Genomic DNA, 57671 nt, shown 5'->3' with positions numbered 1-57671 from the left:
GTAACGTAGTAAGCATCGGCGCCAAGGACATCGAAGACGTACCGGCAGGCAGACTGGATCAGCTGTTACAGTCCCGCCTCCCCAATGCCCAGATCAAACTTACCGGCGGCCAGGCAGGGGCTACTTCCCTCATTCGTGCAAGAGGAGTGAACTCCGCCTTAGTCAACTCTACCCCGGTCATCTATGTGGATGGTGTGCGTATGGACAACCTCAATACGGCATCAGCAATGGGTGGCGGCAGTACTCAGGGCGCTGCGATCAGTGCCATTGCTGATATCCCGATGGACAATATTGAAAAAATAGAATACATCAATGGCGGGGCTGCTACCACCCTCTATGGCTCCGATGCGGCCAATGGCGTGATCCAGATCTTCACCAAAAAAGGTGGCGCCGGGAAAACCACTATCAACGTGGAAACTCAACTGGGAGCAGAAACACCCACGACGGACTTTCTCCACTTTAAACGTACCAAAGAGCTGCTGATGCAGAATGGATTTTACCAGAAGCACCATCTTGGCATCAACGGTGGCCAGGAGCGTTTCGGATTCAGCTTCTCCGGTAATTACATGAATGCGCAGGGTACCCAGATCTTCGGCCAGAACAATAACCGCAAAGTGGACTTTAGTACCGGCTTCCGCGCCGGCCTGGGCAACAAGGTTACCTACGAAAGTTCCTTCACCTACGTTAACAACAAATACAAACGTAACCGCAATGGTAACCAGGGCGGCTATACGGGATTATGGTTTGCAGAAAGCGGCGCCTCTGCCATCACCGGCCCGGGATTCAAATCCAACCTCGATAGCCTCACGGATACGGAATTTGAACGAATGAAAAACTATGTGCATGAAGCAGAAAAAATGCAGGATAATGATATCACCATTAACCGCTTTCAAACTTCCCAGACGTTTAAATATACCCCGGTAAAAGGCCTGGTGATCAAAGCGGCAGGCGGTATCGATTACCGGGTACAGAAAAACCAGGTGATCACCACCAATAAATACCTCTCCTTCACTACCGGTAATCCTATCAAAAATGAAGGCAGCATCACCAACAATGACCGTAAATACCTCGGTATTACCCTGGAGTTAAACGCACAGCACGAGTTGAAAATAAATGACTTTTCTTTCGTTACCACACTCGGCGGCCAGTATTTCCGGAATGAAGACCAGCAGATGGCCTATAACGGCACGAATGTCCGGGATGGTGCACGCACCATCAAAGATGCGACCTCCAAGACCAGCGATGAGTTCTACCTGGAAGTAGTCAACTACGGCTTGTACCTGCAGGAAAACATCGGTTTCAAAAATAAATTCTTTCTGGACCTCGGTATTCGTGGAGACGGAAACCCTGCCTTTGGCAGCAACATCGGTATCCAGTATTATCCTAAAGCAGGTTTCTCCTATGTACCCAGCGCAGAAAATTGGTTCGAGGGAATTGCTCACGTCATTACGTCTGCCAAAATACGTGGTGGCTTCGGGATTGCCGGTAACCTGCCACCAGCTTTCTCCCATGAGCGCACCATCGCTTTCAAGGGCTATAACGGAGAGCAGTCGGCCTTCTTTGGCCAGACAGGTAACGATAACCTGAAACCGGAAAAAACACAAACGCTGGAAGGAGGTATGGATCTTGGTTTCCTGAAAGATCGCCTGCTCTTCTCTGTAGGATACTATAATTCTATTACCAGGGGCGCCCTGTTTAATGTACCACCTACTCCTTCTTCCGGTCAGCCCAACTCACAGCACTACAATGTAGGCAGCATCCGCAACAAAGGCTGGGAATTCAGTGTCACCGCCATTCCAGTAGAAACACAGCACCTCTCCCTCCGGGTGAATGCTTCTTTAAATACCCTGTATAACAACGTGGAAAATGCCGGTACGGTAGCGCCGTTTAACCTGAACGGATTCAGTTCCCGTACCATCCAGACCGTTGTACAACAAGGTTATCCGATTGGCTTCCTGAGAGGTAACTATGGTCAATTTGATGCCAATGGCGTGTACCTCCAGACCACCCCATTGGAATTCCTGGGCACCACTATTCCTAATCTTTTTGGCAGCTTCGGATTAAATCTCCGCTATAAGCAGTTTAATTTCTTCGCCAACGCCGATTACCAGAAAGGTGCCTATGCCAACTCATTCGACCGCCAGTTCCGCTTCAACTATGCGGCAGGCAATGAAGGCATTCCGCAGGCAGAAATTGATAAAAACGGCCGTAAAAACTGGCTCAATTTCACCAACATGTTCACGGAAAAAACAGACTATATCAAAGTACGGCTGATAGGATTGACCTACAACTGGAAGCCGGCCGTGTTTGGCAAAGTAGTAAAATCCGCAACCCTTGGATTCAGTGCGGTGAACCCGTTGAATTTTGCCTCGTCTTCCTTTGATCCGGAAGCCACCATCAGCGGCAGTGCACAAGGACAGGGAGGCGCTACTACCGGTGGCATCTCCTACTCCACCTATTCTGCTCCCCGGCAGTTCATCGGTTCCATCCGCTTAAACTTCTAAACAACATCAACATGAAAAAGTATATATCCGCTGCTATAATATCCGGGATGCTGGCCTTTTCCGGCTGCTCCGTACTAGATCCGAATGTGACAGAACCGGTTTTCCTGGAGAACACCAACGCCACACAAAGCTGGGTAGTAGGCATGCGCAGACAGCTGGCTCTTACCATGAACCAGGTGATCGTCAGCACAGAACTGGTATCTGACAATTATTATAATAACCGTACCCTTAGCAGTAAAGTATTTGATATTCCGCAGATCGATTATTTTGATCTGGATGTCAATAACCTGCAGGCAAACGTACATCGGTTAAGAGAAATGGCCGATTTTGGTCTGCTCAAAGTGTTACCATCCGATATCACTTCCACGGCAGCTGACTCGTCAGAAGCATATTTCAGTAAAGGATATGCCCATCTGCTCAGCGGTGAGCTGTTTGTAGCGCTGCCTGCCAGCAATGTCGGCCCTGTACTGACATCCAAAGAACACCTGCAGATAGCCATCAGCCAGTTTGATAAAGCCATTACCCTGATCAGTAATGATGCAAAGAGAACAACGGAAAAAGCCGCCTATACGCTGTTGAAAGCCCGTGCCTTCTATGCGCTCGGAGATGCAGCCAATGCAGCCAGATTTGCGGCATCTATACAAGGTAATACCCAGCTGCTGCTGCAAGTCAGATACGACGCAGAAAATGAAATCGTCAATGACATGCAGACGTATCTGTTTTCTTCCAATAACAATGAATTTGCGCCGCTTCCCCGGCTCGACTTCCTCGATCCTAAATACTACCACATCGTAACGTCCAAGACGGAGCAAAAGCCAGTCACCATTGTCAAGGCGGAAGAAGCATTCCTCATCCTGGCAGAAACACAGATTGCCGCCAGCAACCTGGAAGCAGGCCGCAATACGCTGAAACAACTGCTGTCCGACGTGGTACGTAACCGTCCTGTCGTATTTGTAGATGATAGAAAAGAAACCAGAAACGGCGGTAACCGTAAAGACTATCCGCTGACAGCCGTAAAAGTAAAGTTTGATGCCAGCGACAACACCCTGCATGAAAACTATGTACTGGACAGAAAAGCAGGTAACATCAAAGTATATACGATTTCCGGTACCCTGGTGACCGACAGCGATATCAACGCTGCCATCACCCAGGATCAGCTGTTATACCTCCTGTACCGCCTGCGCCAGGAAATTTTCATCGCCGAAGGCAGAAGAATGACCGACCTGGGTATTAAGTTCCCGGTATCACAAACCGAACAACTGAATAATCCGAATGTAAAACCGGAACATATCAAGGCACAGATTCCGGCCTTCATTCCGCTCGACAGGGGCATGGATGACTTTACCTATGACCGTGCCAACGGCGTGGTAACCATGAAGTACGACATGAATGCCGTACTGGTAAAAAACAAACATGCCAAAGAAATCTTTCCCTTTATCCAATAAACCACCTTACTAAAAAATATTTATGAAACGTATATTAATCATCGTAGGTGCATTAGCGTTAGTGGCCGTGAATACTATGGCGCAAAAAACAAAATATGTGGTCATGGTAAGCATAGACGGCTTCCGGCCGGACTTCTATACCGATCCCTCCTGGCCTGCGCCCAACATGCAGCAGCTGAAAAAGAGAGGTGTACATGCCACCGGGGTACGGGGTATCTTCCCGACCATCACCTACCCTTCCCATACCACGCTCATCACCGGCGCCACACCTGCTGTACACGGTATCTGCTACAACACGCCTTTTGAACCGGAAGGCGCCAGCGGACGCTGGTACTCCGAAAGCAAAGCCATCACCACAGAAACCCTGTGGGATGCCTTACATAAAGCCGGACTAAAATCTGCCGCTGTTTCCTGGCCGGTAACCGTTGGTGCGCCTATTGATTACAACATCCCGGAAACTTTTTCCCTCAGCAACCCATCCGACCGCCGCGCCCCTACCAGCGAGCAGTCTACACCAAAGGGCCTGTTTGAAGAAGTACAAAAGTATGCGACCGGCGAATTACAAAGCACGGATATGAACCTCCGTTACCTGGGCATGAATGAAACCCTGAGCCGGATGGCTGCCTATCTCATCACCCGTTATAAGCCCAACCTGCTGACGGTACATCTTCCCTGTACGGATGAAGTACAACACAAAGAAGGCCGCGAAAGCGACCACGTAGCGCTGGCGGTGGCGGCAGCAGACCATGGCATCGGCACCATCCTGGAAGCGATAGAAAAAGCCGGTATCAAAGACAGCACCACCATCATCGTTACCGGTGATCATGGTTTCGTGGATATCCATACCAGCCTGTCACCCAACGTATGGCTGGCTGCGAAAGGACTGGCCGGCAGCGCCGCCAATCCCGGCGACTGGAAAGCGCAGTTCCATAGTGGTGGCGGTTCTACCTTCCTCAAGCTGAAAGATAAAAATGATGAGAAAACCCTGCAACAGGTGAAAAAGATCCTGAGTGAATTACCGGAAGGCCAGCAGAAACTGTTCCGTGTACTGGATAAAGCCGCACTGGCGAAAGTGGGTGCCGACCCGGAAGCCGCACTCGCCCTGACAGCCGTACAAGGCATTGCTTTCTCCACAACGAAAGAAGGACCCGCCATGAAAAAAGCCAACGGTGGCGCACATGGTTATTTCCCTGATTTCCGCGAGATACAGACCGGTTTTGTAGCCGGTGGTGCTGGCCTGGGCAAAAACGTTACCGTACCGGTAATGGGCCTGGAAGATGTAGCGCCTTTAATTGCGCAGTTATTGGGTATTGAACTGAAACAGGCATCCGGTACCGTTTATCCCGGCATGCTGCAAAAAGATAAGTAACCATCCACTCCTGTGTAAACCAACCACACCTTCATCGCGCAGACACTATTGTTTGCGCGATTTTTTTATGGGTATAGTTCACTATCGCTCTTTCAGGATCAGCCGCCAACGCTATTCCTGATATATGAAGTTCACCGGCTTTCCGGAGTATGTCATACACAATAAAAACAAAACATAGACAACTAATTGAACAGCTGAAAAGTTATAGCACCGCCAATGCTTATCTTTTTGAAACACATTCTATAATCTTCAAATTAACTTCATGCGTTTAAGATTTAACCCAAAAATCGTCATCCCCATCATTACTGGCTTAATGTTCGTCGGGTTGAGCTCCAACGGCAACAACGACAAAGGACAACCTAAGATTCCTGTATTAGTAAAAACGAATAGCCCATTGCAAAGAATTTCCTGTTTTGGTGTAAAGCCATGGCTTGCCTCCGCTGTATATACCGGAGGTGAACTCGTTGTATATCAAGGCCGCCTTTACCAGGCTAGATGGTGGACGCAAGGAGAAACACCAGGTGTTAATATCGTATGGACAGATAAGGGTGCCTGTGACTAAAGCAGCTAATCAAAAGAGAGGGGAGATTCCCCTCTCTTTTGATTAGCTGGCGTACTTTCCAGTAACTAGTTTTATGGGGGAATGAGTACCAAAACAAAAAAGTCGCTACCAGAGCGACTTTTTTACTTTTATTGTGAGGTTCCGAGCGGATTCGAACCGCTGTACGAGGTTTTGCAGACCTCTGCCTAGCCACTCGGCCACGGAACCCTTTGAATCATTTGCCAGTGGCCTTTTCACCGCCGGCGCCCTGTTCGTTTGTGGGATTGCAAAAGTAGTAAATTTCTCATAATCACCAAATATTATTTAAAAAATATCTGAAAAAATATTTTGATAATTATGCAGAACAAAGGAATATTGAGGACCCAATAGGGAAATACTGATTTTGAAAATATTAAAACTGAGACAATGGATAAACGTATTGCTGAGTCAGAACTGATCATTAACAGCCGCGGAGCGGTATACCATCTTGATGTAAGACCGGAGGAACTCGCACACACCATTATCACCGTTGGTGACCCCGATCGCGTGCAGGGTGTGAGCAAACATTTTGATAAAATAGAAGGTAAATACCAACACCGGGAATTTGTAACACATACTGGCTACATCGGTAATAAACGTTTATCAGTGGTATCTACCGGTATTGGTACCGATAATATCGATATCGTGTTCAACGAACTGGATGCCCTCGTAAATATTGATTTCAATACCCGGCTGATCAAACCTGAACTGACTTCCCTGCAGATTGTTCGCCTGGGTACTTCCGGCGCATTACAGGACAGCATTCCGGTAGACAGCTTCGTGGTATCTTCTCACGGCCTGGGCCTCGACAACCTCATGACGTATTATGCCTACGAAAATACAACGCATGAAAAACAATTGCTGGAAGCCTTCCGCGGTCAGGTAGCATTGCAACCCGGCGGCCCCGCTCCCAGCCTCTTTACCGCCTCTGAAAAACTGCACCAGCACTTCAGAGATGGTTTTCATACAGGCATCACCGTTACCTGTCCAGGTTTTTATGCCCCTCAGGGCAGAGTACTGCGTGGTACCCTCTCCAATCCCAACCTGATCGACAACCTCACCAGCTTCAACTACGATCATCACCGCATCACCAACTTCGAAATGGAAACATCCGCCATTTACGGTATGGGACGTGTACTGGGTCATGAATGTTTGTCTATCAGCGCCATCGTAGCCAACCGTATCCGTAAGGAATTCACTAAGGATGGCGGCGCTGTGGTAGCATCCCTGATCGAAAAAGGACTGGAGATCATTGCCGGCATTTAAGCGGCGCAACAGCGCTTTTAAACGCCATTTTATCTTTTTATCTTTGTGACATGAACAATATCCACTTTTATAAATATCAGGGAACCGGGAATGATTTCATCATCATGGACAACCGGGAAGGACAATACGACTGGCTTACAGACGAACAGGTCAACGAACTGTGCGACCGCCGTTTTGGTATCGGCGCAGATGGATTGATGCTGCTGAACAAAAGCGAAGACTATGACTTTGCCATGAAATACTATAATGCCGACGGCCGCGAAGGCTCTATGTGCGGCAATGGCGGCAGATGCCTCGCGGCATTCGCCCATAAGCTCAACATCGGCAACGGACAACTCTCCTTTATCGCAGTAGATGGCCCTCATGAAGCCACTCTCGATGGCCACAACTGGGTAAACCTGAAAATGCAGGATGTGGATTTTGTAGAAGAAGGCCCGCTGTATTATTATCTCAACACCGGCTCTCCCCACTTTGTAAAATTTGTGGAAGATGTACAGGCCACCGAAGTATTTGAAGAAGGCCGGAAGATACGTTACAACGAACGTTTTGCCGCAGAAGGTACCAATGTAAACTTTGTGCAGCCTTTCGAAAACGGCATCTTCGTACGTACCTACGAAAGAGGGGTGGAAGATGAAACCTACTCCTGCGGAACCGGTGTAACAGCCGCCGCGATTACTTTTGCAGGCAAAGAAGAAAAAGAATATGTAGTGCCCGTACAAACACTGGGCGGCCAGCTGGAAGTACGTTTTACCAAAACCGGCGAACGTACCTACGATAACATCTGGTTATGCGGTCCCGCTACCCTGGTGTTCGAAGGCAGTCTGCATATCTGATTGCCCTGCGGTATACCATAAAAAGCACGAAGCGAACAATCAGATGGATTGTTCGCTTCGTGCTTTTTATGATGCGGCATTTAAGCCAGGCTATTCTGCAGGAACGTCTTTACAAATCCTACACATACCCGGCATAGATTCAGCGGAATATATTTCGCCGGACACGATAACCAGATAAATACAAAGTAATAAACCGGGTTACCAACTGCCCGTTTGGAAAATATCTTTTTCAGGTATTTCCAGACAGATACTCCTTTCAGCTGATGTATGCCCGTTGTTTCTTCATTCATCAATAACCGTACACGCGGATCGCTGGTCAGCTTAAATCCTTTCCGCTGCGCCCGCAGTGTAAACTCATAATCAGAAAAGTAATGCGGTAATAAAGCAGGACGGAAACCGCCGGTAGCCAGTAAGGCCTTCGCCGTCAGGAACAGGCCTCGTGTAGACAGGCAGTTAATATCCGCTATATTCGTAGCCGGTGTAAACGTCAGCTTTCGCCAGTCAAGCACTACCCCAATATCGGTCAGCTGACCGGTTTGTTTGCTGTAAGCCTGCGATAAAAGCAAGGTGTCCGGTGCTGTATGCATATAATCCACCCCTTGTTGCAGGTAATCCGGTGCAAATTCCACATCGTCATTGGCAATCAGTACCAGGTCTCCCTCCTGTAAGGTTTGCCCGCATATCCAGTTATACCCCTGTTGTAAACTGCCGCCCCACCACCAGTCGCCGGTACCGGTAATCACCGTGGCTGCCGGCAGCAGGGAAGTAACCATATCCGCCGTACCATCGGTGGAACCATCATCAATCAATACCAGGTGATAGTTGGTAAAGGTCTGCTGCAATAAAGAAGTTATAAACGTGCGGGTAATCTCTTTCCTGTTATGCACAGGGAGGAAAATAAATACTTTCGGCGCCATTACATCGGTTTCTTTAAAAAGTAAATACTGTTATCCCCCACATTCAATGCGTCAAAGAAACGGGTAATCAGGTAATTTATCTTCAGCCTGTGGATGCCGGCCAGGACCTTCATCTTCAACCGCTGGGAAGCTGTCCGGGGCATATTGGGTGTCCAGAAAACAGAGATCTCACCGGGTTTCGGATAAGCGGCCATATGCAGCCATTGGTAGTGCAACCATTCAGAATTCGTAATCGTAATACTTCTCTCCAGCTCCAGTCCGGCCGCTGCGGCGTACTTCTTCATGGATTTTTTGGAGAAGAGGTGCAGGTGGTAGGGCGTATGCCAGTGCGCCCATTTTTTCCCAAACAGCGTTACGCCCCAACCTTTCGCATTGGGAGTTGTGAGAATAGCCTTGCCACCGGGTTTCAGAATTTTGGCAATACCCTGCATGGAAGCCACCGGGTCGGTCACGTGTTCAATCACCTGGTCCATCGTCACATAATCAAAATAACCGGGCGTGTATTGTTCCGGGTCGAACAGGCCTACCTTGATGTTAAAGCCATACTTTTCTTCCACACGGCGGATATTGTCGTCTGCTTCCACCCCATGTACTTCACATCCCCGGTTCTGGTGGTATCCCAGCGTTTGGCCGAAACCGCAGCCAATATCCAGGATACGTACATTGGCAGGAATCCAGTGATAGGCGGCGCTTTTTAATCCGCCAAACCAGGCTTTCAGGCCACTCACTTTTTCAAAAGGTTCCCAGGCATTGATATCCAGGTGTTTCCTCGGATAGTATTTGGAATACAATTCCTGTAACATCTCCGGTGTAAAAGCACCTTCCAATGACAGGTGATCGCAATCATGGCATTTCCACATGGTATACTGTCCCGGATAACCATAACGGTTATCAAACATATCCGTGTGAAAAACGGCCAGATCACTGTTACAATACTTACAATTCATATATAGAATGACGATTACTATCGGTTAATCAATAAGCACAGTCTTACTTCCGCCGTCTTATCTTATTGGCCCAGCCATACAGCGTAGAGCTAATGTCGTCGGAAACACGGAACACAAGTATACCAAAAATAAACAGGAATGAAAATACAGCTCCCCGGATCATCATATCCAGAATAGGTTGTCCCACATTAGGCAGCCAGCAGGTACCCAGATAGGAAAGCACCGCCACTCCGATTGCTTTTGCCGTACCCACGGAAAAAGGTTGCAGCCCGAATTTCTTCCAGATAAACAGGCACCGGATGGTATTGAACACAAACATCGACAACAAGCTGGCGTATCCTGTTCCGATCAGCCCATATTTCGCAATCAGGAAATAGTTGAGCGGGAAAGACAGGGCCAGCAGAATAGCGGAGCTGAACAGGTCGAACCGCCACAAACGGGAGGTACTGAGCAACTGACTGTTCAACCCTGTTCCCAGGTCTATTACACGGGATATACCCAGGTAAAACACCACATACTTACCTACCCCATAGGCGGGAGGCAGCAAGGCAAAAATATCATCGATATTCAGCCAGATAGCCAGGAAAATAAACAGGGCGGCGATCAGTTGCAGCAAAGAGGATTTAATATAGATCTCCCCGATTTTTGCCAGGTTTTTATCCTTCCAGGACTGCGCCAGTACCGGTATCGCAATAGCAGCAATACTGCGCTGCGGCACCTGTATCAGGGTAGCCATATAAGTGGCGATACTCAGGTAGGCCACATTATTCAATCCTTTGGTGCTGGAGATGATCAACCCGTTGATATTCTGTGCCACCAGGGAAAACATGGTAGCGCCCAGCAAAGAAAGGGAATAGACGGCCATGCGGCGGAATAAGCGCCGGGTCACATTACTCACCCGGAAAGTAAAATGCAGCAGGTGATGCTTCCGCAAATAATATAATAGTATCGCCAGCGTGCCGGCAGAAGTGAGCGAGAATAACCAGAGAAACGTAGTAAAATTAATCACCCTGAACTTATACAGCACTATCAGCAGGGTGGTGACTACCCGCAGTACCAGCTCTTTCAGGAAGTTAGGCACCACCGTTTCATGCCGCGACCAGCTATAGCTCTCGAATAGCGCAAACAGCGTAAAGAACAGCACATAGGGATACAACATGTAGAAATACTCAATAAACAACGGTGAGTTGGTAGAATATTTCCGGATCACCAGGTCTTTAAAAATCAAGGTCCCCAATACGAACAATAAGAAGCCGGCAAAAGTAGCTACCAGCGACCAGCTGAGCAGGTCATTCTTTTTATCGGGCAGATGACTGTCGTAGTAGGGATAAAACCGGTTGATGGTGAGACCCGTGCTGAAAGTACAAAAAGGTACCAGCATCACCCCTATCTCCAGGAAAAGACGGGTAAGGGCATACTCATCATCTGAAAAAAAATGCGGAAACAGCAAAAGCGTATTGATCCCCCCTATCGCGAACCCGATATAAATCAGCACTGTTGATTGAATACTCTGATGTTTTACTACTCCCATTTATATATTAAAAAAATTTACGTTTATTATCAAATGTACAATATTACATTAAAAGCCAACAACCTTCAACAATTTAACTACCTTTGCGCCCGATGATCCAGTATTTCACCAATATAGACTCCAGGACTGTTGAGATCAGCCAGCCTGAAAACGGCGCGTGGGTGAATATTACCCCGCCTTTAAAACAAGCAGAATTCGAAGAATTGTCCAACAAACTGGATATCCCCCTCGACTTCCTCACGGACTCCCTGGATATTGATGAAAAAGCGCGGTATGAGCTGGAAGATAACGTGAAACTCATCGTTATTAAAACGCCGACGGAAAATAACTCTTCCATCAATGAAAGCGATGCCTATTACATCACCATTCCGATTGTAATCATCCTCACGCACAACCAGATCATCACAGTCAACTCTTTCGACAACGCCGCCATTAAACGCTTCCTGACTACTTTCCACAACCGCTCTCCGGAAAAAAGGAATATGATGGTGCTGAAAATTTTCGAGAAAGTTGTCATGAACTTCCTCGATCACCTGAAAGAAATCAATCAGCGCAGAAATCTCCTGGAACAAAGACTGTACGCCGCCAACCGGAATGAGGAACTACTCGCCATCATGCGGATACAAAAAAGTCTGGTATACTTTGTAACAGCCCTGCGCAGTAATGAACTACTGCTCATGAAACTGGAACGTACCAATTTCCTGGGACTCAACGAAGATGAAAAAGAATTCCTCAACGACCTGATCGTAGATACCTCTCAGGCATTGGAAATGGCAAACATCTATACCAACATCCTGAGCAGCACCATGGATGCATTTGCCAGCATCATTTCCAACAACCTGAATCTCATCATGAAAAGGTTGACATCCATCACTATTGTATTAACTTTCCCCATGCTGGTGGCAAGTATTTACGGTATGAACGTGGATATCCCCTACCAACATACTTCTCACGCATTTTATATTCCCATCATCATTTCCATTATCATATCAGTTGTATTGAGCTGGTATTTTATGAAGAAAAAATTATTCTAAATTTAGGGCATCGCACTAAAAAGCGACACCTCTCCCGGCGGATCATAGCCAGCACCTCCTATTACAGCAGCTGTTAACTGTCACCTGCTGCATGTATCCCTATATCATAATCGTTTATTTGTCGCAATTTTATTGCTATTGATGCCCTTTTTGTCAAAGGTGCACCCCGGCCAACAGGCGGTTATGTATACGTTATCCGTTACCTGAACCAGATGAAAAAATAGAAAATGATAAAAGGTTCGGTTACATTATTAAGATGAAGTGTAAATTGCTATCTTTTCCGGAAAGGATTATTGACCATAAACAACTACGCTAAAAATAATACATCATGGCAAGCACAGGATTTAATGTAAGGGTATACGGGATCATGATCAACGACAAAAAACAGGTATTGGTGTCTGATGAGTATATCCGTGGGGGTTATTATACCAAATTTCCCGGCGGCGGACTGGAATTCGGAGAAGGTACACTGGAATGTATTGTACGGGAATGGCAGGAAGAACTGGGCCAGTCCGTGGAGGTAGCAGAACATATCTATACCACCGACTTCTTTCAGATCTCTGCATTCGATAACGAAACACAGATCATCTCTATTTATTACCTGGTGAAACCGCTCTCCCCTTTTCTGGCAGTGCCTTTGTCGCAGCCATTCGATTTTGCCGTACCGGAAGGCGCGGAAGAAATAGAACATCCCCGCTGGATGGATTGGGATGATTTTTCTGCGGCTGCGGTGACCCTACCTATTGATAAAGTAGTAGCAGACATCATTAAAAATAAATATTAAACCTGTTTTTTCGGGAGATGAACAACGGTTGTTCATCTCCCGAAAAAAAGTATTATGCCGTCTCCTTCCCCATGGCAGCCGCTTTCATCTTTGCAGCTGTTTCAGGTCCCAGGAATTTTTCGATCCGGTTTTCCAGTAAGTAAATAAGCGGCGTTAAAGCAATGGCCACTACAAATTTATAACTGTAATTCACCAGGCAGATAGCCAGTACGCGCTGCCAGCTCCAGTCGTTCCCCAATTTAAAGGCAATGTACAATACAATGAAGCTGTCTACCAGCTGCGATACCAGTGTAGAACCGGTAGCTCTCAGCCATACATGTTTTTCACCGGTACGCTTTTTTATCCTGTGGAAGACGGTAACGTCTACAATCTGGCTGACCAGAAAAGCAGTTAAACTACCCAGGATGATCCACATCCCCTGTCCGAAAATACTCTCAAAGGCCGTTTGCATATTAGGAATACCTGCTTCACTGCGGCTTCCCAGCCACCAGCCGTCTGCCGGTACTTTCATGGCCACAAAAAACATGATAAAAGCATAGAAGATCAGCCCCACCGCAATGTAGGAGATACGCCGCACAGCTTTAGGCCCAAAGTATTCATTCACAATATCCGTCATCACAAACTCCAGCGGCCATAACAGCACACCGGCTGTAAGCGTGTAGGCCAGCCCACTCTGGCCAAATAACGTAAAGGTATGTACGGGTAATCCCAGTAACTGTTCCAGTGAAAACAGTTTTCCCCCGATGCACTCCGCAATCAATGCATTGGCAACAAAAAAGCTGGTAAACAATACAAACAGCTTAGTGGGTTTATCGTTTAGTAACGTTTTTATCATCAGTAGTTAACTATAAGTTGAAAAATCAAAATAGCAATATTCAACAAATATAACCAGGGTGGTAGCGATTTCCACGATATTTTTCGCAGTAGTACCAGCACACCTGCCAATACGCATACCACCAGGTTCACGGGAAAAGCCACCCCCACCCCTAATACCAATACATGACTCACCACAGCATCCAGCTGGTGATTATAAACAGTAATGCGCAGTATTTCACCAATCAGAAAACACAGATTACAGATAAAAGCAAATTTTAACACAAAACGGATCAGGCGCATATTGAAATTTCGGATAAATTACAGTTATTTTTGTTTCTTTAAAACTAAATCAAAGATATCCGATGAAGCAAAACTGGCTAAAAGCCATTCTTCCACATCTCGCAGCAATAGGGATTTTCATTTTGCTGGCCGCGGTATATTGCGCTCCTGCACTGGAAGGCAAAATAGTAAACCAAAGCGACATGATGAACGTGGAGGGTATGGCCAAAGAAGCAAAGGACTTTTATGAAAAAACCGGCGAACATCCCCTATGGACTAACAGTATGTTCGCTGGTATGCCCACCTATGTGGTGTATACAGGTCCCGGCGCCAACAAGGTAGCCTATATGAACAGGGTAGCTACCCTATTCCTGCCAGCCCCTATCAATATGTTATTCATGGCCATGATCAGCATGTACCTGCTACTCTGCATCCTGGACTTCAAATACTGGATACGTATTATGGGAGCCATCGCTTTTGCGTTCTGTTCCTATAATGTGGTACTCATCAATTTCGGACACGTCACCAAAATGTGGGATATTGCCCTCATGCCGGCAGTACTGGCGGGTATTATTCTTGCTTTCAGGGGCCGCTATATCATCGGCGCCGCAGTCACCGCCCTGGCTACCGCCATGCTCATCTACAATAACCACCTCCAGATGATCTATTATACCCTGATCATGGTATTATGCCTGGCGGTAGGTGCTTTTGTACATGCGTTACAAACCAAAACACTGCCGCAATTCTTTAAAGCCAGCGTGGTACTCGTGATTGCCGCCGTACTGGCGAGCCTTCCTTCTATGGAGAATCTCCTGATCACCCGTGAGTATACCGATTATACCATGCGTGGTGGTAAATCAGAACTGACACTGGACGACACCGGCAAAGTACAGAAAAAATCTACCGGCCTGGATATCGACTACGCATTCGACTGGAGCTATGGTACCCTGGAATCTTTTACCATGCTCATTCCCGGATTCGTAGGTAACTCCTCCGGAGAAAAACTGAATACCGGTTCCCATGTGTATGAACAAATGGTGAGCCTCGGCGCTCCGCCGGCACAGGCAGAACAAATGATGGAACAAATGAAGTTCCCGATGTACTATGGTGCACAGGCGAGAGGTACTTCCGGTACAGTATATGTTGGCGCTATCATCTGTTTCCTTTTCGTACTGTCTTTATTGTTAGTAAAGAGCTGGCACAAATGGTGGCTCCTGGTAGTAACCGTAATTGGTTTCGTGCTGGCATGGGGTAAGAACTTCGGTATTATCAATAACTTCCTGTTCTATCACCTGCCGCTCTATAATAAATTCCGGGCCCCGGCCCAGGCCCTGGTGCTGCCTTCCCTGACCTTTGTGGTGTTGGCCGCATGGGCTTTACAGGAAGTAGCCAGCGGTAAACATACCAAACAGGAACTGCTGCTGAAACTGAAAAATGCCGTGTATATCACTGGTGGTCTCCTCCTCGTGGTAGGCGTATTCGGTTCCATGTTCCTGAACTTCAGTGGTCACAGCGATGCCAGTATGTTACAATACTTTGCTCAGATGATGGGTGGCGAAGAAAACGCCAAACTCATGATCCGCGCCCTGGAAAAAGACCGCAGCAGCCTGTTGTTGAAAGACAGTATCCGTTCCCTGGTATTTGTAGCCATTGCTGCAGGTACTATCTGGGCGTTCATCACCGATAAGCTGAAATGGCAAACAGCGGCTATCATCATTACCGTAGCCGTTACCATCGATCTGGTACAGGTAGATAAAAATTACCTGAACAACGAAAGCTTCGTGGAAGAAACCACCTTCATGACGCAGCTGGCGCCTTCTCAGGCCGACCTGCAAATCAAACAGGATCCGGACCCTTATTACCGCGTGTTTAATGTGACAACGAGTCCGTTTGACGATGCCACTCCTTCTTATTTCCATAAAAACATCGGTGGTTACAGCCCCGCTAAACTCTGGATCTACCAGGATCTGATCACGCACCAGATTGCCAAAAACAATATGAAAGTGTTGAACATGCTCAACACCAAATATTTCATCGTGCCTGATCAGCAATCCCGTCAGCCGGTAGCGCAGCGCAACCCGGATGCCTATGGCAATGCCTGGTTTGTAAAAGGCATACAGTGGGCCCCGGATGCCAACACCGAAATGAAAACACTGGATTACATGAATACCCGCGATTCTGCGGTTATCGATAAACGTTTCCAGGCACAACTGAGCAATTTCACCCCGGTGGCCGACAGTGCAGCAAACATCAAACTGACACAGTACAGCCTCAACAGCCTGCAGTATGCTTCCAACAATACACACGACGGTTTGGGTGTATTCTCTGAAATCTACTATCCTGCAGGATGGAGTGCGTACATCGATGGTAAACCAGCAGATATCATCCGGGCCGACTATGCTTTACGGGCCATCAAAATCCCGGCCGGACAGCATAAAATCGACATGAAGTTTGAACCAAAAACATTCTTCCTGGGTATGAAAATTTCCGGTATATCCTCTACGCTCCTGCTCATCCTCGTAGCAGTAGCCTTGATATGGGAAATCATTGCGCAGCGGAAAAAAGCAGCGTAAGCATTCCGGTTACCGATATAAAAAAGCGCCCCGCAGGATGTATCATCTTGCGGGGCGCTTTTTTATATCAGTTAGCTACTTAGTATTTTTTGGATAAAATATACCGGCAGGCAATGAAAACATGATTCAGGAAATTGGTCACCCGACCATAATGATGGCTCAGGATATGGTACCTCTCTTTCCAGGCCAGTTGCTGCTGTTGTTTGGAAGTACCGCCCACCCTGAACTTAGCCACTACCTGATGGGTATTGCAAATCTGCCGGGATGCTTTTAATGAACGGATCATCCAGTCGATATCCGCGCATACTTTATACTGCAGATCATATAACGGGCTGAGTGTACGGCGTATAATATATGCCTGGTGCGATACCACCATGCCATGCTGCAGGCTTTTCCAGGTAAGTTGTTCCGGTACGCGCTGCGGTGTCAGTACAGAACGCAGTCCGAGGTCGGCACCATTTTCGTCCATGAACATGGCTTCTCCGTAATATACATCTGCGTCGGTACAGCAGGCCAGCATTTTGGTAATCACTTCTTTATCTGCCAGTACATCGTCGGCATTCAGGAAAAACAGGTAGGTACCGGTGGCCAGCTGCATACCTTTATTCATGGCATCGTACAGGCCTTTATCTTTTTCTGATACAACGGTGGCAATGCGGGAACGGTACTGTTCCACAATCGCCATGGTGCCGTCTTTCGACGCACCATCCACAATAATGTATTCGATATGCGGATACGTCTGGCCCAGCACACTCTCAATCGTAGCTGCTATATATTTCTCCGCATTATAACAAACCGTTATAATACTCAATACCGGTGATGTACGTATATCCGTCACTGTTATACCTTTAGAATTTGTTGATCACGGCTACCACCTGTTCAATATCTGCTTTGGTATGATAATACGAACAAGGTAAACTTAATGTAGTACGGTGAATCTCTGCTGAAATAGGATAAGGTTGTGCAGCAATAATGCCCTGCATCGCCTTCTGGCGGTCCGGTGGCAACGGGTAATGGATATCCGTTTTCACCCCGTTGTCCAGCAGGTATTGTTTCAGTTCATCCCTGCGTTCATGCCGCACATTATAGATATGAAATACATCAAAGTAATCCGGATGCACCACCGGTTTGATGAAATCACTTTTAATTCCTTCCTGGTAAATAGCCGCCAGCGCCCGTTTGTGTTCGGTGATCTGTGCGAGGTGTTGTAGTTTCACCAGCAGAAAAGCTGCCTGTATTTCATCCAGGCGGGAATTCATGCCTACCAGCTCATTATAGTATTTTACATCAGAACCATAGTTACGCAAACGGCGGATCGTAGTAGCCAGTGCATCATCATTACACAACAGGCCACCGGCATCACCCAATGCGCCCAGGTTTTTGGTAGGGTAAAAACTGAATGCGCCAAACTCTCCGAAAGTACCGGTCAGCTGACCTTTGAAAGTAGCGGCATGTGACTGCGCACAATCTTCTATCAGTACCAGGTTATGTTTTTCCTTGATGGCCACAATCTTATCCATCTCACAACTTTTGCCGTACAGGTGCACAACAATAATAGCCCGGGTACGGGGCGTAATAGCCGCTTCTATCTGCGCAGGATCAATATTATAAGTATGAATATCCGGTTCTACCAGCACAGGTTTCAATCCGCATTCCACCACCGATAAAATAGTAGCGATATAGGTATTGGAAGGTACAATCACTTCATCGCCGGGAGCAAAGTTAAAAGCACGCAGGCTGAGTGTCAGCGCATCCAGACCGTTGGCCAGTCCCAGGAAGTGTTTGGAGCCATGGTACTGCGCATAGGTCGTCTCAAATTCTTTTACTTTATTGCCCAGTATATACCAACCGCTTTCCAGGGTTGCTGCAAAAGCGGCTTTAAATTCCTCAAAAAAAGGCTTGTTCAGTAAGCCCAGGTTTTCGTATTCTATCATAGCCGTGCGATTGATTAGTGAGCGTAAGGTTCAAAAATATAATCTGCTTTATCAAAATAGGTAGAAGCCATCACCAGTAATACCGCATCAGGTGTAAAGTGATGCATGGTATGCCAGTCTTCCGGTTCCAGGATCAGGCATTTATTAGGATGATCCAATACAAAATCGGTTTGTTCTTTTCCATTATCATTGGAAACAATACAGCGGCCATGTACACAGATGGCTGCCTGCACCGTCTGAATATGGCGATGTCCTCCACGCACGGAGTCGTCTACGCCATAGATATAAAAGAGCCTTTTGATCTCAAAAGGAATCTGCTTTTCTATCACGGTCAGACTGCCCCTGTTATCCTGATGCGTTGTTAAATCAATGATATACGCCATGGTGGTATGTTCTTATTTTAATAGCTCTGATAAAGGATAGATATGATATACATTGCGCAGTTTCCGCCAGATGGTCACCAGCAGCGGCTTGATGCCTGACGGCCGTGGACGGGCGCCATGCGGATCAAAGGAATGATCTATCTCCCCTATCTGTCTTTTCGCTGTTTCCAGTGCTGCCACATAAGGTTTATATAACAGCTTCTTTACGGCTGGCGCAATCAGGCGCCTGCCCAGCTCAATGGTATGATCTGTAAAATATTTCAGGTAATGGAAATGATAGAATATCGGCTCAAACTCTTTGCCGGTACCTATTTCCCGGCAACGTAGTTTTCCGGCCGAGCGGAATACCTCATATTGCTGGATGTTCCAGAGCGCCAGACCACCGCCCAGGTTTTCCATCACCCATACATTGGTGAAGCGGGTCAGCCAGTCGTCCAGGTATTTCTGATCACCGAATTTACCGTCTTCATGCCGGTCGTAACACCACTCCAGACAGGCTTCACGCCACCACTGCAAGGCTTCCATGCCCCAGCGGTTGTTGCGGAAAGTGATGTATTGTACGCAGTATTTTCCGCTCAGTTTACTTTTGTCATACATGGGGGTATACCTGTGTTCCGTGATCATCACGGCATGGTTACCCATTTCATCCATCAGTACCCGCGGATTATTATAGAAGTAAAGATCTGCATCGATATAGGTACAATGCCCCAGCTCATAGGTTTGAATACAATACAGAATGGTAGACGAGGAACAGGTCCAGCAGTATTCTGCGCGGCTGCGGCCGGGTTTCACCCGTAACAGTTCCGGGTCTTCAAATTCGGCCAGGGAAATAACCGTCATTTTAGGCAGCTGCATTTTACGCAGCACCTGCAAACATTTATCATCAAAAGCAAATACATACAGGTGGAACGTATCACAAACCGCTGCCAGCGATTCATACATGGCCAGTCCACGCGAAAGGTAATTGCTGTCAAACAGTGTACAGTAGTATAATGTAGTATCTCTTTCCTTCATAATCTTCAAAAAACGGTTCGCTATAAGTCCTTCACTTTTCGGATCAGTACAATATTATCGAGGTACAGATCTTCATTGGAAGGGGTAATCATACCCACTATGGAGCCCAGTACATTATTAGGAAACATGATACAGATCGTAGTGAAGATCCGCAGAAAACGGTACTTCACTGTTTTCTTATACAGATAACCATTCAACAATACCGTTAATACGCGCAGGTCGGCTACTGATTTCCGTTGCTCCACCATTTCAAAACCCATTCGTTCCAGCAGGCTTTTCAGCCCAAAGGAAGAATAGCGCGCATAATCATAAGGCTGTTCATGTTCATCCCAGGCAAATGGCACGGTGATAATCGCCTTGCCGCCGGGTTTCAATACCCGGTTGATCTGTTGCAGAAACTCATCCGGGTTGAATACATGTTCCAGTACCTGGTTACATAAAATCGCGTCAAATGTATGATTTTCGAACGGGAAACGGTTCCCGTCGTAAAACACATCTACATCCTTCTTTTCGCGGTTTAAAGTGGTATCTATTTCCAGCCCTGTGTAGGAATCTACCTGGAACAGCGCTTTGTAGGGTTTGGTACCGCAGCCTACATCCAGCAAACGGCCGGACAACTGCGGCGCTACCCGCGCCATTTCCTTATACAGTCCGCGACGGGCTATATAAAACGGATTGATCACCAGTCCCAGTGGCCCCGGATTAAATGTCTCTTTTTGTAATAACTGCTGGAAAAAACCCATGTCAAATTTTCTCTGTTTCTTGAATAACAATTTTACGGAACCAGCCCGGGAAGATGTTCCCCAGGCCATCAATGATCTTAAATCCTACCGGCACATAACGCGAGCGGGTCAGTTGCAGCCCGCCGGTTTGTTGCAGCAGTTCATTAAAATCCCGTAAGGATAGCTGGTGTATATGTCCGGTATTGTACCATTGATAGCCAAACAGCATAGGTTTGGGCATGCGGCCATATAACAGCATGTCCAGGCGGTTTCGAAAATACGCAAAATTGGGAAAGGAAATGATCTGGCGCCGGGAAATCCGCTTCATCTCTGCCAGTAAGGTTTCCGGATACAGTACCATTTGTATGGTTACATTGCAAACGGCCACATCAAATGCATTGTCTGCATAGGGCAGCTTTTCATCGATACGGCCTTCGGTCACCTGTAACCCTTTCTGTAAACAGGTGGCCACACCGGAGGGCGACAGTTCCATACCGATGCAGGTACATTGTTTTTCGTTGATCATCAACTCCATCAAAGCACCATTGCCACAGGCCAGGTCCACTACCTTGCTGCCGGGCGATAACAGATCCAGTACGGCTTCATATTCTCCTCTCCGTTCTGATGGGTAATCTTCATAATTGTAATTTCTGTTATCGTTACGCGTCATAGGTAAGTGACTATTTTTTTCTGATGGCTTTTATGATTTTGCCAAACAGGCTGCTTTTAATAGAACCGAAATAGCTGACAAATGCTGCCGTGGCTACCTCACTCGGCGCCACTGGTATCTTTTTCAGGAGTACCGGTGCGGCGGCCAGTGTTACGTCAAAATCGGCGGCATCTCCGGCATTCATATGCGTGCCGGAACCATCGGCACCAATATTCTGTACCAGCGATTTCGCCGGATACAGGGTAACCATATTTTTCAGAAAAGTAGCGGCGTACCAGCGGATTGCCCAGGAGTCGTTCTCCCCGCTGATCTGCTTCCGCAGCATTTTCATATAATCGTAGTTGTTATCAAAGTTAAAGGCGCGGCCTTCTCCTTTCAGGCGAAGGGTGTCATACAATTTTTTGCCATCCGGCTCAAATTGTTTCCAGGCACGGTCCCAGGTGGCCCATCCCCAGCAGTCGGCTCCCCTGATAAAAAAGGTCGGTGGCAGCTGTTCCGGCAACGGATATACATACCCGTGAATGCTGGCTACCTGCTCCTCGTCTTTATACAGCTCCAGGGCCCCGTTCATATACTGCAGGAAGTAGGGCGACAGTACCAGGTCATCTTCCAGGATGATAGCCCGGCCATGTTTGGCCAGTACGGCGGTAACAGCAGCAATGACAGAAACGGCCAGCCCTTCGTTCTGTACCTTTTCTGTAATATGTACGGTACCACACCAGTCGCGGCTGCGGATAATGCTGCGGGTAGCCGCTATGGCTGCCAGGTCGGCATCTGTACTGCTTTCCTTGGGGCCATCTGCAAATACATACAGCTCACTCTCCGCCGCTTCCGGGTTGGCAGCAAGACTTTCCAGCGCCCGCTTTGTCATTTCGGGCCGCTTATAAGCCATCAATATGATTGGTGCCAATGTTCCCATGCCTGTTATAATTACCCGCAAATTAAACCCATAATTGGCGGAAGTACAAAAATTTATAATAACTAATTATAAACTGTTTCAAATTAATAGTTAACGGCAACGACTATCCTTGCGCGGTATCCGGGTAGCCTGGTGGCTTACCGGCCGGCAGCAAACTGTGATTAACATGCTGAAAAGGAAAAACAACCGGAACAAGTAGCGGCCATCAAGGGCTACAACCTGCCTCCACCGGCAAAATACTTCTTCCAGTAAGGCTCGTTCAGATCACTGATCATCACGCCTGCACTGGTGGAAGCATGCACGAACTTGTCATTTTCCAGGTAGATACCTACGTGGGAGATACGTTTATGATGTATTTTAAAAAATACCAGGTCGCCTTCGTGCAGGTCCCGGGTACTTAATCTTCTTACCTGATTATACAGTTGTACGGAATTACCGGTTAAACTCAGCTGAAATACCGTATTGGCCAGCATCGCCACAAATCCCGAACAGTCGATACCATCTCTGGATTTACCACCCAGCCGGTAAGGCGTTCCCCACCACTCTTCTATAAATTTATAGAGCTGATGATTCAACACGTCTTCCACAGGCACATCCAGTAACTGGGCATATTTAAACTGCCAGCTCTGTGCATTTTCCAGATTGGCGCTGCCCCGGGTAATATTTTTACTGATACTTACTTCTTTATTGTTGTAGGAAGCACTATTACGCGTATGACGATTCGTAGCTATACCATCCAGAAATTCAACCCGGCGGTGATGTTCAGCAGTAGCTGGCTGTGGTGTTTTTCGTACCGTATTTTTTTTGATCGTTGCGCAGGAACTTATCGACAAGGCCCCCACCAGCATATTCACATACAGCTGTCCCTTTACTTTCATCATATCGTATGGCTAAATTTTCGCTAAAGTACAAATATACAGAGAATTATGAATCAAGCGAGTGGTATATACACGGCTTGCCCTTCACAGCAACACCAGTTGAAATGCAGTACTGCAGCATCCGCAGGACGATCGTAATTATTCGGTGATAATCATCAGGCTTTTCCTTACTTTTGTCGTTTGATGAAATAGATATAGCTGATGAATTTCTCGCACCTGCACGTACATACGCAATTCTCATTACTGGATGGAGCAGCTGACATAAAATCCTTGTATAAAAAGGCCATGGCTTCTAATCAGCCGGCACTGGCGATTACAGACCACGGTAATATGTTTGGCGCATTCCAGTTTGTGGCAGAAGCTTATAATAATAAATTAAATCCGGGCGATCCCAAAGATAAAAGGCTGAAAGTAAAACCAATTGTAGGATGCGAATTTTATGTGGTGGAAAACCGGCATAAACGCGCATTTACGAGAGAAGAAAAAGATATCCGTTATCACCAGGTTTTACTGGCCAAAGATGATGAAGGATACCGGAACCTGATCAAGCTTTGCTCCCTCGGATATATGGAAGGATTATACGGTAAATATCCCCGTATCGATAAGGAGCTGATATTACAATATCATAAAGGCCTCATCGCCACTACCTGTTGCCTCGGCGCTTCTGTTCCCAAAGTCATTCTGCGCAAAGGAGAAGAAGAAGGAGAAAAAGAATTCCGCTGGTGGCTGGATATTTTCGGAGAAGATTTTTATGTGGAATTACAACGGCATGGTATTCCCGAACAGGAACAGGTAAATGTGGTATTACTGCGCTTTGCCGAGAAATACAATGTCAAGGTTATCGCCTCCAACGATTCTCACTATGTAGATCAGGCAGATGCCAACGCCCACGACATTTTATTATGTATCAACACCGGAGAAAAAAAATCTACCCCTACCAATAAAGAATTTTCGGATGATGAGTCGGCTGTAAAAAACCGTCGTTTCGCTTTTTACAACGATCAGTTCTATTTCAAGACCACGGAGGAAATGACGAAGTTGTTCCATGACCTCCCGCAGGCCATCGACAATACCAACGAAATCGTGGACAAAGTGCAGCTGCTGGATCTCAAACGCGATATCCTGCTGCCCAACTTCCCTATTCCGAAAGAATTTTTCACCCAGGATCAGTACCTGCGGCATATCACCATGGAAGGGGCCCGCTCTCGTTACCAGGAAATGACCGCCGATATTGAAGAACGTATCAACTTTGAGCTGCAGGTAATCGAAAACATGGGATTTGCCGGTTACTTCCTCATCGTATCCGACTTCATCAAAGCCGGCCGCGAACTCGGCGTATTCATAGGCCCGGGCCGTGGTTCCGCTGCAGGATCTGCAGTGGCCTACTGTATCGGTATCACCAACATCGACCCGATTAAATACAACCTGCTGTTTGAGCGTTTCCTCAACCCGGAACGTAAGAGCATGCCCGATATTGATACGGACTTCGATGATGAGGGCCGACAAAAAGTAATCGACTACGTAGTACAGAAATATGGCCGTAACCAGGTAGCACAGATCATTACCTATGGTACCATGGCGGCCAAAATGAGTATCAAGGACGTTGCCCGTGTAATGGATCTGCCGCTGGTAGAATCCAACGCCCTGGCCAAACTGGTACCAGACAAACCAGGTATTCAGCTGGACCGCATCTTCAATGCACCGCTGGATGGAGATAAAAGCCTGGCCGACAAAGAAGGCCTCGCCGGAGAAGATATTGAAAATGTCAAGAAGCTCCGGGAACTCATCAAAGGAGAAGACCTCCAGGGAGAAGTACTCCGCGAAGCCTGCGTACTGGAAGGGTCTGTACGAAATACCGGTATCCACGCGGCAGGTATCATCATTGCCCCGCAGGACCTCTACGACCTCATTCCCGTATCCACGGCCAAAGACTCCGACCTGCTGGTGACCCAGTTTGAAGGAAGCATTATCGAATCAGCCGGTGTTATCAAGATGGACTTCCTGGGTCTGAAAACCCTTACCATCATCAAAGGCGCCCTGGAACTGATTCGTCAGAACCATGGTGTTGCCATCGAAATCGATAACATTCCGCTGGACGACGCGAAAACCTATGAGCTTTACCAGAAAGGAGAAACCAACGCAACGTTCCAGTTCGAGTCGCCCGGGATGCAGAAATATCTCCGGGAGCTGAAACCGGATAGATTCGACGATCTCATTGCCATGAACGCCTTGTATCGTCCGGGTCCGCTCGAGTATATCCCTTCCTTTATCCGGCGTAAACACGGCCTCGAACCCGTACAGTACGATCTGGCTCAAATGGAGGAATACCTCAATGATACCTACGGTATCACCGTCTATCAGGAGCAGGTGATGTTGCTGAGCCAGAAACTGGCTGGCTTCTCCAAAGGAGATGCGGACGTACTCCGTAAGGCCATGGGTAAGAAACAGATTGCGGTACTGAATAAAATGAAAGCGCAGTTCATGGAAGGTTGTGCCCAAAACGGCCACGATCCCAAGATCTGCGAAAAAGTATGGACAGACTGGGAAGCCTTCGCCTCCTACGCGTTCAATAAATCGCACTCCACCTGCTACGCTTTTGTGGCCTATCAAACGGCTTACCTGAAAGCCCACTACCCGGCGGAATATATGGCTGCCGTACTGAACTGCGCCAGCAATATTGAAAAAATCACCTTCTTCATGGAAGAGTGTAAACGCATGGGCATCGACGTATTACCACCGGATGTAAACGAATCGTTCAAAGGTTTTGCCGTGAACAAGCAAGGCCAGGTACGTTTCGGGCTGGGAGGTCTGAAAGGTGTGGGCGAAGCAGCCGTGGAAAACCTGCTGGAAGAAAGGAAGAAAGAGGGTCCTTTCAAAAGCATCTTTGATTTCATCAAACGCGTTAACCAACGCGCCGTTAATAAAAAATCGCTGGAAGCCCTGGCCATGTCGGGCGCTTTCGATTGTTTCCCGGCACTGCACCGTGCCCAGTACTTCCACAAACCGGAAGGGGAAAACATGAGCGGCCTCGACAAAATTGTGAAATTCGGCCAACAGGTTACAGCCGGCGCCTCCAACGTAGGCAGCCTCTTTGCAGCCGATGACCTGCCGGATGTGGAACCACCGAAAATTCCACCATGTGATGTCTGGCCACTCATTATGAAATTGAATAATGAAAGGGAAATCACCGGTATCTACATCTCCGGCCATCCGTTGGATGACTATCGTTTTGAGATGAAGTATTATCACATGAATTCGGTGCAGGAACTGCTGGAGTACCAGACAGAAATAGCCCAACCGGGTGGTACAGGCGGCCGCTCCCGGGAACGCAACTTCCGGCTGGCGGTATATATTACCAATGCCCAGGAGCGTATTTCACGCAACAACCGGCAGTTTGGGGTAATGACCATAGAAGATTACACCGGTAAATTTGAATTCGCCCTGTGGAGTGAAGACTTTATCCGCTTCGCCCCTTACCTGAAACCAGGCCTTTGCCTGTTTATCAATGGCGGCTTCAAATCCAAGCGTTTCAACGACAACGAATATGAATTTAAAGTTTCCAGTATACAACTCCTGCAGGAAGTAAAGAAAACACATACCAAACAGGTATACCTGGCTACCATGGCCAAACAGCTCAACCGGGCAACCGTTGACTTCCTGGTAGACAATATCAATCGTTTCCCGGGCAATAGTACCCTGCATATGCAGCTCACCGACCGCGACGAAAACCTGCAGGTAAAACTGCATACCTTCAACAAAAAGATCGAAATGAATGACGAGTTGGCGGTCTTCCTGCATAAACAGCCGGATATCGATGTTTATATAGAGACAATCAATAAGTAAGATGCCAAAAAAGCAGTAATTTGCATCAGGTTCAAATTTTGATCTATCAATCACAAGAACGAATCAAAAACAATCATTAATAACGTTTAACATTTTAAATTACAATATCATATGGCTTTAGAATTCACTGACGCAAACTTCCAAACAGAAGTACTGAATTCCGATAAATTATCTGTTATTGACTTTTGGGCAGAATGGTGTGGTCCTTGTCGTGCAATCGGACCAGTAATCGAAGAACTGTCTAAAGATTACGCAGGTCAGGTAAACATCGGTAAAGTAAATGTGGATCACAACCCACAGGTGTCTGTTGATTATGGTATCACCAGCATCCCGGCTATCCTCTTTATCAAAGATGGCAAGGTAGTAGACAAACAAATAGGTGCAGTACCTAAATCAGTACTGGAAAAGAAAATCCAGGCTAACTTATAATAGCAGTCACACTACAAATATTGGCGGCTTACCACCAAAGGAAATCTTCCTTTTGCTGGTAAGCCGCTGTTTTATGAGCAACCCCTCCTCTCCGGCTGTTAATCCGGCAACCTTATCATACAGGTATCATAAAAAGTGATCCCCTGATCATATTTTCACGCCTGCAATGTATCTTACATACCTGTTTATCGACATCATCTGATCCACATCAAACTTTATTTGCTTGCGTACCGCTATCACTATCCTTTTTACCATTTGCTGCTGCCTAACGGTAACTGCCCAACGAAAATGCGGCACTGCTGTTGCCCTGCAGCAACAAATCAAAGCACACCCACAACTGCAGCAACTGATTGCCGGCCATGAACACAATATGATACAGGGCCAGCAACGCCAGCGGCTGCGGGCACAGATAGAAGCCCTGCCCCGGCAGGTGACCATCCCCGTGGTGGTGCATGTGGTACTGGACGATACCAGCGCCGTTACCCATGCCCAGATCCTGTCGCAGCTGGCAGTGCTCAACCAGGACTATAATGCTGCGAATACAGATATCAGCCAGGTACCTGCCGTATGGCAATCCCTCATCGGTAATACCCGTATCAATTTTTGCCTGGCGCAGCGCACCCCCGATAATGAACCCACCAACGGTATTGTAAAAGTGAAAACGGCCACCGGCAAAAGCTTCTCCATCTCCAACGGCAGCCCGGATGTAAAATATAACAGCACCGGCGGCTCCGATGCCTGGGATACCCACCGCTACCTGAATATCTGGGTGACCCGGTTATCCGGCAATTTCCTGGGCGTAGCTGCTCCTCCCGGCAATGGCTATCCGCAGGAACAGGAAGGCGTAGTGGTACAGTATACTGGCTTTGGTACCACGGGCAGCGTGGGAGGCACCTATAACCTCGGCCGCACCACCACCCATGAAATCGGTCACTTCTTTGGCTTAAAACATATCTGGGCAGATGACAGCGGTGGCTGCACCGATGACGACGGCATTGCCGATACCCCGTTACAGGGCGATAATAGTTTCGGCTGTCCGACTTTCCCGAAGCTGGATAATTGCACCAACAAGGCGCCCGGTATCATGTTCATGAACTACATGGATTACAGCGACGACCGCTGCATGCACCTCTTTACCGCCGGTCAGGTAGACCGGATGCGGTATGTGCTGGAAAACACCGTGGCCTCGCTGATGACCTCCGATGGCTGTACCCCTGTACAGCAATACCCGGCAGATGCCGCACTAATGGCGGTTACAGCGCCAACAGGCAAAGTATGTGGCCCCGCCATCCAACCGGTAGTCACCCTCCGCAATAAAGGCAGCCAGCCCCTTACCCGTACAGATATCTATTATAGGCTCAATAACGGCCCGCTGGTCACCTATCGCTGGACCGGCCAACTGGCTCCTTTAACCTCCACAACGGTTACCTTACCGGTCAGCAACATCCCTATTGGCAGCTATCACCTCAAAGCCTATACGCAGTCGCCCAACGGTACCACAGATGGTAATGTGGCCAATGACTCGGCCAGTACCCGCTTCCATTATGATGCGGAGGCTAAATTGCCTTTTGCAGAAGGATTTGAAGCCGATAGTTTTCCGCCGCCGGGATGGGATTTGTATAATCCCGACCGGAGCTTCACCTGGGAACGCAACCGGGAAGTAGGCCACAACAGTCACGCTTCTGCACTGGTGCGTAACCTCGGATATAACGTCAACGACCAGACCGATGACCTGCTTACGCCGGTGATCAATCCACAGGGATATGATTCGGTATTCCTGTTTTTTGATGTGGCGGCAGCCGTGTATTCCGATCCGCGGGATATCGGCAATGCCTGGGATACCTTACAGATATTAGTGACCACCGACTGCCGGCAAACCGGTAAAATGGTCTATCGCAAATGGGGGCCTAACCTGATTACCCATCCGGATCCGCTGACGACCGAGTTCGTACCAACAGCCAGAGAATGGCGCCGGGACTCGGTGGATTTGACCGCCGCTATACATAAAGGAAAATTTCAAGTAGCGTTCAGAAACATTTCAAATTCAGAAAATAATATTTATATAGATAATATAAATATTGTGGGGAAGATGATCAACCCGCTACTCCGGGAAGCGGAGGTATTAGTCACCCCCAACCCGACAGATGGACTGGTATGGGTGACCTTTTTTGACATCCCGGCAGACCTGTTACAAGTATCTCTTTACAACAGCACCGGACAACTGATTGCCAGTCAGCCCCCGGCATCCATCAATAGCAGCAACCGCATGACCTTTAATTTGGTAAATGAGCCAAATGGTGTTTATTTTGTAAAATTAATTTACAGGAACAGGGCCAACACCATCAAATTAATGAAAGTAAGATGACGACGAGAAAAGATTATCCGGCTGTTCAGACGCTTCTTCAGCAACCTGCATTGGATGCATCGCTGAGGCGCATTGCAGAAAAAATCCTCCAACAGGAAAGAATTACGCCCGACGAAGGGCTGACCTTATTCGAGAAAGGTGATATCGGTTTTGTAGGGGCTTTAGCCAACCATGTCCGCGAACGGATGCATGGCGATAAAACTTATTTCAATCGTAACTTCCATATAGAGCCTACCAACGTTTGTATTTTTACCTGTCACTTCTGCTCCTACTCCCGCTTGTACAAAAACCGGGAAGACGGCTGGGAACTCAGCATCGATCAGATGATGGACATCGTAAAAAAATACGATAACCAACCGGTTACCGAAGTACATATCGTAGGAGGTGTACACCCGAAAATGCAGCTCGATTTCTTTGTAGAGCTGATCAAACAAATCAGGGCACACAGGCCGGATTTGCATGTGAAAGGATTTACCGCCGTGGAACTGGATTACATGTTCCGCAAAGCCAAAGTAAGTGTAGACGAAGGGATGCGCATCCTCAACGAAGCGGGTCTCCAGTCCATGCCAGGCGGCGGTGCGGAAATCTTCCATCCGGATGTACGTGCAAAAATCTGTCATGATAAAGTAGATGCAGATGGCTGGTTAGGCATTCACAAAGCCGCACATAAGCTGGGCATGCATACCAATGCGACCATGTTGTACGGTCATATCGAAACCTTTGCACACCGCATCGATCACATGGAACGTCTCCGCCAGCTTCAGGACGAAACCGGTGGTTTCAATACCTTCATCCCGCTGAAGTTCAGGAATAAAGGCAATGATATGTCGGATATTCCGGAAAGCTCCATCGTGGAAGATCTCCGGTTGTATTCCATCGCCAGATTGTACATGGATAACTTCCCGCACCTGAAAGCCTACTGGCCGATGCTGGGAAGAAACACAGCACAACTCACGCTCTCCTTTGGCGTCAACGACCTGGATGGTACCATCGATGATACCACCAAAATATACTCTATGGCCGGCTCTGAAGAGCAGACACCTTCCATGAGCACAGCGCAGTTAGCCATGCTCATCAAACAGGCAGGTAGAAAACCGGTAGAGAGAGATACGGTGTACAATGAAATAAAGGATTATTCTGATGTTGCTTTTTCGGAAGAAGAACTGCTGACAAAATAGTACGGATATCATATGCAATTACATCTTAAATGTATACTGATGGTCGGCATTTCCATTGCCGGTTGTCAGGGTAACCAGGGTAACAACAGCGATGCCGGCACCACTACAACGCCGGCCGCAGGTAGTGTGGAGTCTACGGAACAAACCACGGCTACCTCCAATGGGAACGCTTTTAAAAAAGAAGCCAGCCTGGTATTTATTGCCAAATCCGGTACGGATACGCTGCGTAAAATTGATATCCAGCTGGCGCAAACCGACCAGCAACGGGAAGATGGACTGATGTACCGCAAGTCTATGACCGATGAACAAGGGATGCTGTTTATTTTTCCGGATATGGAAGAAAGATCTTTCTGGATGAAAAACACCTACATCTCCCTGGATATTATCTACATAGATGATAAAATGGAAATTGTATCGGTACAGAAATATGCCACTCCTTTATCCGAACAGGGCCTTCCCTCCTACAAGAAGGCGAAGTATGTACTGGAAGTAAACGGTGGCTTCTGCGACAAATACCACATCAGCTATGGCGACAAAATTGCTTATCAATAGCTTACTGACCTTACTATAAATGACAAGCCCCGGCAGACGCCGGGGCTTTTTTTGCTATTGATACATATTTGATCTGCTAACACTAATAGCCTCTTTGAATTATTTTTTAAACAGCGGTATTCATTACCCGCAGAATGTGCAACTGGGTTTTGCCTGCCGGCACTTCCCAATCGATCGTATCGCCCGTGCTGTAACCCAGCAAGGCAGTGCCTATAGGCGACAGGATCGATAGTTTGCCCTGTTGTATATTGCTGGCCGCCGGCAATACCAGCTGTACTTGTCTTACGGCGCCGCTGCGTTCATCTTTGAACTCCAGCGTAGAATTCACCTGTACCACATCTTCCGGTACCTTCGTTTTTCTGATCACAGCTTTGTTCAGCTCTTCTTTCAGTTTGTCCGTACCAGCTGTCTGATAACAAAGTGTTTTTAAGATGTCATAATCATGTTGAGATACAATAATGTGTTTCTTTTTCATGATGACCCGGGTTTTATCAGTTGTTAATAGATTGCCCCGGATAGAGCGAAGCACCTGCTGCGCGTCTGTCATCCGGCGCATAGATTTCTGCAAAAGAGCGTACGTCCGTTCTCGTTACCCTTCTGTAAAGGGCCGCAGGGCTGATTTTATCTGCTGCTGCGAAGCCGCAGGCGCCCATCAGTTCGGACAACGCATAAATGGTATTGCGGTGGAAATTGGCCACACGCACCCGTTTGTCAGCTACATTAACCCCCTGGTATAAAGCAGGATCCTGGGTAGCAACACCTACCGGGCAGTTGCCACTGTCGCATTGCAATGCCTGGATGCAACCCAATGCCAGCATCATACCTCTTGCACTGTAGCAGGCATCAGCCCCTAAAGCCAGTACGCGCATGATATCGAAACCGGTGATGATTTTACCACTGGCCAGGATACGTACATGTTCTTTCAGTTTATGTGCTTTCAGGGTGTTGTTGACAAAAGCCAGTGCGTCGTACAAAGGCATACCAATAGAGTCTGTAAACTCCAGCGGTGCCGCCCCGGTACCACCTTCCGCACCATCTACCGTGATGAAATCGGGATAAATACCTGTATTTTCCATGGCGATACAAATCCGCTCAAATTCTTCTGCACGGCCTACACACAGCTTAAAGCCCACCGGTTTACCGCCGGATAAATTACGCAGCTGTTGTAAGAAAGCCAGCATCTCATATTCATTGGAGAATGCTGTATGGGCAGCAGGTGATAATACACTTACGCCCGGCTTTACCTTACGGATAGCCGCAATTTCCGGTGTATTCTTCGCGCCCGGCAACACCCCACCTTTACCAGGTTTGGCGCCCTGACTGAGTTTCAGCTCAATCATTTTTACAGCCGGTTTGGCCGCTGCTTCTGCAAATACCGTAGCAGAGAAATTGCCGGCTTCGTCGCGGCAACCAAAGTAGCCGGTACCAATCTGCCAGATCAGGTCTCCGCCGTTTTCCAGGTGATAAGGGCTGATACCCCCTTCTCCTGTATTATGGGCAAAGCCACCAATCTGTGCACCACCATTCAGCGACAGGATAGCGGTTTTACTTAACGCACCATAACTCATGGCGCTGATGTTCAGTACACTGGCATTATATGGCTGGCTGCATTGCTCATTGCCTATATCCACTCTTAACGCTTCGGATTTTACTTTAGTAGGAAACGCTGTATGGGCGGCCCATTCATAGCCCGGCTCATACATGTTATCCAGGGCTCCGAAAGCAACTGTTTGTTTTACGTCTTTCGCACGCTGGTACACTACGGCACGCTGGCGGCGATTGAAAGGTCTTCCGTCGGTATCTGATTCGAAAAAGTACTGGCGCATCTCAGGTCTGATCTGCTCCAGTAAATAACGCGCCCTCCCTAATAACGGATAATTACGCAATAATGCGTGCTTCTCCTGCAGCCGGTCGTATAGTGTCAATACAGAAAGGCCTACCGCCACCGGTAATAATATCCAACCGCTTAAATAACCACGATAAAGGCTTGCTGCTACACTGACATCCAGCAACAGGCATAAAGAGTAAACCGCCCACCGTGCTATCCGATGATTCATAAAACTGTTTTTATAAGATTGTTTTGGAAAAATGCAAATGGATTGAGCTACATGCTGCTTTGGTACAAGTAGTTATCCCCCCGGGTACAACGATTTATATACAAAAAGTTGCCCGGGATTAATTGTTGAAGTCTTTGGGACAGGATAAAAATGGCAACAGGAAACCGCACGTGCGCTTCGCTACATGCGGTGTGTTGTGCATAAATAATATATTAGTTGCCGTACTCACTTAAAGGAATAGATGTTGTCTTGGGCAAAGATAGGGAGATTTATCAATACGACCATATCAATTCCCCAATTCTGCCGCTGTGAAAGGCTTTTGCCGGCCATTGTACTGTTTGCGTACCTGCTGTATATCCGCAGCCGTTACTTTACCCGCTTTATTTTTCCAGGCACTGCGTAAAAACGTCAGCAACTCCGCAATATCGGCATCACTGAATTCATCACTGCTGCCAATCCCCGGCATGTCGCCATTGATTTCAGGCGCCTGATACACTTTTCCATGCACTGTTACCGGACCGGTTAGTCCGTATAATACAATGGCTGCCAGCAATTTTTTATTGCCCGTCACCCATTCGCTTTCATTCAACGGCGGTGCCAGTGCCGCCATACCATTTCCCTGCTTGCCATGGCACGTTTGACATACCGTCTGAAAGAGGTGATACCCCCGGGGATAGTTTTGCCGCAATGCGGCCATCTTTGCGGCATCGGCCTGACTACCCATCGTTGTCAGGGCTTTCTCCAGCTGACGGCGCAACGCCAGCGTGGTATCCGGATTAGCTGCTTTCAGTTGTTCTAATAGTGATGCTTCCCGGTTAGCGGCTCCATTGATAATAGCGGCAGCTACATAACGGTCACGGGCATACGTTTTTATCAATTGCGCTTCCAACCGGGCCGCTGCTGCTTTATCTGCTTTCGCCACAGCCGGCAACAGATAGGCCACCACCGGCGCCAGCGTGGTATTATTGATCAGGGTATCCAGCGCCCCTGTCATTGTTTTTACGTTGCCCGCATTCAGGATACCGGGCAACGCAGCCAGGGCCTGTATTTTCAAGGCCTGATCCGGCCCCTGTAACAGCATGGTAATATCAGCAACAGCAAGGGCCTGTAAACCTTCCAGCGTCCAGAGGGCATGCCCTTGCGCCAGCGGATACTGTGTGCTACGGAGCAACTGCCGCAACGCAGGTACCAATACCGTGAGATGCCGGTCTACTATCAGTTGCTGTGCTTTATCCCGCAACATCCCGTTGGGATGCGACAACAATGCCAGCAGAGAATCGGGCTGTAATACCAGCGGCCGGGCAACAGGAGAAGTGCCGGCCGGCACGATGCGATAAATACGGCCACAGTTCAATGGTAAGGTGAGTTGCCGCTTGCGGATTTCCTCTTTCAGGTAAGGTGTCAGATAAGTTTTATGCTGCAGGATGCCCCGGTACATATCCGGAATATATAAGGCGCCATCCGGGCCGGTAAACAATCCCACGGGGCGGAAACGCTCATCGGTGCTGGCCAGGAACTCGCGGTGCGTATAGGCCTGTATGCCTTTCACTACCTGGCCGCTGTCGGACAGGATGTTTCTTTTTATCAGGTTGGCGGCCGGTTCGGCTACAAAAGCGTTGTGGTGGTAGGTGGCAGGCAACAGGTTGCCGCGGTAAATGAGGGGACCGCAGGCAGCGGTAAAGGATATCAGCCGCAAACTATCATCCAGTACCCCTTTTACATAGCCGCGGTTTACACCGGTATTGGGCCGGATCGGATATACACGGTTGTCGGAAACAATGGGTTCATCATATCCGGCAATCGGCTGCTGATGCGGGTTTTTACCACCGAGTCCCGGCGGGAAATAATCTCCCAGCAGGTTTTCGGAATTGTTATTATAGAACAGGCGGCCCTGGTTATCCTGGGTAATCCCCCACTGGCCGCGGAATACGGTGCTTTCCGTGATCCACCGGTGGCCGTTCAGGCGATAGCGTTTGTCTGATTTAGCATTGTAAATCCAGTTATCCATTGCCCGCAGCAACCCGTTGGGCTGGTGTTCTACATTACCGCCGGCGGCATACTTATCATCTACCAGTACTTTTTTACCGGGGCGGTCGTTTTCGTTGGGTACAAACCATAGTTGAGGCGGGGCGGCTACCAGTACGCCGTTACCAATCAGGCAGATGGCGCGGGGCAGTACCAGGGAGTCGAGGAATACCGTACGTTTATCCATGATACCGTCGCCGGTGGTGTCTTCCAGGATCACAATCTTGCCATCCAGGGCCTCTTCCCCATTGCCGCTGGTATCGGGCATGAAGCCGGTCATCTCTACCACCCACATTCTGCCGCGTTCATCAAAGGTGAGGGCCACCGGCGCTACCACCAGCGGTTCTGCCGCTACCAGCTGCACTTCCAGACCTTCGTCCGTTTTCATGCTGCGGATAGCGGTGGCTCCGTCCAATACGGGCGAAGCGGCAAAATCCCCCTGCACTGCCAGGGAATCTTTAGCTACATGTGGTTGCCGGGATTGCCCGCAGGCTATCAGGAAAATCAGGAACGTGGATACAGCGAGATAGTACGTACGGGTCATTTTTAATTCGATTGCAAAAAGTAAAAATACATTTCCGGCGATTTTTTTTCTGAAAAATTATATAGATCGACAAAATAGCCCCTGTGAGCCTGAAAAAAACTTATCTTCGTCGCTTCATTGCATACATTTTACGATTTATTTGCATTTATGGAACGCTTTCAGGGCATTTTAGGCATTTTCCTCATCCTCGGTATTGCTTTTTTATTCTCCAATAACAGAAGTAAGATCAATTACAGATTAGTGCTGAGTGGTATCATATTACAGGTAGTAATTGGTATTCTGGTTTTTAAGGTAAGCCCCATTACCAAATTTTTTCAGCTGGTAGGTCACGGTATGGGTAAACTGGAAGCATTTGCGCGCAAAGGTGCGGCATTTGTGTACGGTGGTATTGGGGTCACCCAACCCGGCGGTACCCTCGGCGACTATGCCGGTGGCGGTTTTGTATTCGCCTTCAACGTAACGGCCACCATTATCCTGGTTTGTGTACTGGTAGCTATCCTCTATCATTATGGTATCATGCAGCGGATCGTGGCAGTGATTGCCCGGGCCATGAATTTCGTGATGCGGGTGAGTGGTGCGGAAGCGCTGAGCAACGTAGCCAGTGCCTTCGTGGGCCAGGTGGAAGCGCAGGTAATGATCCGCCCTTACTTATCAAGTATGACCAAAAGTGAGCTGCTGGCTTCTATGAGCGGCAGTCTGGCCTGTATTGCAGGTGGTATCCTGGTGGTATATGCCAACATGGGCTTCCAGGCCGGGATGGACATTGCGCCGTTTCTGATTACCGCCAGCCTGATGGCAGCACCCGGTGCGCTGGTTATCTCCAAAATCGTATTTCCGGAAACCGAAGAAAGCGTGACCATGGGCCGCGTGAAAATGGAAGTAAAAAGCAACTACACCAACGTGATTGATGCCATTTCACATGGCGCCGGCGATGGTTTTAAGATAGCCATGAACGTTATTGCCATGCTGATTGGTTTCATCGCCCTCATTACCCTGGTAGACTGGATCTTAATCAACATCGGTCATCTCTTCAATGAAAATTTTGACCTGAGCCTGGATTATATCTTCGGTAAATTATTTACGCCAATGGCCTGGGCCATGGGTGTACCGGGGCAGGATGTCAACAACGTAGCTACCCTGTTGGGACAGAAACTGACCATCAATGAGTTTGTGGCCTTTAAGAATATGACAGACCACAAGGTGCCGATTGTCTCTGAAAAAGGTATTGCGATTGTCACCATTGCCATTGCTGGTTTTGCCAACTTCAGCAGTGTAGGGATGCAAATCGGTGGTATTGGTGAACTGGCGCCGGACAGAAGAGCCGACCTGGCTAAACTGGGGCTGAAAGCCTTGTTCTGCGGAACGCTGGCCTCCTACCTCTCTGCTACTATTGCAGGTATCTTAATGTAATCATCGTTTTCCGATAAATAAAAATCCCGGTGGTATGACCCACCGGGATTTTTTATGCCAATGAAAAAGCGAAGATAAAAGCTGTTATCTGCTTTCATCTTCGCCTCTCAGCAACAATTACTGATATATGAATCGGGAGAAAAACATCTCCTGATGTATAAAATACAAAAATAAGGTGATCACGTATACGCATATACTGATCACGGAAAAACCTGGTAACCGGAAAATACCTGTTACAACAGTGGAACGACGATGGTTTTTAGTCCAGACGTTTGATTAATCCCGCCTGTACTTCTGCCCAATCGTTCGCTTTACCGGCTTCTTCCCATGTGTTTTTCATTTCAGAAGCGGCTGTAATCTTGTTTACAGCAGCAATCGCCTGGTTCCGGAGTGCACGTGTTGCAATCAGGTTCAGTACATCCAGTTTATCCAGGGGATCTTCCGGAAAATCTTCACTGGCACGACCTACCAATGCTGCTACCAGTTCAGCAGCTGCCAATCCTTCTTCACAATCTGTTACTTCCAGTGTTTCCGTATTGTTAATGATACGAGCCAGCGTATCACTAACCAAACCACCATCTTTGCTGTCAATTACATCAAATATCCAATCCTGTGATACTTCATTTTCAAAATTCCTGGTGCCCCATGCGCCCATAGTGTTTACAGTTTTTTATTTTTATAGAATAAAGAATAAAAATAAGGACTATCCTTACAACAAAAAAAAACGTTTATCAGTTCAAACTCCTGAAATCCACCGGTACCAACTTGCTGACGCCTGGTTCCTGCATGGTTACACCATAGATTACATCTACAGCAGCCATTGTTTGTTTGTTGTGTGTTACGATAATAAACTGTGAATTATCGGAAAATTTCCTGATCATATTCGTAAACTTACCTACGTTCGCATCATCCAGCGGTGCATCCACTTCATCCAGGATACAGAAAGGCGCTGGTTTAATGAGGTAGATAGCAAACAATAAAGCGGTAGCCGTGAGTGTTTTTTCCCCCCCCGATAACTGGGTTATGGCTGCCGGGCGTTTACCTTTTGGTTTAGCGATGATCTCAATACCGGTATCCGCCAGGTTTTCCGGATCGCTCAGGATCATATCACACTGATCTTCTTCCGTAAACAAAGCTTTAAATACGCGGATAAAGTTTTCCTTTACCTGGTTGAACGTGTCGAGGAACTTCTGGTTGGCCGTGGATTCTACCTCCTGAATGGTAGCCAGCAGGGAATCTTTGGCATTTACCAGGTCCGTTTTCTGTTCCAGGATAAATTCATAGCGTTTTTTCATTTCCTGGTAGGCCTCAATCGCAGTAGGATTGATTTCTCCCATGTTCTCCATACGTTTCTTCAATCTTTCCGCACTTCCCTGCAACTCATCTACCGACAATTCAGAACTACGCTGTTCGTCGATGATTTCATCCAGGTTTACCTTGAACTCCACACTCAGCCTTTCCTTCATGGAAGCCAGCTGCAATTTCAGTTCATTCACCTTATCCTTGATCACATTCAGCTGTTGCTCCAGCTGTTCTTTGGTACGTTGTTTTGTACGCAGCGTACTTTCCAGCTCCTGCAGGTGGTTACGGAAGTTGTAGTATTCCTGGTCTTTTTCGTTGAGGGCTTTTTCTTCCTCTTCGCGCTGCCGGAATAATTCTACCAGGCCGTCGTCGGCATGGCTTAATTTTTCTGCAGCAGCGGAAATATTCGCCACAGCATCTTGCAGCTGTGTTTTGTTGCTGGTGATCTGCACGTGGAGATCGGCCAGTTGTTTGCGTTTAAATTCCAGTTCCTGCCGGAGCGCCTGCACCTTACTTTGCTGCCGGGTGTGCTGCAGGTTCTGGTTGTTGAACTGTACGGTAGCCATATTAAACTGCTGCTCCGCTTCCTGTGCCATCCGGTCGGCTTCTGCAATACTGTCCTGCAGTTCCCCTACCCGGTCATTCAGGCTTTCCAGTTCGTCTTTTACGCCGGAGATGCTTTCCTGGTTACTTTCCAGGGATTGTTGCATTTCCGCCAGGCGTTTATCACCAGCCTCAATGAGGTGGTGGAAGTTTTCAATCCTGTTCTGGAGACCAAAGAGCTGATTATTCAGCTGGTTGATTTTCTCCCGGGCAGCATTGATATTATTTTCGTTGAGCTGACCATTATACCCCAATACCTGGTCGTGTTTTTCCTGGATCTGTACCCGCAGGCGGCCTACGATGGTTTCCAGATCCTTGATTTCCACTTCCAGTTTCTCCAGGTTCTTGGCGCGGCCCAGTTTTTTACCTTCAAATAATCCTACAGAACCACCGGTAATATTGTATTTACCGCGGTGCATACGGCCTGATTTCTCTACCAGCAGCATGCCTTCATCGGCCAGCTGGCTGAATTCCAGCCGGGTGAGGTCTTCTGCAATAAATACCTTTCCCAGCAGGAAATTACCCAGGCCTTTATAGGTTTCTTCAATTTCCACCACATCCAGCGCAGGGATAGCACCCGGAGGCGCCAGTAAAGGACTGTTCTGTTGCCGGAACTGGTCCAGGATGAAGAAATTGGCTTTTCCTTTTTTATTGTTGTCCAGCAGCTGAATGGCCTGTATGGCTTCTGCCACATTATTTACGACGTAATAGTTCAGGTAAGGTTCCAGCAGATTTTCCACGCAGGTGCGGTATTCTTCCTTACAGAAGAAAATATCGCTCAGGATGGGTGCATTATTATTCCAATCCGGATTCTTTTTCAGGAACTTGATACTTTCCGGATAGCCTTCCAGGCTGTCTACCAGTGATTTCAGCAGGTCGTATTCGTTCTTTTTGGAATCGAGTTTACGGTTTTCATCTACCAGCTGATCGCGCAGGCCTTCGATATCGGATTGGGTAGCGAGGATTTTACCTTTGGTTTCTTCCTGGAAACGCACCATTTCCTCCAGTTCGGCTTTATTGCCTTCCAGGGTATGTTGCAGGGTTTCCTTTTCGCCGTCCAGCTGGGTGATTTGTTGCTGGCGGTTGGCTTTTTCTTCCTGCAGTTGCTGCATACTGCGTTGCAGGTTCTGTACGGAAGTATCCGCAACGGCTACTTTCTTTTCCGCTTCGAACTGCTGCCGCTGCCAGCGTTGCTGGTCGTTGCGGAGTGTTTCGAGGGATTGTTTGCGTTGCTGGAAACGTTCTTTCTTTTCTTCCACGAGGTCGCGGAGCGATTCTACCTCATCTGCCATGGATTCGAAGATTTCGGCTTCTTCTTCCACTTGTTTTTCGGTGAATGCAATAGAGCCGGTCAATCCTTCCAGTTGTCCTTCTGCTCCGGCCAGGAAATCGCTGATGCTTTTTTCCCGCTCCCGCAGATAGGTCAGTTGCTGGTTGGCGAGGTTCTTATCATTTTCTTTGGTACGGATGGTGGCTACCAGCTCGTTGAAAGATTTCTGCAGTACCTGCAGTTCCTTCTCTTTGGCCACAAAATGCAGCTTATCTTCTTCCACGGCTGCTTCCGCCGTCAGAATTTCTGTTTCCAGGGCCAGTTTGCGGTCACTTTCCTCCTGTTGTTTGTCCGACAGGTCTTTGAAAGTCACGTTAAACCCTTCCAGGGCAGCTTTGGCCAGTTCGATACTGATTTCCCGGTATTCCTTCTTCACTTCGTAAAAGCGTTCCGCTTTACGGGCCTGGCTTTCCAGCGTTTTGAGGTTGTTGTTGATTTCAAACAGCAGGTCTTCAATACGGTTCAGGTCTCCTTCGGTGGCGTCCAGCTTTGCTTTTGCCTCTTTTTTCCGGGTTTTATAAATAGAGATGCCCGCCGCTTGTTCGAGCATACGGCGGCGGCTGTTTTCTTTATCTTTGATGATATCATCCACCATCCCCAGTTCGATGATCGCGTAGGAGTCTGTGCTCACACCGGTATCCATGAACAGGTTGTGGATGTCTTTCAGACGGCAGGCTACATCGTTGAGCCGGTATTCACTGTCGCCGTTTTTGTAAAATTTACGTGTAATCGTTACCGTAGTAAATTCTGTAGGGAGTACGTTCTTAGTGTTCTCGAAAGTGAGGCTCACTTCCGCCATACCACTGGCAGAGCGGGTTTTAGAACCGTTAAACACCAGGCCGGCCTGATTCTCAGAACGCAGATTGCTGATTTTATGTTCACCGATTACCCAGCGGATAGAGTCGATGATATTGCTTTTTCCGCAGCCGTTTGGTCCAATCACTCCTGTGATCCCCTCATCAAACTGCAAAACGGTTTTATCTGCAAAACTTTTAAAGCCTTTAATTTCTAGTGTTTTTAAGCGCACGTCTTACTCCGAGGTTTTTTAAGGCGTCAAAGATATAATTTTACCCGTATCTAAAAGTAATTTAAGTGAGAAGCTATAATATACCCTATTTATTTATGCACAATTGCGGGCCGTTTTCTCTCCCGGGAACATTCACAAAAAATCTAAAAGCCTGATTATAAATATAGTAAAAAGAACAATTCCAATTAAATTTACTGTTGGAAATTCCTCCATCCCAACCGCCCTCCCCCTGCAGTAAAATGAATTAGATTGTGTAAGCAAGCCGGATTGTATCTATATCGTTCAGCCGGAATATGTTATGCCAATTAAAAGACAGGTTTGCGAAGACTGAACCCTCATTCATAACCCGATCATCCATGATGCTAAAAAGCATACCCCTGCTGCTTTTATGCTGTTGTGTACTGGTCCTGCACGCACAACAACTCCCCACCGTTGTTACCGGGCAGGTGGCCGACAGCAATACGCGTAAACCGGTAGAATATGCGACTGTTGTACTCATACAGGCGCACAATCAGAAGAACATTGCCCATGTGCAGGCGGACAACAACGGGAACTTCATGTTCTCCGGGGTAGCCTATGGCGCCTACCAGGTAGGCATCAGCATGTTGGGATATGCCCCCCGCGTAGTAGATACCTTTCACCTGGACTCCCTTCACCTGACCCACCGCGTGGGCACCCGCTTCCTGTCGCCCACCGCCCAACAGCTATCCGGTGTGACCGTGAAGGGCAAACGCCCCCTGGTAGAGATCAAAGACGACCGCCTCGTATACAACGTAGAAAATGACATCGATAAAGATGTAGCCGCCGCCTCCGACATCATGCGCAAAATACCCATGATCACCGTAGAAGCCGACGGTACCATCAAACTGAGGGGGCAAACCAACTATAAAGTGCTGATGAACGGCCGGGCCACCTCCATTGTCACCAAAAACCCTAAAGATGCCCTCCGCGGCTTCCCCGCCAGCATCATCAAACGTATCGAAATCCTCACCGAACCTTCTGCCAAATACGATGCGGAGGGCATCGGCGGTATTATCAACATCATCACCAAAAAAAATATTATCGGTTATAACGGTAGTATCTATACGAACTATGATACCCGCGGCTCCGGTTCCGGCGGCGGTACCATCAGCGCCAAACAAGGCAAATTCGGGCTCACCGCCTTCGCCAATGTCAACGGGTATAAAAACCGCAGCACCAGCGAATCCATGCGGGAAAGCTATGTACCCGGCAACAAAAATACCCTGCAGCAGTCATCCAGCAACCAGGTACACGGACTTAGCGGTACCGGCAACCTGGAACTGAACTACGACATCGACAGCACCAACTTCCTGACGGTATATGGCGGCCTCAACAAAGGTAACAGCGGCAACTTCTCCCCACAGGACATCTTCCATTACGACAGTCTCCGGCACCTCACCCAAAGCGGCTACTATACCAGTGAAAATAAAAGCAACAGCTCCGGCCTCGATCTGGGACTCGACTATCAACATAAATTCAAAAAGCCGGATCACGAATTCTCGTTCGTTGCCAACATGAACAGCTCTCTCTCCAATAGCTACACCGACAACCAGCAACGGAATCAACCCGGCACCGATAGTTTCTACCGCAACAACAACATCGAAAAAAACAGGGAAATCAACCTGCAAACGGACTACAGTCTCCCGCTGCGGAAAGGACAGAAACTGGAAATGGGCGCCAAAGCCGTTTTCCGACATGTATCCAGCAATTACGAACAACTGATCCGCAACAAGGACGGAGAATACATCGTCAATCCGGCCCGCGCCAATATCTTTCAGTATGATCAAAACATACTGGCGCTCTACGCCACCTACCGTTTTAAAATCGGTAAAAAAATGAGTACGACCATGGGCGCCAGGCTGGAAAAAACCTTCATGAAAGGCGAATTTATTTCCAACAATACAGATCTGGCTTCGCAATACCTGAACCTGATTCCAACCATCAGTATCAACCGGCAGTTCAAATCCCTGAATGCGATCGTATTTTCGTATAGCCGCCGGCTGCAGCGGCCCTGGATCTACAACCTGAACCCTTACGTCAACGACAATGATCCCAACAATATCAGCTACGGCAACCCCAATCTGAAACCGGCATTCACCAACAGTTTTGGCCTGTACTATAACTGCATGCTGAAAACTACCAGTCTCAACATCGGCGCCGACTACTCTTTCAGCAACAATAACATCCAGAACATTACCACGCTGGACACCCTCAAAGGCGTGACCTACACTACTTTCGACAACATCGGCAAAACCATTAACGGCGGCATCAGCGTTAGTGCGCGCGTGCCCTTAACCAGCAAGTGGAACATCGGCTTCAACGGCCGCCTGAACTACAGCAGGATGGAAACCGGCGGTACTGCCAACCTGAAAAACAGTGGTTTCAACGTCAATGGATATATGAATACCGACTATGATCTGGGTAGAGATTTCCGGGCAGATGCCTACTTTTACTGCAGCTCCGGCTCTCCGTCGCTACAGGGCAGTACTGCTGCCGCCTATGGCTATGGCTTCACCATCCGGAAAGAATTCCTGCATAAGAAAGCTTCGGTTACTTTTACTGCCGATCAGCCTTTCCGCAACAACGGCGTTTACAGTGATGAAACGCGCGACCCAAATTTCTACCGGTCCATTACTACCTACACGCCTGCCAATGCTTATAGCTTCGGCTTCAGCTGGCGCTTTGGAAAATTACAGGAAGCAGTTTCCCGCAAAAAAGGCGTCAGCAACTCCGACCGGTAACCCGCTGTCACAGGGCTTTTGCAGACCTCCTATCTAACACTTTTTTTTCCGGAGCTGCACAGATTTAGATTGTTTTTAACGTTTTACTGCAGCGCGCACGCTGGCGGCTAAGCAGTTATTTTCCTACCTTTGGGCCTCCAAAACCATATAGCGTTTGCGTACAGAACAGCGAATCAACGACATTAAAAGTTTCCTTTACAGTTATCATTTCAGCAACGGATTGCGCACAACCATCAGCGTGGTGGTTCCCTCCCTTGTATTTGCCGCATTCGGAAAACTCGACCTGGGCATTGCCATGTCCATGGGCGCCCTGTGTACGGCGCTCAGCGACGTACCCGGCACCATTGTCCATAAACGAAACGGACTTATCATCAGCACCATTCTTATCTTTTTTACTGCGCTGGGCACTGGCCTCCTGATGCCCTATGTGGTACCTATGGGTATCTGGATACTGCTGTGTTGTTTTGTATTTGCCATGATGCTGGTATACGGCAACCGGGGCGGCAACATTGGTACCGGCGCCCTGCTGGTGATGGTATCCATGCTCGGGGAAACGCAGTTAACGCCTGCCCTCACCCTCCTGCATTCGTCTATGGTACTGCTGGGTAGCCTCTGGTATGCGGTGCTGGCACTGATTCTCTGGCAGATCCGGCCTTATCTGAATGTACAGCAGGCACTCGGTGATTGCATCCTGCAAACAGCCCGCTACCTGGAAGTACGCGCCAACTTCTACACCCCTGGTGTGGATGTAGCCCAGAACTTCAAAGCCGTGCTGGCACAGCAGGTAATAGTAAACGAGAAACAGGAACACGTTCGTGAACTGCTGCTGAAAAGACGTTCCGCCCAACAGGGTACTACCAGCATCAACAAAAGTATGGTGCTGATATTCCTGGATATGGTAGATCTGCAGGAACAAATCATGGCCTCACAAACGGACTATAATGCCCTGCAAAAGGATTTTAAAGGACAGGAGATCCTCGAGAAATTTCACGCCCTTATTCTGGAGTTTACAGAAGAATTAAAAACCATCGGGCTGGCCGTGGCTTCCGGACAACGTTCCCTCCCTCGTTCCAACCTGAAATACGATATGGAAAAGGTGAAGAAAGCCATCGCCGATATCACCCTGGTACTGCCTACCCTGAAAGAAAGAACGCGCACCATTCCGCTCACCAACATCCTGCAAAACCTGCAGGACATGGCGCAGCGTATCTATAACCTGCACCGGCTGACACGCCTGGAACGCCTGAAAGACGCCTCCATCGATCCTAAGCTGGAGCTGTCTAAATTTACTACCCGCCAGAAATACGACCTGGAAACATTCCGGGATAACCTGACGTTCAAATCACACATCTTCCGGCATGCCATCCGGGTAAGTCTGGCTACCGTTACCGGCTATACGCTGGGCGCCGTGCTGCACCTGGACCGGGTATACTGGATACTGCTGACCATTGTGGTAATCCTCAAGCCAGGCTTTGGTCTTACCCGCTCCCGCAGCATACAGCGTTTAATCGGTACCGTTACCGGCGCCCTCTTTGCGGCAGCACTGCTGTACCTGACCCATAACGATACCGTGATCTTTATCAGCATGCTGCTGTGTATCCTGGGGGCCTACAGCTTTATGAGCTTCCAATATACGGTGAGTGTGTTTTTCGTTACCCCTTTTATCATTTTTCTGCTACACTTCCTGCATCCGTCAGACCTGTACAATGTTACCCAGCGGGTGCTGGATACCTTTATCGGCGGCGGCCTGGCCTTTGTGGCCAACATGGTACTGTGGCCCACCTGGGAGCATAACTTTGTACCCGATTACATGAAAAAGATGATGGTGGCCAACCGGAAATATTTTGAGCTGGTACTGCGCGCCTACTCCAATGAAACCGTACCGGTGACCGATTTCAAACTGGCCCGGAAAGACACCTATGTGGCTACCGCCAATATGATGTCGGCATTTCAACGGATGTTGTCGGAACCTAAAAGCAAACAAAAAGATGCCTCCCGGGTATATCACCTGGTGGTACTGAATCATACCCTTACGTCGCATACGGCTGCCCTGGCGGCTTACAGCATGCATCACGGCGTACAGTTTCCCCGGCCTGAATACCGGGAAATCACGGACTACCTGCTGCACTACATGGATCAGCTCATCCTGATGATAGATCCCGGTACTGCGGCACAGGCCCAGCCGGCACCACCGGTACACGCCTTCGACCGCCTGGATGCCCACCTCGAAAACCTGGTGCATTTAAGACAACAGGAAATCAATGAAGGCAAAGGCGCCACGCCTACCCGCGACGAAATGCTGGAAACAAAACAGGTACACGATCAGCTCACGGCTATCTTCTCTCTTATGAAAGACATGAGCAAGGCAGCTGGCAAAGCATAAAAAAAACGCCCCGCAGGATTTGCGGGGCGTTTTTTATTGGGTGATATTTTCTATGCGCCGGTGAGTATGGTCAATTGATCCGTCACCGGATTGATAGCAGCCAGGATACGGTCGAAGAAGGCCGGACCTTCCTGGGCATACCAGGGCAGGAAGTTTTCCTTACGCTCCTGGAGTGAACCCGCCGGAAACAACCGGCTTTTCACCTGCCGGATCTGGTCTGTCTGCCACGCAAATTTTTTCTTCTCTGCCCGCAGGAACTTATGTTCCAGCTTACCGATAGACTTCAACGCTTTCTTCCGCTCAGAACCGGTCGTAGCTACCAGCGTGACATCAATATTACGCGCTTTGGCTTCCAGCTCATCGAAGAGCTGTTCAATAGCGGCATATTCATCTTTCAATACTAATGAAGTATTGGTATGATGCTTTACATAATCATTGACGATATCTTCGGTGGGCTTAAATAATTCAGGTAACGCAATACCCAGTTTCTGCATCCGCTGTACAGAGATGTCATCTGCCAGCAACAAAGAATTACGCAGCAACAAGATCGGGTATGGCACTTTATAATGGGCAAATAACTCCTGTAACTCCATCCAGTAAGCAATTTCACCGCCACCACCGATAAAGGCAATGTTGGGCAATATGGTTTCCTGGAACATCCCGCGCAGGATCACATTGGGACTGAATCTTTCCGGATGCGCTTCCAGCTCTGCTTCCAAAGCCGCCGCCGTAAAGCTATGTTTGGTATGCAATACTTTCCATTCATCCCCTTCCTGTACAATACGTTCGCGCAGGCCATCCTGTAAATAAAACAGGTTGATTTCCCGCGGATTCGCCTGTACTTTATAGTGTACGGATAATTTATCCAGGGTATGCTTCACCAGTTGATGAGACGCCTGCTGAAACAACTCATCCTTCATAACGGGGATGTATAAACGTTTCAGGGCGGCATTATCCGGCACCACTACTACCAGGCCATAACGGCTGAATAAAGCATGTACCAGGTACAACGTGGCATCCTGAATATTACTGTGCCCCAGATAGGCCTGCTCCAGCAGCGTAATCAACTCCACAGCATGGGGTGCATACCCCAATGTGTCTTTCACTTGTTTAATCAGCTGCTCCAGTCCGGCCGTTTGCATGCGGCCTACCGCACCCTCCTGTCCGGCCTGCCAGGTCAGCGTTTTGCCTTCCAGGTAAATACTGCCCAGTTCTTCCAGGTCATTATCTTCACTGCCCATATAATAGACAGGTACAAAGTTATATTGCGGATATTGCGCTTTCAGCGTGGTACAAAGCCGGATCGTTTGCAGGATCTTATATACAAAATACAGGTAGCCGGTAAAAATATTGGGCTGATGTGCTGTGCATACTGTGAAGGTTGTGGGTTCCAGTAACGCCCGGATGTTGTCCTGTACAGGTTGTACCGGTTCCAGGGGCGCATATTGCTGCTCCAGGGCTGCTACCAGGGCAGCACGGGGCGTATCGAACTGCTGACGGGCCCGGATCGCTGCGTCAAAATCAGGATGTACAGGGGAGTAAGTATAAAATGGTCGTATCTGCGGATGTTCTGCTAAAAAATCTGTTACCAGCTGGTTAAAGTAACCAGTTTTCCCGTAAGGAATATACTCCAGCATATAGTGTTGCGAATTACAAATTTACCAATTATTATCAACAGCGGATGTAGTGCCAATACATCGAAACTTATAAATGTACGAAGTTAGTTAAGTTTATTTGTTATTGCATAGTTTGGTTGCCGGATTATTGATAATCTGACGTTTTGCTGGGATGTATGGTAAACTGGCTTCCCCTTTGCATACAACATGACCACACCCCACTTAAAATCAATCACTACATGAAAATAGCGATACTGGCTCCCGTAGCCTGGCGCACACCGCCCGTTCATTATGGCCCCTGGGAACAGATGGCTTCCAATCTTACCGAAGGGCTGGTAGCTGCCGGACAGGACGTCACCCTTTTTGCCACTGCCGATTCCCTCACTGCCGGTAAGCTGGCAGCTATCTGTGAAAAAGGATATGCCACCGACCCGGATGCCGATGCCAAAGTAACCGAATGTATGCATATCAGTTACCTGATGGAACAAGCCCGCGACTTTGATATCATCCATAATCATTTCGACTTTCTGCCCCTCACCTGGTCGCGACTTGTGAAAACCCCGATGGTAACCACTATTCATGGGTTTTCTTCCGAAAAGATACTGCCTGTTTACCAACGGTACAATGATGTTTGTCATTATGTAGCCATCAGCCACGCCAACCGGCATCCCACGCTCCATTACAAGGCCACCATTTACAATGGTATCCACACGGCCGACTTTCCTTATCTGGCAACGCCACCGGATGATTACCTGTTATTTTATGGCCGCATACATCCGCATAAAGGCGCCTGGGAGGCTATACAGATTGCTTTGCAAACCGGCCGCCAGCTGATTATGGCTGGTATCATTCAGGATGAAGCCTATTACCGGGAGAAAGTACAGCCTTATATTGATCAGGAGCAGATCCGCTTCATAGGCGCAGTAGGTGGCCACCAACGGAGTACCTTGCTGGGTGGCGCCAGTGCGTTGTTACATCCTATTAGTTTTGAAGAGCCATTTGGCCTGAGTGTAGCGGAAGCGATGTTATGCGGCACACCGGTGATCGCCTTTAACAGGGGATCTATGCCTGAACTGATCCTCGATGGGCAAACCGGATTTCTGACCCATGATGTAGCGGAAGCCGCCGCCCGCGTGGCGGATATACCGCTGATCAGCCGGCACGCCTGTCATGTACATGCGATGGCCAATTTCAGCCAGGAGAAAATGACGCAGGCCTACCTGTATTTATATCAACAGCTGTAACGCCTTATCCGGATTTTTTTCAGGAAGATATACCCGTGTATATCTTCCTGAAAAAAATCTGCTTTATCATAACCACTATTTACATACCATCTGCTTTTATCTGGGCGAGGAGTTTTTCCAGATTTACGGTGGCAAAGCCGGAAGCGTAGTCCGACAAACCATAGGGGATGATCAGTTCATCATTATGAATAAGAGAACCACAGGAGTATAATACATTGGGTACATATCCTTCTCTTTCATCTTTATTGGGCATGAGCAGAGGCTCCCGCAGGCGGCCTATTTCCCGGCCGGGATCATCGAGGTCCAGCAAACTAGCGCCAATGCAGTAGGTACGCATTGGCCCCACGCCATGTGTGATCACCAGCCAGCCTTCTGCGGTTTCAATCGGGGAGCCGCAGTTTCCTACCTGTACAAATTCCCATGCGTATTTCGGGGTTTGCAATATCCGGGGATTCTCCCAAATGTTGATTTTATCAGAATACATGATGTAGCCGTTGATACCATCTATCCGGGAAATCATCACGTATTTACCTTTTATCTTACGGGGAAAGAGCGCCAGGTTTTTGTTCTGGGCACCTTCTCCATACAGGGGCAGGATTTTGAAGTTGTAGAAGTCTTCCGTTTGCAGCAATTTGGGCTGAATGGTAATACCATCGTAGGCTGTATAGGTAGCATAATAGGTAACATCTCCATCTTCCCCCACAAACTTCACAAACCGGGCATCTTCAATACCCCGGCTTTCCGCATCTGAATAAGGAAAAATAACCCGGTCCGACAAATCGGTATCCAGTGAGAAATTCAGTTCATAATAAGAGTCTGCCAGCCACAGGATTCTTTCCAGGGCTTTTTTCAGCAGATGATCTACCTGATACCTTTGTTGCATTTCGCGGATCACTTTCTTCAGCGCCAGGTACTCAAACTGGTCCGGTAAACTGTTCTGCACTTCCTTCATCACGGAGTCCGGCAGTTTGATAGATACTGCATTCTGGAAAAAGATATCTTTCTGGTAGATGGAATTACGGATAATTTCTGCTTCATCCACGTAATTGCCGGCAGGTATGAGGGTAATCTGATTGTTTTTATCAATCAACCCGCTGCGGAATGCAATGGAAGATACGTGCCCTTCCCCTACTGCCCGGAAACTCATGATCACCCTTTTTTCGCCTTCTTCCAATCCGCTCTGGTCCACATCTTCAATCAGCGACGGATTAAAAAATGCCGCCGACTCAATCGAATACTCATTGGTAAAATAGGACCCGGTGAGTAGTTTCCGCTTGAGGGAAAGTCCGTCGTACTCGATCTGCAACGCGGGAAACAGGTGCCGGAGCCGATCCGCATGCCGTTCGAAGATGCGGGTAATGTTGCGGTGACGGCGGGAGAACTCTCTTAGTATAGGCATGATCGTTATGTCCACTTCCGTGTCACTCATCGCAGCAACCAGCTGTATGATCGACTTTGCTCTGGCTTCTCCGTTAAAAAAGAACCGGGCTACTACCCGTTTCAGATCGGGGTAAATCTTTGTACTTTTCCGCTCAATAGGCAAACGCATGGTGTATATTTTGTTAGATACTAAATCCGTCTTCCAGTACCACTCCCTTTTTGACAACAACAATGCCGTCTTTTACGGTGTATTTTTCAAAGTCGCCATCCGCCAGGTGTTTTCCTCCACTAATATGTACGCCGTTTCCGATACTACAGTTCTTATCAATAATTGCATAATGGATACTGCAGTTTTCACCGATCCCCATGGGCGGGTGTCCCAGTCTTTTAGCTTTTTCTATTTCATCCAGGGTCTGATAATAATCACTTCCCATAATATAACAGTTGGTGATCACGGTTCCTTTGCCAACCCGGGTACGGATCCCCACCACACAACGTTCCAGCCGGTCGGCCATAATGATGCAGCCATCTGCAATCATTGTTTTTTCCATCTGGCCGGAAATTTTTGCAGGCGGTAACATCCGGGCTCTTGAATAGATCGTCTGGGATTCATTGAAAAGATTAAACAAAGGTATATCATCTGTGAGACCTATGTTCGCTTCAAAAAAAGAAGGGATGTTACCAATATCGGTCCAGTAGCCTTCGTATTGATAGCTGAATACCCGCCGCTGCCCCTCAATGGCGTCGGGGATCAGTTGTTTGCCGAAATCAGCGGCTTCCGGCTGATCCTGCAGCATGCGGAACAATACCTCTCTGGAGAAGACATAAATACCCATACTGGCCAGGTAAATACGCCCTGCGGCTTTCATCTCGTCGCTTACCTCCGATGCCCACGGGGGCAATACTTCCTGCGACGGCTTTTCCGTAAAAGATACAATTTCTCCGGCTTCATTGGTTTTCAGTATACCAAAATCCGAGGCCTCTTTTGCACTCACCGGAATAGTGGCAATGGATATTTCTGCGCCGGTATCTATATGGTGGCGGATCATCTCTCTGAAATCCATCTGATAGAGCTGATCTCCGGATAATATCAGTACGTATTCAAATTCAAAATTCTCCATGTGATGCAGGCATTGTCTGACTGCATCTGCAGTACCCTGGTACCAGGTGGGATTATCCGGCGTTTGTTCTGCCGCCAGGATGTCCACGAATCCTTTATCAAAGTTGCTGAAATGGTAAGCGTTTTTGATGTGTTTATTCAGGGAAGCAGAGTTATACTGGGTAAGTACGAAAATGCGGTTCAGTGCTGCATTCAAACAGTTGGAGATAGGTATGTCCACCAGTCTGTATTTACCGGCCAGCGGAACAGCGGGCTTGGAGCGGCGGCGGGTGAGTGGATAAAGGCGGGTGCCTGCTCCCCCTCCAAGTATCACAGATATTACATCATTTGTCATAATGGGAATTGGTTTTTAAAGTTCATCGTGCATATATTTTCATTGTCCGGCATATTGCCTACCATTTTTTTCCTGATCCGGATACAGCGGCATAACCGCAGGCCAGGCAGCCATCAATATTTCATCCCCGTGTATACGTCCAGGTAGCGTTGGGCAGAAGTTCCCCAGGAATGGTCTGTTTGCATTCCCCGCAGCCGCACTTCCTGCAGGTGCGCAGTATTATGATACAAGGCCACGGCTCTTTTTATGGCATCGCCCACATCCCATACCGCAGGTTGATTAAAGCGGATACCTACCCCTTCTTTATCGCCAAAATCGACCACCGTATCCTTTAATCCGCCGGTACTCCGTACCATCGGTACGGTACCATACCGCAGGGCATACAGCTGGTTAAGCCCACAGGGCTCTACCCGAGAAGGCATCAGTAAAAAATCGCTACCTGCATATATCAGGTGCGACAGGGCTTCATTATATCCGATATGCAGGTTAAATCCATAGCTTACCACATTACGGGTTTGTTGTAGTGACCATTCCACATGTGGTTCCCCACTACCCAATACGAGGAAGTTCACCTCGCCAGGCAGTTCGTGCAGGGAACGACTGATGATTTCCGGCAGCAGATCGGCCCCTTTGTCACTTACCAGCCGGCCAATAAAGGATATCAGCGGCAACGACGTATCCAGCCCAAAGCGTTCACACAGTTGCTTTTTGTTTTCCGCCTTACCTTCCAGCACCGTATCCCGGTCATAATGTTGTGGTATCATGGGATCCGTAGTTGTATCCCATACCGCTGTATCAATACCGTTGACGATGCCGCTGGTTTTGGCCCGCTCGTGGCTGATGAGACTTTCCAGTCCGTTGGCATTGGAGAACAACTCTTCCAGGTATCCGGGTGAAACCGTGGTCACCCGCCACGCACATTTGATACCTGCCGCCAGCGGATTGATAGCGCCGCCCCAATCCAGCAACCCCGACTTCCACAAATCGAAAGCAGGAATCAGGTAGAGCTTGTCCCATCCAAACTGTCCCTGGTACTGGGCATTATGGATTGTAAGCACAGACGCCACTTCTTTGAGGCGGGTATATTTATAACCGTAGCTTAATAAAAAAGGAATTAATCCGGTATGATGATCGTGGCAATGGATCACATCCGGTTGGTGCTGCCATTCATTGATCCAGTCCAGCACGGCAATCTGAAAAGCCAGGAAACGTTCTGTATCATTCGCGTAACCGTATACGCCCGGCGTGTCCAGTAAACCAGGGATGTCTACCAGGTACAGGTCGAAACCCAGTGCATTGTGCCGTTCCTTCAACACGTTGAAGTGGTACCAGTCGTGGCCCAGCCACATCCCGGCCTGGTGTACCACATCAAATTCATGTGTATCATAAAACTTTGTCCGGTAAGCCGGCAAAACTACTTTTGCAATGCTGCCCAACTCATGTTGGTATTTGGGCAAAGCACCGACTACATCCCCTAATCCCCCGACTTTGGCTACCGGGTAACATTCCGCGCTGACGTGTAAAATCTCCATGCTAAATAATTGATAATCTTTATTAAGTTACCTTGGAAAAATAACAAATCAAAGGGATTATTCATTTTTATTTCCTGCTTGCTGCTTTTTTAAACAGCCCTATTCCCCTGCTGGTTTTCTTATCTTTGTGATCAGTTTATTCTTTCCTACCGCTTCGCCGGATTGTCATGTAAAATCTGCTCTTATGGACTTTGGCCGCGTTACTCCTGCTGAACTGGAAACAATTGATTTCAAACTACCTGCCGAACCGTTGTTCAACCGGCTGGTACTGAAAAAGAAACGGTTGAAAAAATCACTCGCCTTTATGGGATGCGCCAAGTGGGGGCGCAAGGAATGGATTGGTAAGATATATCCTCCGGGCACCAAAGAAAAGGCTTTCCTGGATGAATACGTACATCATTTCAACAGCATAGAACTCAACGCCACCCATTACCAGATTTATGGTCCGGATACCATTGCCGGCTGGGATGCCCGTGCCGCCGGTATGACCTTCCGGTTTTGTCCTAAAGTACCACAACGGATCAGTCATTACAGCAATCTGATAAGTGCCGGCGACCTGACCACCGCCTTCCTGGAAGGCGTACTGGCATTCGGTCCGCACCTGGGGCCTATCTTCCTGCAGCTGAGCGACCGCTACTCACCGGCCAAACGGGCAAACCTATACGAATACCTGGCCACGCTGCCGGCAGACCTCCAGTTTTTTGTAGAAGTACGGCATCCGCAATGGTTTGCAGATGAAGCCATCCGCCAGGAATTCTTTGAAACACTGCAACAGCTGAAGATAGGCGCCGTCATTACCGACACCGCCGGCAGAAGAGATTGTGCCCACATGCACCTCACCATTCCCAAAATATTTATCCGTTTTGTGGGCAACAGTTTACATCCCAGTGACTATACCCGTATCGACGACTGGGCCAATCGTATCCGTTACTGGCTGGATAACGGCTTAAAAGAAGTTTATTTTTTTATGCATATGCATGATGAAGCCCTTTCTCCGGACCTCGCACTTTACCTGGCAGACCGGCTGGACAAGGTTTGTGGTTTGCAGATAAAAAAGCCGCAATTTGTAAAATCATGACGCTTTTTTTGACGATTCCATTACAAGGCATAAAAAAAACAGTCTGAAATATTAATTTCGCCTTCTCAAAACCGGTAATACATGATGCGCGACAAGCTAGAGCAATTGGCCCAGGAACTGGAAGGCACGCTTTATACAGATGACACCATGCGAACACTTTATGCCACCGATGCGTCGGCATACCGTGAAATGCCGCTGGCAGTAGCGATCCCGCAACATGTGGGTGACCTGAAAAGACTGATTCGCTTCGCGTGTGACCATAAAACGTCGCTCATTCCCCGTACTGCCGGCACATCGCTGGCGGGTCAGGTGGTGGGCAATGGTATCATTACCGACGTATCGCGTACGTTCACTCATATACTGGAACTCAATACACAGGAAAACTGGGTACGGGTGCAGCCCGGCGTCATCCGGGATGAACTCAATCTATTCCTCAAACCACATGGCCTGTACTTTGGGCCGGAGACCTCTACCGCCAACCGCGCCATGATAGGTGGTATGGTGGGCAACAACTCCTGCGGCTCCAACTCAGTCGTATATGGCAGCACCCGCGAACACCTGCTGGAAGTAAAAGCCCTGTTGAGCAACGGCGAAGAAGTGACCTTCGGCACCCTCGACACGGAAGCCTTCCATCAGAAATGCGAAGGCCCCGATACCCTGGAAACACGCATCTATAAACAGATCCGTACCGCATTGGGCAACCACAGCTACCAACATGAGATCCGGAAAGAGTTTCCCAAGAAAAGTATTCCGCGCCGCAACACCGGCTATGCGGTAGACCTGCTCCTGGAAACAGCGCCCTTCACGGCCGGTATGGAGGCATTCAACTTCTGTAAGCTGATTGCCGGCTCCGAAGGTACCCTGGCTTTTATTACAGAAATAAAGCTGCATGTAGACCCGCTGCCTCCCAAGGAAACAGGCCTGCTGTGCATCCACTTCCCTACTATCGACGACTCGCTCCGTGCCAATATCCTGGCCATGGAACTGAAACCCAGCGCCAGTGAGCTGATCGATCATTACATCCTGGAATGTACCAAAGACAATATTGAACAAAGCAAAAACCGTTTCTTCGTACAAGGCGATCCCGGCGCGATCCTGGTGGTAGAGTTTTGTCGCGAGACCCGCGATGAGATCCGGGAAATAGCCGGCCGGCTGGAAACTACCCTGCGGGCAGCCGGGCTGGGGTATCACTTCCCCCTGCTCTTTGGCGACGACACCAAAAAAATATGGGCCCTGCGTAAAGCCGGACTGGGATTGCTCAGTAACCTGCCCGGTGATGAGAAGGCAGTACCCGTGATTGAAGATACTGCTGTAGCGGTAGAAGACCTCCCGGCATTTATCCGCGATTTCAACGATATCCTGAAACAGTATAACCTGTATGCGGTGCATTACGCACATGCCGGCAGTGGTGAAATACATCTGCGTCCGATCATCAACCTGAAAACAGAAGCCGGCAACCTGTTGTTCCGCAAAATCGCGGAAGAAATTGCCACGCTGGTAAAAAAATACCATGGCTCCCTCAGCGGTGAACATGGCGATGGCAGGTTACGCGGAGAGTTCATCCGCCAGATGGTAGGTGAAAAGAACTATGAACTGCTGCGGCAGATCAAATATACCTGGGACCCGGAAAATATTTTCAATCCCAACAAAATCGTAGACACCCCGTCTATGAACAGTATGCTGCGGTATACACCCGGACAGAAAACCCCGGCCCTCAACACTATTTTTCATTTCCCGGAGCAAACCATGTTGCAGCATGCGGAACAATGCAACGGTTCCGGCGACTGCCGCAAAACACAGCTGAGCGGCGGTACCATGTGCCCCAGCTACATGGCTACCCGTAATGAAAAAGATACGACCCGGGCCCGGGCCAACATCCTGCGGGAGTTTCTGACCCATTCCACCAAAGAAAACCGCTTCGATCACCAGGAAATCTATGAGGTACTGGACCTTTGTCTGGCCTGCAAGGGTTGTAAGTCGGAATGTCCTTCCAATGTGGACATGGCTAAGATGAAAATGGAGTTCCTGCAACATTATTACGATGCCAACGGCGTACCGCTGCGGTCACGGCTGATTGGTAATTTCTCCAAACTGTCGGCCCTGGCGGCTTTCCTGCCAGGTGTATACAATGGCCTGATCAACAACCGCGTCACCGGTGG

Annotated in this window: 41 protein-coding genes and 1 tRNA gene (2 of these 42 only partly in view); 20 read left to right on the top strand and 22 right to left on the bottom strand. The window is 48.3% G+C overall.

Annotated features, from left to right (window positions below; genetic code table 11):
- The 4 genes from OL444_RS14855 to OL444_RS31810 form a co-directional block, all read left to right on the top strand.
- A protein-coding gene (locus OL444_RS14855) for a TonB-dependent receptor domain-containing protein (RefSeq protein WP_264732156.1) crosses the window boundary here: on the top strand, positions 1–2504 show its 3' portion. The gene continues 640 nt to the left of window position 1, outside the view; the window shows 2504 of its 3144 coding nt (coding positions 641–3144); its start codon lies beyond the left edge, outside the window; it ends in the stop codon at positions 2502–2504.
- A gap of 11 nt (positions 2505–2515) precedes the next feature.
- A complete protein-coding gene (locus tag OL444_RS14850) occupies positions 2516–3949 on the top strand; it encodes a hypothetical protein (protein WP_264732159.1) in 1434 nt (477 codons plus the stop codon).
- 22 nt (positions 3950–3971) lie between these two features.
- Positions 3972–5318, top strand: a complete 1347-nt coding sequence (locus OL444_RS14845; protein ID WP_264732161.1) for an alkaline phosphatase family protein — start codon at positions 3972–3974, stop codon at positions 5316–5318.
- A 262-nt stretch (positions 5319–5580) separates the two neighbouring features.
- On the top strand, positions 5581–5880 hold the full coding sequence (locus OL444_RS31810) for a carbohydrate-binding protein (protein ID WP_307734878.1): 300 nt from the start codon (positions 5581–5583) through the stop codon (positions 5878–5880).
- Positions 5881–6016: 136 nt separating this feature from the next.
- Here OL444_RS31810 and OL444_RS14835 read toward each other — a convergent pair.
- A tRNA-Cys gene (locus OL444_RS14835) sits at positions 6017–6087 on the bottom strand.
- A gap of 198 nt (positions 6088–6285) precedes the next feature.
- Here OL444_RS14835 and OL444_RS14830 point away from each other — a divergent pair.
- Together OL444_RS14830 and dapF are read left to right on the top strand one after the other, a co-directional pair.
- The gene (locus OL444_RS14830; protein WP_264732163.1) at positions 6286–7164 is read left to right on the top strand and encodes a nucleoside phosphorylase; all 879 of its coding nucleotides are present in this window, start codon (positions 6286–6288) and stop codon (positions 7162–7164) included.
- A 50-nt stretch (positions 7165–7214) separates the two neighbouring features.
- Positions 7215–7997: a diaminopimelate epimerase gene (gene dapF / locus OL444_RS14825; protein WP_264732165.1), complete on the top strand. Its 783-nt coding sequence runs from the start codon at positions 7215–7217 to the stop codon at positions 7995–7997.
- An 80-nt stretch (positions 7998–8077) separates the two neighbouring features.
- Here dapF and OL444_RS14820 read toward each other — a convergent pair whose 3' ends face one another.
- Genes OL444_RS14820 through OL444_RS14810 form a run of 3 tightly spaced genes read right to left on the bottom strand, consistent with a single transcriptional unit; the run spans position 8078 to position 11392 of the window.
- Positions 8078–8914, bottom strand: a complete 837-nt coding sequence (locus OL444_RS14820) for a glycosyltransferase family 2 protein (protein ID WP_264732167.1) — start codon at positions 8912–8914, stop codon at positions 8078–8080.
- Positions 8914–9861 (bottom strand): class I SAM-dependent methyltransferase, encoded by a 948-nt coding sequence (locus tag OL444_RS14815; protein ID WP_264732169.1) that lies wholly within the window; start codon positions 9859–9861, stop codon positions 8914–8916. Before OL444_RS14815 ends, OL444_RS14820 begins: the two co-directional genes overlap by 1 nt.
- Before the next feature lie 43 nt (positions 9862–9904).
- Positions 9905–11392, bottom strand: coding sequence for a lipopolysaccharide biosynthesis protein (locus OL444_RS14810; RefSeq protein WP_264732171.1), 1488 nt, complete (start codon positions 11390–11392; stop codon positions 9905–9907).
- A 92-nt stretch (positions 11393–11484) separates the two neighbouring features.
- Between OL444_RS14810 and OL444_RS14805 the strand changes: the two genes are divergently transcribed.
- Both OL444_RS14805 and OL444_RS14800 read left to right on the top strand, forming a co-directional pair.
- The gene (locus tag OL444_RS14805; protein ID WP_264732174.1) at positions 11485–12426 is read left to right on the top strand and encodes a magnesium transporter CorA family protein; all 942 of its coding nucleotides are present in this window, start codon (positions 11485–11487) and stop codon (positions 12424–12426) included.
- 328 nt (positions 12427–12754) lie between these two features.
- Complete coding sequence (locus OL444_RS14800; RefSeq protein WP_264732176.1) at positions 12755–13210, top strand: NUDIX domain-containing protein; 456 nt, start codon at positions 12755–12757, stop codon at positions 13208–13210.
- 52 nt (positions 13211–13262) lie between these two features.
- On the opposite strand, the gene OL444_RS14795 is transcribed toward OL444_RS14800, so the two are convergent.
- The gene (locus tag OL444_RS14795; protein WP_264732178.1) at positions 13263–14045 is read right to left on the bottom strand and encodes a queuosine precursor transporter; all 783 of its coding nucleotides are present in this window, start codon (positions 14043–14045) and stop codon (positions 13263–13265) included.
- 343 nt (positions 14046–14388) lie between these two features.
- Here OL444_RS14795 and OL444_RS14790 point away from each other — a divergent pair, with 343 nt between their 5' ends.
- Complete coding sequence (locus tag OL444_RS14790; protein ID WP_264732180.1) at positions 14389–16878, top strand: YfhO family protein; 2490 nt, start codon at positions 14389–14391, stop codon at positions 16876–16878.
- 79 nt (positions 16879–16957) lie between these two features.
- Here OL444_RS14790 and OL444_RS14785 read toward each other — a convergent pair whose 3' ends face one another.
- The 8 genes from OL444_RS14785 to OL444_RS14750 form a co-directional block, all read right to left on the bottom strand.
- Positions 16958–17716 carry a glycosyltransferase family 2 protein gene (locus OL444_RS14785; protein WP_264732182.1) on the bottom strand — a complete coding sequence of 253 codons (759 nt, stop codon included), beginning with the start codon at positions 17714–17716 and terminating at the stop codon, positions 16958–16960.
- 10 nt (positions 17717–17726) lie between these two features.
- Positions 17727–18812: a DegT/DnrJ/EryC1/StrS family aminotransferase gene (locus OL444_RS14780; protein ID WP_264732184.1), complete on the bottom strand. Its 1086-nt coding sequence runs from the start codon at positions 18810–18812 to the stop codon at positions 17727–17729.
- A gap of 14 nt (positions 18813–18826) precedes the next feature.
- A complete protein-coding gene (locus OL444_RS14775) occupies positions 18827–19195 on the bottom strand; it encodes a sugar 3,4-ketoisomerase (protein ID WP_264732186.1) in 369 nt (122 codons plus the stop codon).
- Positions 19196–19207: 12 nt separating this feature from the next.
- On the bottom strand, positions 19208–20209 hold the full coding sequence (locus OL444_RS14770; protein ID WP_264732187.1) for a hypothetical protein: 1002 nt from the start codon (positions 20207–20209) through the stop codon (positions 19208–19210).
- Between the two features lie 20 nt (positions 20210–20229).
- Positions 20230–20952, bottom strand: coding sequence for a class I SAM-dependent methyltransferase (locus tag OL444_RS14765; RefSeq protein ID WP_264732189.1), 723 nt, complete (start codon positions 20950–20952; stop codon positions 20230–20232).
- Between the two features lies 1 nt (position 20953).
- Positions 20954–21601: a methionine biosynthesis protein MetW gene (locus tag OL444_RS14760; RefSeq protein WP_264732191.1), complete on the bottom strand. Its 648-nt coding sequence runs from the start codon at positions 21599–21601 to the stop codon at positions 20954–20956.
- Between the two features lie 10 nt (positions 21602–21611).
- Positions 21612–22520: a glycosyltransferase family protein gene (locus OL444_RS14755; RefSeq protein WP_264732193.1), complete on the bottom strand. Its 909-nt coding sequence runs from the start codon at positions 22518–22520 to the stop codon at positions 21612–21614.
- Between the two features lie 212 nt (positions 22521–22732).
- Positions 22733–23401 (bottom strand): C40 family peptidase, encoded by a 669-nt coding sequence (locus tag OL444_RS14750; protein ID WP_264732195.1) that lies wholly within the window; start codon positions 23399–23401, stop codon positions 22733–22735.
- A gap of 198 nt (positions 23402–23599) precedes the next feature.
- Here OL444_RS14750 and dnaE point away from each other — a divergent pair, with 198 nt between their 5' ends.
- The 5 genes from dnaE to OL444_RS14725 all read left to right on the top strand — a co-directional run bounded on the left by dnaE (position 23600) and on the right by OL444_RS14725 (position 31765).
- Positions 23600–27241, top strand: coding sequence for a DNA polymerase III subunit alpha (gene dnaE, locus OL444_RS14745; protein ID WP_264732197.1), 3642 nt, complete (start codon positions 23600–23602; stop codon positions 27239–27241).
- Positions 27242–27352: 111 nt separating this feature from the next.
- Entirely contained in the window at positions 27353–27670 is a 318-nt protein-coding gene (trxA, locus tag OL444_RS14740) for a thioredoxin (protein WP_264732199.1), read from the top strand.
- A 223-nt stretch (positions 27671–27893) separates the two neighbouring features.
- Positions 27894–30035 carry a M43 family zinc metalloprotease gene (locus OL444_RS14735; RefSeq protein WP_264732201.1) on the top strand — a complete coding sequence of 714 codons (2142 nt, stop codon included), beginning with the start codon at positions 27894–27896 and terminating at the stop codon, positions 30033–30035.
- A complete protein-coding gene (mqnE, locus tag OL444_RS14730) occupies positions 30032–31213 on the top strand; it encodes an aminofutalosine synthase MqnE (RefSeq protein WP_264732203.1) in 1182 nt (393 codons plus the stop codon). The genes OL444_RS14735 and mqnE overlap by 4 nt, the downstream gene beginning before the upstream one ends.
- Positions 31214–31225: 12 nt before the next feature.
- On the top strand, positions 31226–31765 hold the full coding sequence (locus OL444_RS14725) for a DUF192 domain-containing protein (RefSeq protein WP_264732205.1): 540 nt from the start codon (positions 31226–31228) through the stop codon (positions 31763–31765).
- 106 nt (positions 31766–31871) lie between these two features.
- Here OL444_RS14725 and rnk read toward each other — a convergent pair whose 3' ends face one another.
- From rnk to OL444_RS14710, 3 genes are all read right to left on the bottom strand, one after another.
- A complete protein-coding gene (gene rnk / locus OL444_RS14720) occupies positions 31872–32240 on the bottom strand; it encodes a nucleoside diphosphate kinase regulator (protein ID WP_264732206.1) in 369 nt (122 codons plus the stop codon).
- 16 nt (positions 32241–32256) lie between these two features.
- A complete protein-coding gene (locus OL444_RS14715) occupies positions 32257–33822 on the bottom strand; it encodes an FMN-binding glutamate synthase family protein (protein WP_264732209.1) in 1566 nt (521 codons plus the stop codon).
- 286 nt (positions 33823–34108) lie between these two features.
- Positions 34109–36391: a DUF7133 domain-containing protein gene (locus tag OL444_RS14710; RefSeq protein WP_264732211.1), complete on the bottom strand. Its 2283-nt coding sequence runs from the start codon at positions 36389–36391 to the stop codon at positions 34109–34111.
- Between the two features lie 147 nt (positions 36392–36538).
- On the opposite strand from OL444_RS14710, the gene OL444_RS14705 reads away from it, so the two are divergent.
- Positions 36539–37801 carry a NupC/NupG family nucleoside CNT transporter gene (locus OL444_RS14705; RefSeq protein WP_264732213.1) on the top strand — a complete coding sequence of 421 codons (1263 nt, stop codon included), beginning with the start codon at positions 36539–36541 and terminating at the stop codon, positions 37799–37801.
- Positions 37802–38060: 259 nt separating this feature from the next.
- Here the strand turns inward: OL444_RS14705 and OL444_RS14700 are convergent, their stop codons facing one another.
- Positions 38061–38456 carry a DUF4259 domain-containing protein gene (locus OL444_RS14700; protein WP_264732215.1) on the bottom strand — a complete coding sequence of 132 codons (396 nt, stop codon included), beginning with the start codon at positions 38454–38456 and terminating at the stop codon, positions 38061–38063.
- Positions 38457–38532: 76 nt separating this feature from the next.
- Positions 38533–42063 carry a chromosome segregation protein SMC gene (smc, locus tag OL444_RS14695; RefSeq protein WP_264732217.1) on the bottom strand — a complete coding sequence of 1177 codons (3531 nt, stop codon included), beginning with the start codon at positions 42061–42063 and terminating at the stop codon, positions 38533–38535.
- 356 nt (positions 42064–42419) lie between these two features.
- Here smc and OL444_RS14690 point away from each other — a divergent pair, with 356 nt between their 5' ends.
- Entirely contained in the window at positions 42420–44825 is a 2406-nt protein-coding gene (locus OL444_RS14690) for an outer membrane beta-barrel family protein (RefSeq protein WP_264732219.1), read from the top strand.
- A gap of 154 nt (positions 44826–44979) precedes the next feature.
- Complete coding sequence (locus OL444_RS14685) at positions 44980–47208, top strand: FUSC family protein (protein WP_264732221.1); 2229 nt, start codon at positions 44980–44982, stop codon at positions 47206–47208.
- 50 nt (positions 47209–47258) lie between these two features.
- Here the strand turns inward: OL444_RS14685 and bshC are convergent, their stop codons facing one another.
- A complete protein-coding gene (gene bshC / locus OL444_RS14680) occupies positions 47259–48845 on the bottom strand; it encodes a bacillithiol biosynthesis cysteine-adding enzyme BshC (RefSeq protein WP_264732223.1) in 1587 nt (528 codons plus the stop codon).
- Positions 48846–49063: 218 nt separating this feature from the next.
- Between bshC and OL444_RS14675 the strand changes: the two genes are divergently transcribed.
- On the top strand, positions 49064–50068 hold the full coding sequence (locus OL444_RS14675; RefSeq protein ID WP_264732224.1) for a glycosyltransferase family 4 protein: 1005 nt from the start codon (positions 49064–49066) through the stop codon (positions 50066–50068).
- A 79-nt stretch (positions 50069–50147) separates the two neighbouring features.
- Here OL444_RS14675 and OL444_RS14670 read toward each other — a convergent pair whose 3' ends face one another.
- The 3 genes from OL444_RS14670 to OL444_RS14660 form a co-directional block, all read right to left on the bottom strand.
- Entirely contained in the window at positions 50148–51617 is a 1470-nt protein-coding gene (locus tag OL444_RS14670) for a glycoside hydrolase family 130 protein (protein WP_264732226.1), read from the bottom strand.
- Between the two features lie 13 nt (positions 51618–51630).
- Entirely contained in the window at positions 51631–52902 is a 1272-nt protein-coding gene (locus OL444_RS14665; RefSeq protein WP_264732229.1) for a glucose-1-phosphate adenylyltransferase, read from the bottom strand.
- Between the two features lie 113 nt (positions 52903–53015).
- A complete protein-coding gene (locus OL444_RS14660) occupies positions 53016–54434 on the bottom strand; it encodes a glycogen synthase (RefSeq protein ID WP_264732232.1) in 1419 nt (472 codons plus the stop codon).
- A gap of 184 nt (positions 54435–54618) precedes the next feature.
- On the opposite strand from OL444_RS14660, the gene OL444_RS14655 reads away from it, so the two are divergent.
- Positions 54619–55512: a DUF72 domain-containing protein gene (locus OL444_RS14655; RefSeq protein WP_264732235.1), complete on the top strand. Its 894-nt coding sequence runs from the start codon at positions 54619–54621 to the stop codon at positions 55510–55512.
- Positions 55513–55593: 81 nt separating this feature from the next.
- Positions 55594–57671 carry the 5' portion of an FAD-binding and (Fe-S)-binding domain-containing protein gene (locus tag OL444_RS14650; RefSeq protein ID WP_264732237.1) on the top strand. Its footprint extends 850 nt past the window's final position, so 2078 of the gene's 2928 nt are visible here — the first part of the coding sequence; its start codon is at positions 55594–55596; its stop codon lies beyond the right edge, outside the window.

This window comes from Chitinophaga nivalis, assembly GCF_025989125.1.
Lineage (GTDB): Bacteria > Bacteroidota > Bacteroidia > Chitinophagales > Chitinophagaceae > Chitinophaga > Chitinophaga nivalis.
The sequence above is the reverse complement of the archived record's forward strand: the minus strand, read 5'-3'. Positions and strand labels throughout refer to the sequence as shown.

What these genes read in the sequence shown, in the direction of transcription:
- OL444_RS14670 (WP_264732226.1), bottom strand. Translation starts at nt 51,617, where the DNA reads ATGCGTTTGCCTATTGAGCGGAAAAGTACAAAGATTTACCCCGATCTG.
- bshC (WP_264732223.1), bottom strand. Translation starts at nt 48,845, where the DNA reads ATGCTGGAGTATATTCCTTACGGGAAAACTGGTTACTTTAACCAGCTG.
- dapF (WP_264732165.1), top strand. Translation starts at nt 7,215, where the DNA reads ATGAACAATATCCACTTTTATAAATATCAGGGAACCGGGAATGATTTC.
- OL444_RS14805 (WP_264732174.1), top strand. Translation starts at nt 11,485, where the DNA reads ATGATCCAGTATTTCACCAATATAGACTCCAGGACTGTTGAGATCAGC.
- OL444_RS14665 (WP_264732229.1), bottom strand. Translation starts at nt 52,902, where the DNA reads ATGACAAATGATGTAATATCTGTGATACTTGGAGGGGGAGCAGGCACC.
- OL444_RS14675 (WP_264732224.1), top strand. Translation starts at nt 49,064, where the DNA reads ATGAAAATAGCGATACTGGCTCCCGTAGCCTGGCGCACACCGCCCGTT.
- rnk (WP_264732206.1), bottom strand. Translation starts at nt 32,240, where the DNA reads ATGAAAAAGAAACACATTATTGTATCTCAACATGATTATGACATCTTA.
- OL444_RS14765 (WP_264732189.1), bottom strand. Translation starts at nt 20,952, where the DNA reads ATGGGTTTTTTCCAGCAGTTATTACAAAAAGAGACATTTAATCCGGGG.
- OL444_RS14790 (WP_264732180.1), top strand. Translation starts at nt 14,389, where the DNA reads ATGAAGCAAAACTGGCTAAAAGCCATTCTTCCACATCTCGCAGCAATA.
- OL444_RS14830 (WP_264732163.1), top strand. Translation starts at nt 6,286, where the DNA reads ATGGATAAACGTATTGCTGAGTCAGAACTGATCATTAACAGCCGCGGA.
- OL444_RS14815 (WP_264732169.1), bottom strand. Translation starts at nt 9,861, where the DNA reads ATGAATTGTAAGTATTGTAACAGTGATCTGGCCGTTTTTCACACGGAT.
- OL444_RS14655 (WP_264732235.1), top strand. Translation starts at nt 54,619, where the DNA reads ATGGACTTTGGCCGCGTTACTCCTGCTGAACTGGAAACAATTGATTTC.
- OL444_RS14780 (WP_264732184.1), bottom strand. Translation starts at nt 18,812, where the DNA reads ATGATAGAATACGAAAACCTGGGCTTACTGAACAAGCCTTTTTTTGAG.
- OL444_RS14775 (WP_264732186.1), bottom strand. Translation starts at nt 19,195, where the DNA reads ATGGCGTATATCATTGATTTAACAACGCATCAGGATAACAGGGGCAGT.
- OL444_RS14705 (WP_264732213.1), top strand. Translation starts at nt 36,539, where the DNA reads ATGGAACGCTTTCAGGGCATTTTAGGCATTTTCCTCATCCTCGGTATT.
- OL444_RS14700 (WP_264732215.1), bottom strand. Translation starts at nt 38,456, where the DNA reads ATGGGCGCATGGGGCACCAGGAATTTTGAAAATGAAGTATCACAGGAT.
- OL444_RS14725 (WP_264732205.1), top strand. Translation starts at nt 31,226, where the DNA reads ATGCAATTACATCTTAAATGTATACTGATGGTCGGCATTTCCATTGCC.
- OL444_RS14810 (WP_264732171.1), bottom strand. Translation starts at nt 11,392, where the DNA reads ATGGGAGTAGTAAAACATCAGAGTATTCAATCAACAGTGCTGATTTAT.
- OL444_RS14795 (WP_264732178.1), bottom strand. Translation starts at nt 14,045, where the DNA reads ATGATAAAAACGTTACTAAACGATAAACCCACTAAGCTGTTTGTATTG.
- trxA (WP_264732199.1), top strand. Translation starts at nt 27,353, where the DNA reads ATGGCTTTAGAATTCACTGACGCAAACTTCCAAACAGAAGTACTGAAT.
- dnaE (WP_264732197.1), top strand. Translation starts at nt 23,600, where the DNA reads ATGAATTTCTCGCACCTGCACGTACATACGCAATTCTCATTACTGGAT.
- mqnE (WP_264732203.1), top strand. Translation starts at nt 30,032, where the DNA reads ATGACGACGAGAAAAGATTATCCGGCTGTTCAGACGCTTCTTCAGCAA.
- OL444_RS14800 (WP_264732176.1), top strand. Translation starts at nt 12,755, where the DNA reads ATGGCAAGCACAGGATTTAATGTAAGGGTATACGGGATCATGATCAAC.
- OL444_RS14690 (WP_264732219.1), top strand. Translation starts at nt 42,420, where the DNA reads ATGATGCTAAAAAGCATACCCCTGCTGCTTTTATGCTGTTGTGTACTG.
- OL444_RS14770 (WP_264732187.1), bottom strand. Translation starts at nt 20,209, where the DNA reads ATGAAGGAAAGAGATACTACATTATACTACTGTACACTGTTTGACAGC.
- OL444_RS14755 (WP_264732193.1), bottom strand. Translation starts at nt 22,520, where the DNA reads ATGGGAACATTGGCACCAATCATATTGATGGCTTATAAGCGGCCCGAA.
- OL444_RS14660 (WP_264732232.1), bottom strand. Translation starts at nt 54,434, where the DNA reads ATGGAGATTTTACACGTCAGCGCGGAATGTTACCCGGTAGCCAAAGTC.
- OL444_RS14760 (WP_264732191.1), bottom strand. Translation starts at nt 21,601, where the DNA reads ATGACGCGTAACGATAACAGAAATTACAATTATGAAGATTACCCATCA.
- OL444_RS31810 (WP_307734878.1), top strand. Translation starts at nt 5,581, where the DNA reads ATGCGTTTAAGATTTAACCCAAAAATCGTCATCCCCATCATTACTGGC.
- OL444_RS14845 (WP_264732161.1), top strand. Translation starts at nt 3,972, where the DNA reads ATGAAACGTATATTAATCATCGTAGGTGCATTAGCGTTAGTGGCCGTG.
- OL444_RS14750 (WP_264732195.1), bottom strand. Translation starts at nt 23,401, where the DNA reads ATGATGAAAGTAAAGGGACAGCTGTATGTGAATATGCTGGTGGGGGCC.
- OL444_RS14820 (WP_264732167.1), bottom strand. Translation starts at nt 8,914, where the DNA reads ATGGCGCCGAAAGTATTTATTTTCCTCCCTGTGCATAACAGGAAAGAG.
- OL444_RS14715 (WP_264732209.1), bottom strand. Translation starts at nt 33,822, where the DNA reads ATGAATCATCGGATAGCACGGTGGGCGGTTTACTCTTTATGCCTGTTG.
- OL444_RS14850 (WP_264732159.1), top strand. Translation starts at nt 2,516, where the DNA reads ATGAAAAAGTATATATCCGCTGCTATAATATCCGGGATGCTGGCCTTT.
- OL444_RS14710 (WP_264732211.1), bottom strand. Translation starts at nt 36,391, where the DNA reads ATGACCCGTACGTACTATCTCGCTGTATCCACGTTCCTGATTTTCCTG.